This window comes from Gordonibacter pamelaeae (assembly GCF_003340385.1).
GTDB lineage: Bacteria > Actinomycetota > Coriobacteriia > Coriobacteriales > Eggerthellaceae > Gordonibacter > Gordonibacter pamelaeae.
In genome coordinates this window covers 230,069-287,739 of sequence record NZ_PPTS01000004.1, presented here as the reverse complement: position 1 = coordinate 287,739, position 57,671 = coordinate 230,069, and the positions used below count along the sequence as shown (strand labels likewise).

The following is a 57,671-nucleotide window of genomic DNA, read 5'->3' as shown; positions in this document are numbered from 1 at the left end:
CGTCGACGAGGGGCGCATCCGCTTCGCCGACGCGCCCGCGAAGGTGCTCGAGCATTCGGGCGAGCTCGAGCGCATCGGCGTGAACTGCCCGCGCTCGACCACGCTCATGAACCGTTTGCGCGCCGAGGGCCTCTACCAGGGGCCGTCGGTCCGCAATGTGCGCGAAGCGCGCGAGGCGTTGGAGGAGGTGCTCGCATGATCGAGTTCAAGGACGTGCACGTGTCCTACGAGGCATCGGCCCCTATCCTGAAGGGCGTCAACTTCGCCATCCGCGACGGCGAGTTCGTCGCGTTCGTCGGCACGAACGGGGCGGGGAAGTCCACCACGATGCGCCTGATGAACGGCTTGCTGAAACCCGATGCCGGCCAGGTGCTCATCGACGGCGTTTCCACGGCGGAGCTGCGCACGAGCGAGCTCGCGCGGCGCGTGGGCTTTTTGTTCCAGAATCCCGACCGCCAGATCTGCTGCACCACGGTGCGCGAGGAGCTGCTGTTCGGGTTCCGTGCGCTCGGGCAGGCGGGCGCCGAGGCCGATGCGCGCGTGGACGCCATCATCGAGGAGTTCGGCTTCGATCCCGATGACGACCCGTTCCTGCTGAACCGCGGAGCGCGCCAATTGCTGGCGCTCGCGTCCATCGTGGTGCTCGCGCCGCCGGTGGTGGTGCTCGACGAGCCCACGACGGGCCTGGACTACCGCGAATGCGAGAAGGTCATGGCCATCATCCGCCGCATCCACGAGCAGGGCGCCACGGTGATCATGGTGTGCCACGACATGGAGGTGGTCGCCGACTACGCGACGCGCTGCATCGTGATGAGCGACGGGCGCGTGGTGGATGACGCTCCCACGTTCGAGGTGCTGCGCAACCGCGACACGCTCGAGCGCGCCTCGCTCGTCCCGCCGCAGATCGTGGATCTGTCGCTTGAACTGGGACGCGCGATCCCCCGGCTCGCGGACGCGCCCGTGGGCAGCGCCAACACGGTCGACGAGATGCTGGCCGCCGTGGTCGAAGAGGCCCGAGGGGCCCAGGATGAGGAGAGGAGCGTGTCGGCATGAGCGCGTTTCTGGAATACGTGCCCGGTACCAGCCCGCTGCATCGTATGAACCCGGTGGCCAAGCTGGCCGCGGCGGCGCTGTTCGCCGTCGCGTGCTTCTGCTCGAGCAACCTGGTGTTCTTGGCCGTGCTGCTGGCCTGCGGGTTCGCGCTGGCCGCGACCTGCGGCATGCTACGTCCCGCCGTCGGCTTGGCGAAAGCGGTGTTCGCGTTCTCGCTCATCTTGACGCTCGTCCAGATCCTCACGACGCCGACGGGTGCGGTGCTCGTGGCGCTGCCGTGGGGCTACATCGGCACGGGCAGCCTGCTCGCGGCGCTCACCACGGTGGTGCGCCTCGTGGCCGCGGCCATCCCGCTGTTCCTCGTGTTCTACGTCACCAAGATGAACGACATCACGAACGCCGTGGTGAAAGTGCTGCACGTGCCGTACAAGTACGCGTTCACGTTCACGTCCACCATCCATTTCATCCCCCTGTTCATGAACGACATGAAGGGCATTATGGAAGCGCAGACCGCGCGCGGCGTGGAGTTCGACGCGGGCGGCATCGTGCGCAAGGTGCGCCTCATGGTGCCGCTGTGCGTGCCGCTGCTGGTGTCGTCGGTGCGCAAGACCAACAGCGCCGCCATCGCCGCGGAGGTGCGCGGCTTCAACCTGCGCACGGCGTCGAGCGGCTACAAGGAGTACCCCTTCGCCGCCTTCGACGTGGCGGCGATGGCGGCTGCGGTCGCGCTGGTCGTGTGCGCGGTGGCGCTGGGGATCGTGCTGTAGGGGCGCGGGGGCGGGGCGTTAGCCGGCGAACCGCTTCTCGCGCATCTTCTTGAAGTACGTTTTCGTGAATTCCTTGGTGCCGTTGAAGAAGCGCAGGTCGTTGGGCGAGAGGTCGCGGTTGACGCGTTTCAATTCGAGCAGTTCCATCGTGCAAAGGAAATCGGCGGCTTGGAACAGTCGGTAGTCGACAGGGTGGACGCGACGGATGTCCACCGCGTCATATGAGGAAATGGGACTCCAGATTGAGAAGTGGCGGAGAGAGCCTCCGCCTTCCTGTCGGGCCCGGATCTTTCGACCAGCCCGAATATCTGCATGATACAACGCCGAAGCATCGGGCGCAATCGAAGAAACGGTGGAGATTGACTGACGGAAACGACCTATAGGGCGGCGGTCTCGCAGGTGTTTAGTAAGGGATGACGCAGAGTCGGCATGGCCGCGCTCGACGCGCTCGGGGCCGCTCTCGACGCCTACGACGCCGCGGAGGCGTGAGGCGCGTCGCGCACCGACTGCGCAACGGGCTCCCAACAAGTGCGCTGAAGCGCCCCTTCCCGCCTTGTCGGGGAGGGGGTGTCCTCTACGATGGGTGGAAACCCCTCCCATCGGAAAGGACGCCGCCCATGCTCACCATCGGATGCCACCTGTCGGACCGCGACGGCTACCTCGGCATGGCCAAGGCAGCCGTGTCCATCGACGCCAACACGTTCCAGTTCTTCACGAGAAACCCGCGCGGCGGCGCGCAGAAGGCGCTCGACCCGCACGACATCGCCGCGTTCGAGGACTATGCGCCCGAGCACGGCATCGAGGTGATCCTCGGATACGCCCCCTACACGGCGAACCCGGCCAGCGACAAGCAGGCCGAGCACGATTTCACGATGATGGTGCTGGCCGAAGACCTTGCGCGCATGGCGGAAACGCCGCAAGCGATGTACACGCTGCAGCCCGGCAGCGCGCTTGGGAAGCCGGTGGACGAAGCGCTGGCGAGGGTTGCCGCAGCGCTGAACGACGTGATCACGCCGTCGCTGGGGACGCCCGTGCTCGTGCAGACCATGGCGGGCGAGGGCACGCAGGTGGGCAGCACGTTCGAGCAGTTGGCGAGCATCCTCGACCAAGTGGAGCTCGACGACCACGTGGGCGTGCTCTTCGACGCGTGCCGCGTGTGGGGCGCCGGCTACGACATCGTGGACGACCTGGACGGCGTGGTGGATGAGTTCGACCGGGTCATCGGCATCGACAAGCTGCGCGCCATCCACCTCAACGACTCGAAGGACGCTCTCGGCTCGCGCAAGGACCGCCATGCGCCTATCGGCGAGGGGCGGATCGGCTTCGACGCCCTGGCAGGGCTCGTGAACCATCCGAAACTGCGCGACGTGCCGTTCTACCTGGAGGCGCCCGACGCGACGCTCAAGGAGTACGGCGAGGCCATAGGGAAGTTCCAGAAGGCCCGTGCCTCGGCTTGAGCTCGCCGCTCCATATGCTACTATATGCGTCACGATTAAACCACCGGAAAGGATACGGCCCATGTTCACCATCGGATGCCACCTCTCGAGCGCAAAAGGCTACCTCCACATGGCGAAGACGGCCGTGTCCATCGATGCCAACACGTTCCAGTTCTTCACGCGCAACCCGCGCGGCGGGCGCGCGAAGGCCATCGACCCGAAGGACGTGGCGGCATACGCGGCCTATGCGCCCGAGCACGGCATCGAGCGCATCCTGGCGCACGCGCCCTACACGCTGAACCCCGCCTCCGACAAGCAGCAGACGCGCGACTTCGCGCTCATGGTGCTGGCCGAGGATCTGGGGCGCATGGAGGAGACGCCGCACCAGCTGTACAACATGCATCCCGGCAGCGCCACCGGCCAGACGCACGAGGAGGCCATCGCGAAGATCGCCGACGCGCTCAACCAGTCGCTTCTGCCGCACCAGACCACGACGCTGCTCTTGGAGACGATGGCGGGGAAGGGCAGCGAGGTCGGTGGCACGTTCGAGGAGCTGGCGGCCATCATCGCGCAGGTGGATCTGGACGGCCACGTGGGCATGTGCCTGGACACGTGCCACGTCTGGGACGCCGGCTACGACATCGTCGGCGACCTCGACGGCGTGCTCGACGAGTTCGACCGCGTGATCGGCCTCGATCGCCTGCACGCCATCCACCTCAACGACTCCCAGAACGCGCGCGGCTCGCACAAGGACCGCCATGCGCGCATCGGCGAGGGGCAGATCGGCCTCGAGGCGCTCGCCGCCGTCACGAACAACCCGCGCCTGCGGGACCTGCCGTTCTACCTGGAGACGCCCAACCCCGAGCTCTCCGGCTTCGCCGAGGAGATCGCGCTTCTGCGCAGCGCGCACGAAGGATAGGCCGCGCGCCTACTCCGCGCATCCCTCGTGCGGCTCCAGGACGGCGCCGTCCAGCTGGCGGTCGGACTCGGCCCTGGGCACGGGGCGCGAGTACAGGTAGCCCTGTGCGATGACGCCGTCGTCCAGCTGCAACAGCATGGCCGCCTGCTCGCACGTCTCCACACCCTCCACGACAATGGTCACGTGCAGCTTCTCGGCGATGCCCACCACGCCCTCGAGGATGGCCCGGCTGCGCTCGCCGCTCTCGCTGCTCATGAGGAACGTGCGGTCCAGCTTCAGCACGTCTATCGTCAGGTCCTGCAACGTGCCCAGCGACGAGTAGCCGCTGCCGAAGTCGTCGATGGATATGCGGAAGCCCAGGTCCTTCAGCTGGCGGCAGATGACCTTCGCGCGCTCCAGGTCCTCCATGACGATGTTCTCCGTCAGCTCCAGCTCTATGAGGTCGACCGGCACCGCGTACTCGTCGACGATGGCCCTCACCCTCTCGGGAAACCCGTCCCGCTGCAGGTGCAGGCGCGAGAAGTTGCATGCGATGGGCACGACGGGCAGCCCTTGGGCCAACCGCTCCTCCAGGCGGGTGCAAGCTTGGCGCAGCACATGCAGGTCGATCTCGGTCACGAAGCCGTTCTTCTCGAACAGCGGGATGAAGTCGTTCGGCTGCACGATGCCGCGCTGGGGCGATTCCCAGCGCACGAGCGCCTCGAGGCCGACGATGCGGTTCGTGGCCAGCTCGACCTTCGGCTGGTAGTAGGCCGTGAACTCGCCCTGCTCCAGCGCGGTGCGCGCCAGCGCCACCACCGCGCGCTCGGCCACGTCGCGATCCTTCATGTCGGCCGTGTAGAGCGCCGCCTCGCTCGCCGACGTCTCGCCCACGCTGTCGCGCGCGTAGCGGGCGCAGTCCATGAGCTCGGCCAGGGCCTGCGCATCCAGCCGGCGCGACCCGTCCGGACGCTCCACGATGCAGGCGCCGGCGTGCAGGAGCAGGCGGTGCGAGTGGGAGCGCAGCACGTCCAGGTTGTTGAAGCGGCGGTCCAGCTCCGCGAACTGCTCGAGGAAATCCTCCCAACCGTTCCACTGCACCAGCACCACGAACTCGTCTGCAGTGATGTGCGCGTGGTGCTCGCCGTCGCGTTCAAGCTCGCCTAAAAGCTGGTGAGCGCCTTCAGCAGCCGGTCGCCCTCCGCATAGCCGAACGCGGCGTTGAAGCTCTTGAAGCGTACGATGTCCAGGTACACGATGGCGTGCTCCCCGCTGCCGGCATGCTCGAGCACGCCGGCAGCACCCGTGCGGAAGCGGGCGAGCGTCCAGCCGCCCGTGAGCGGGTCGGTGAAGGACAGCTCCTCGATGTGGCGCGCCGTGCGCAGCTTCGTGCGGCCCAGGTAGAGCGCGCCGGCCAAGAGCACCCCGAACAGCGCCACGAGCCCCGAGATGATCTGCAGCGGGTACTGGCGCAGGAAGTCCAGCGGCGTGGTGGGGTGGACGGCCAGCGAGCTCTGCGACACCCAGGTGGTCATCTTGCTCTCCGCCGTGTACTGCACGCAGCGGTCAAGCACGCTCAGCAGGCGCGCGTCGGCGGTCCCCGCCACGCCGATGCTCATGGCGTTCGTGTAGTCGGTGACGGTGGTGACGGTAAGCGACTCGTACTGCGATTCGGCCAGCAGGTAGTTCGCCACGTGCGTGTCGGCATAGGCTGCATCGGCGGCGCCCGTCAGCACGGCATTGACGCACTGCTTCGGCGTGTCGAAGTGCAGCACCTCGTCCCCCACGTGCTGGCGCTCCATCTCGGCAGCCAGGGCGAAGCCCCGCGGCAGGGCGATGCGCGAGCCTTCGGAGGGGGAGTTCGGCCCCACGATGAGGGCCATGGGGTCGCGCAGGTAGGGGCCGGTGGTGGACACGATGCCCTTCGTGGCCTCGTCGGCGTCGCGGTCCACGCCGGCCACGAGGTCCACCTCGCCGCTCTCCACCATGGCGAAGGCGTCGTCGTGGCGGTCGACGGGCACGAACTCGAACGTGAGGCCCGTCACGCGCGAGATGTCCTCGAACAGCCGTGCCGCGGCGCCGTCGAACGCGCCCGTCTCGGGGTCGGTGTAGGACAGCGGCATGCGGAACGCGTCGTAGGCCACCCGCAGCGTGGGCGCGGATGCGAGGTAGGCGTACTCGTCCTCGGTGAACACGGGATCTTGGTCGGTGTTGATGCCGAAATAACGGTTGTACAGCAGCGTGGAGAAGCTGGGGTCGCGCAGCTGGAGGCGGTTCATGGCGGCGGTCAGCTCCTGCTCGAGCACGGCGCGGTCGAGCGGGAATGCGAAGTGGATGGGCTCGGGCGAGAACTGCGCGATCGTGCGGAAGCGCGAGTTGCTTCCCAGGTAGGTGATGGCGATGGCGTCGAGCGTGCCGTCGTCGAGCGCGCCCAGGAGGTCGTCTGTCTCCAGGAACTCCACCACGTCCACGTCGAAGCCGTTGTCCTGCGCGTACTGCGCGAACGCCCGGGCATCCTGGCTGTCCTCGATCACCCCCACGCGCATGCCCGAGAACGCGGCGAAGTCCTCGTAGGCGTAGCGCTGATCGTCAAGGCGCACGTTGAGCGTGGTGTAGATGCTGCACATGGGCTCGGCCGAGAACAGCATGCGGTCCGTGCGCTCCTCGGTGTAGTACACGGCGGGGAGCAGGTCGATCTCGCCGCTCTCCAGCGCATCGTAGGCTTCGGCCCAGCCGGTGAAGTCCACGTACTCGTACGTCCAGTCCACGTAGCGTCGCAGCTCTTCCAGGTAGTCTATGTTGTAGCCTGCGAGCTGGCCGGCCTCGTCGTACGACATGTAGTCGCCGTCCTCGTAGCAGCCCACGCGCACGATGCGCCTGCTGTCCGCCGGGTCCTCGTCGGCGAAGGCGGGCATGCCGAAGGCTCCCGGTAGCGCAAGCAGTGCCGCAACGAGTGCGAGCAGCAAAAGCGGCAGGGGCATCCCATTCCGATGCCGGTTCCGCGCGTCTTCTCCTCCGTGTGCTATGGCCCGCTCCGATCCGCTCCGACGCATTCTCCTGCGTCCTCGCTCGTACGATACCATATTTGCGCGGTTGTGGAGCCAAGGCGAGGGGGCGGCGTACGGCCCGCACGCGAATCGCAGCGCTGGGAAGCGGAAAAGAAATGGCCGGTTCGTCTCCGAACCGGCCATCAAGTTGATGGTGGAGCTTAGGGGGATCGAACCCCTGACCTCATGGCTGCCAGCCATGCGCTCTCCCAGCTGAGCTAAAGCCCCGAAAAAGTGCGAAACCTAGTATAACGGAAGCGCGCACAGGGTCAAGCATCATTTTCAAGAATTTCCTCGTTTTCGGAAGATGGCGAGAACGAGCGCCTCCGATTGTCCACGTACGCGCGCAAATCGTGCACGTTGTGCACATCGAGTTTCGCATAGATACTGTGCAGATGCGTCTTCACCGTGTTGGGCGCGATGAACAGCGCCTCGGCCACGTCGGCGCGCGACTCGCCCGCCACGATGCGCCGCAGCACCTCGAACTCGCGCTGCGTGAGGCTGAAGTCCTCGGCGACGATCTGGCAGGCGCGATGGGCGTTCGTGCCGTCGTCGGGGCCGCCCGGCCGCACGAAGCCCCAGCCGGTACGCAGGTTGGCGGCGTTGGACAGCAGCAGGGCTGCCATGACGAAGCAGAAGGCGGCGGTGCACAGCAGCGCGTTCCAGCCCACGCCGCCCGGTAGCAGCTGCAGCAGGGCGGCTCCCAGCACCGCCCCCAGCGTCCGTCCGGCCATGAGCGAGGTGGTGGGGCAGGCCGCCACCCAGGTAGCCGGTTGGCGGCAGTTCTTGATGAGGTACGATCCCAGCCCCCACAGCACCAGGTCGAGGTACAAAAACCCCGTCACCTGCATCACCGCGCCCGGCGCACCCAGCGGGGCGCCCGCGATGCCGGCGCACAGCAGCCCCAGCCCCACGAGCGGGAACCCGATCTGGTACACCGAGCGGTTGAAGTCGAGCTTGCATACCAGCATCGTGGCCAGGGTGAGCATGGCGGCCAGCAGATAGCCCGCCACGTTCCATGCGGGTGCGAACGGCCCGCCGACGCACGCGAGGGCTACGAGCAGGCCGGCGGCGACGCCCTGGGCCACGGAGGTGACGATGAACCGGTAGGGAACGAGCACCTCGGCCTCGGGCTCCTCGAAGCGCGTTTTGCGGGAGCGGTACACGTTCCGCCGCGCGCGGCTGAACGAGGCGGCAAGCACGAGCGGCAGCGCGAACGCCGCCATCCAGCGCCCCTGCGGCACCGGCAAGAGGGTCAGCGCCAGGTAGAGCAGGCCGGCGGCGAATGCGGCGGATACGCCGAACGTGAGCGTCTGGGTCATGCCGAGGGCGCCCATAATGCGCGCCATCTCGATGTGCACGCCGATGAGCCCCGCCGCCACCAGCGCGATGCCCAGCCCGCGGCACGCGGAAGCCAGCGCCGCGTTGCCCACGCCGCCCAGCTCGCGCAGCAGCAGCAGGAACAGCCCGAGCATGAGGCAGGCTATGAGCAGCCCCAAGTACCAGCTGTGGTCGTGGAACGTCAGCCGGCGGAACAGCATGGCGAAGGCCAGGCACACCAGGGAGCAGGCCAGGAACAGCAGCGTGCAGGCGGGCAGCGCCAGGCCGCCCACGACGAACGTGCCCGGTAGCAGGAACGTTTCCATGAGCAGCAGCACCGCAAGCAGTTTGTAAGAGGTCAAAGCGATGAACAGGGAGGGGATGGTGCGTACGCCGAGGGCCATCCTTCTCAAGTCGCTTTGCCGGTAACGAGCGCGCTCCATAATAGCCTCCTTGAGAGAGCGTGCGGCCGGCTTTGCGCTTGGAACATCCCCATCCCATACGCGACGGCGTTTATTCAACTGGTTCCAGTATACGACACGGCGCGCCCACGCGCCTCAAGGTTTCGGTTTTCCGGCAAGGCGGCGGCTTGCCCTATAATAGGGGGGAGAAAAGGAAGCGAGGCGGGCCGCCGGGGAGAAACCGAGGCGGCCCGCTGGCATGAGGCGCATGGGCGCGGGCGGAGGCGGCATGGCGGCAGATCGGGGAGCGACGGCACCAGGGGGCGTGCGCCGGATGGGCGGGGCGCAAACGCGCGTGCGGCCGGCACCGCTCGGCGCGGACGGAAAGCCCATGTCGGTATGGCAGGTGTGGCTCAAGCGCCTGTGCGTTGTCATGATCGTATGGGCTGTGCTGGAGCTGGTGTTCGGCGCGGCGTTCTGGGCGGTCGGGTCGGTGGCGGATGGCGTGCGGGTCGCCGGCGTGGAGTTGCGCGACATCGCGGCCGCCGTGGGGGCCACGGCGCTTGTGGGCGCGGTGTTCAACCTGGCCATCGGGCTGTTGGGCATCCGCGGGGCCAAGAACCCCTACAAGATCACGCTGTTCTTCTGGATAACGCTGGCCGACGCGGTGCTCACGGCCTGGGCCATGGCCAGCAACCTCTCGTCGGGCATCGTCGACGTCACCGGCATCGTGAGCGGGCTGTTCATCATCGCGCTTGCCGTGTGCACGTGGCAGGTACGCGGCCAGACGGGCTACTTCGACGATCATCCCTAGGGAACCGCTGATTAATTTTCGGATTCGGCTTTTTCGCAGGGCAGGCACCCCGCGCCTGCCGCTCGATCGCGGCGTTCTCCCGGCTCTACGGCAAGCACGGGGCGCCCGCCCTGCGAAGCACGCGCGGCAGGGGCGTCGATCGGCGGTTCCCCGGGTCCGCAACGGATCGCCGCGCATCCCGAGCGGCACGGCGCCGTGCAAGCCGGCGATCGCGCGGCGATGCCCGCCCGCATCGCCCTGTTCCTTCGGACACGGTAATGGAATCGAAGAAAATTTTCGATATTTTACCGTATCGGACGACGAGGGTTCCGAAACCCCCTTCCAAGGCGAGATAATCGCCCGAATCAGCGCGAAAAGCCGGATATCGGGCGTCGAGCGAGAGCTTTCGGACGCGAGATCCCGAGGTTCGGTAATATATCGGGAAAAAATTGCGAATCCATTACCGTAGTTTGAGATGCGACCTGCGGCGTGTCCTGAGAGGTTTCGTGTCAAGAAATCCAATGGCGAGGCCGGTTGAGCCGCTACGCTATTACTTAATCAACGGTTCCCTAGAAACAAGTGTGCCGGAGGACACCCCCCGGCGACTTGGAAGAAACACCTCTCGACGTCTCTCGTGCTTTTATGCCATGGATCGAGGATGGTGGCTAGACCTTCGCAGACTCCGCCATCGAGCAGTTACGCCTTCCCCTTCACCATGGAGAGCGAGATCTTGCCGCGGTCCTTGTCGACGGCGGTGACCCAGACGGTGACGGTGTCGCCCACGGCCACGACCTCGCTCGGGTGGCGCACGAAGCGATCGGCCAGCTTGGAGACGTGCACAAGGCCGTCCTGCTTCACGCCGATGTCCACGAACGCGCCGAAGTCCACCACGTTGCGCACGGTACCGGTGAGCTCCATGCCGGGCACGAGGTCGTCGAAGGAGCGGATGCCCTTGCTGAACACGACCTCCGGCGCGCTGTCGCGGGGGTCGCGGCCCGGCTTCTCCAGCTCGGCCACGATGTCGCGCAGGGTGGGCAGGCCCACGCCAAGCTCGGCCGCGAGGGCGGGCAGGTCGCCCAGGCGGCTCGCGATGTCGGGGACGCCGCCGCGTGCAAGCGCCTCCGGCTTCACCTTCGCGCGCTTCAGCAGCTCGCGCGCCACGGGGTAGCTCTCGGGGTGGACGCTCGTGGCGTCGAGCGGGTTCGCGCCGCCGGCCACGCGCAAAAAGCCCGCGCAGTTCTGGTAGGCCTTGGCGCCGAGCTTGGGTACCTTCTTGAGCTCGCGGCGGTCGGAGAACCTTCCGTGCTCCTCGCGGTAGGCCACGATGTTCCTCGCCACGGCGGTGTTCACGCCCGACACGTAGCCGAGCAGGCTCGCGCTGGCCGTGTTGAGGTCCACGCCCACGCGGTTCACGACGCGCTCCACCACGCCCGCGAGCGCGCGGCCGAGCTCCGCCTGGTTGAGGTCGTGCTGGTACTGGCCCACGCCGATGGACTGCGGCGGTATCTTCACCAGCTCCGCGAGCGGGTCCTGCAGGCGGCGGCCCAGGCTCATGGCGCCGCGCGTGGTGACGTCGAGGTCAGGGTACTCCTCGCTCGCCAGCTGGGAGGCGGAGTACACCGATGCGCCGGCCTCGTTCACGATGGTGTAGCGCAGGGGCGCGTCCGTCTTGGCAATGAGGTCGGCCACGACCTCCTCCGTCTCGCTGCTGCCCGTGCCGTTGCCGATGACGATGGTGTTGGCGCGGTGGCGCTCCACGTACTCGGCCAGCTTGTCCTGCGTCTTGCGCACCTCGCTGCGCGGCGGGGTGGGGTAGACGGTGGTGAAGTCGAGCAGCTTGCCGTACTCGTCGAGCACCGCCACTTTGCAGCCGGTGCGGTAGCCTGGGTCGATGGCGATGACGCGCGCGCCGCGCACGGGGCGCTGCGAAAGCAGGCTCTCGGTGTTCTTCGCGAACACCTTGATGGCGTCGGCTTCGGCGCGCTCGGTGAGCAGCACGCGCATCTCGCGGTCGAGGGAGGGGGCCACGAGGCGCTTGTAGCCGTCGGCCACGGCCTCGCGCAGCACGGGGGCGAAGGGGCTTGCCGGGTTCCTGACCACGCGGCGCTCGAGCTGCTCGATGGCGGCGTCCGCGTCCACGCGCACCTTCGCGCGCAGCTTGCCCTCCTTCTCGCCGCGGTTGACGGCGAGCACGCGGTGGTTGGGGATGCGCGAGAGCGGCTCGGAGAAGTCGTAGTACGCCTCGTAGACGGTCTTCTCCTGTGGGTCGACCGCCTCCACGGCCAGCGCGCCGGTGCGCAACGTGAACGCGCGCAGGGCCTCGGTGTGCTCGGCGTCGTCGGCGATGACCTCGGCCACGATGTCCTGCGCGCCCTGCAGCGCCGCCTCCGGCGTGGGGAAGCCGGCCTCGGCGTTCACGAGCCCGGCCGCCAGGGCGAGGGGGCTCTTGTCGCTGCGGCCCTGCGCCAGGATGAGCAGCGCAAGGGGCTCGAGGCCTGCGTCGCGTGCCTTCGACGCACGGGTGGCGCGCTTCTTCTTGAACGGCTTGTACAGGTCCTCCACGCGTTGCATGACCTCGGCCGCCTCGATCTTCGCGCGCAGCTCGGGTGTGAGCTTGCCTTGCTCGTCGATGGCGTGCAGCACCTCGGCCTTGCGGGCCTCGAGGTTGCGCAGGTAGGCGAGGCGCTCGTCGAAGGTGCGCAGCTGGGCGTCGTCCATGCCGCCGGTGGCCTCCTTGCGGTAGCGAGCGATGAACGGGATGGTGTTGCCCTCGTCGACAAGGGCGATAACGGCCGCGACCTGCGCCGCGGTCAGGCCGAGCTCGCGCGCGAGCGTGGTGTGGATGGATGACATGGGCGGTGCTCCTGTGTTCCGGATTGAAATCGGGTTTGTCATTATACGCGAAGGTCGGCGGAAGGCTCGTCGGGCGCGTCCGGCCCCGGCGCTCCGTGCTCCCGTCCCCATTCGCACATGGCCTCCATCAGGGGGTAGAGCGACTTCCCCTTCTCGGAGAGGCGGTACTCCACCTTCGGCGGGATCTGCGGGTACTCGGTGCGCACGATGAGGCCGTCGGCTTCCAGGTCCTTCAGCTGGCGGCTGAGCGTCTTGTCGGTGATGCGCCCGATCTTGCGCTTGAGCTCGTTGAACCGCATGGTCTCGCATTCCACGAGCCAGTACATGATGACGAGGCGCCACTTCCCGCCGATCATCGACAGCGTGTAGCCGAACGGCGTGTCGGCGAGCGACGAGAGGCTTCCCTCGTAGGGCTCCATGCTCATAGCGCTTCCCTTCAAGATAGTACCTGGTAAGAAAGACCGTACTTCCACAACGGCTTGCTCCGCATTATAACGGGATAAGGGAAGAGGGATGCCCGATGTTCGCGAAAGGAATGCGCCATGGCCATGAACAAGGTGAGGATCACCGTTTTGAAGACCACGCTCGACGAGGAGCTGGCCGAGGAGTACGGCGTCCCCGGGCTGCAAGCGTGCCCGATGATGCGCGCCGGCCAGGAGTTCTACGCCGACTACGCCAAGCCCGAGGGATTCTGCGACGAGGCGTGGAAGGCCGTCTACCAGTACGTGTTCGCGCTCGCCCACGGCGGCGACGGCTTCGCGTTTTACCACGACGACTGGATGCGCGAACCTGGATGCGCCATCGTCAGCTGCAACGACGGCCTGCGCCCCGTCATCATGAAGCTCGAGGCCACTGACCTGCCCGCCGAGCTGGGCTACGAGCCGGTGCGCTAGAGGCGTATCCTCAAGTACCCCATGTCCGCGAGCTGGTGGCCGTCCTCGACAAGCGCGAGCAGGTTGTCGCGGTGAAGGTACCGCTCGATCATGTCCACCGATTCGTCGGCGATGAGCAGCAGGTCGAGGTGCCGCGCTCTGTCGCTTTCGGGGATTTCGACGAGCTCCCTGTAGGGCTCCTCCTCGTGTCTTAGAATCGCAGGCGGGATAATCCCAAAGAGACCGTATAGCGGGCAGACGCGTCCGGGTTCCCGGCGCGCGATCGATAGAGCGAGCGGAAGGCGAGGGCGATGAACATCCAGGTGTTCGGCACCAAGAAGAGCTTCGACACGAAGAAAGCGCAGCGCTATTTCAAGGAGCGGCGCGTGAAGTTCCAGTTCATCGACCTGGCGGAGAAGGGGATGAGCAAGGGCGAGCTGGAATCGGTGCGCCGGGCGGTCGGCGGCATCGACGCGCTCGTCGACCCGAAGGCGAAGGACCAGGACACGGTGGCGCTGCTCGCCTACCTCTCGCCCGACCAGAAGTTCGACAAGCTGCTGGAAAACCAGCACGTGCTGGCCGAGCCCGTGGTGCGCAACGGCAAGCAGGCCACGGTGGGCTACGCGCCCGACGTGTGGAAAACCTGGGAGTAGCGTGACACCGTCCGCCGCCCCGCAGCGCACGGGGCCTCGGGGCCGCCCTGCAACCTGCGGGGCGGCCCCGGTTGGGGCAGGGGAGGCGGTTAAGCGGCGTCCTGTTCCCAGTTCAGCGTGATGCGTCCGTCCTTTGCGGGGGACACCTCGCCCGCATCGGCCAAGTACGCGGTCATGAGATCGGTGATGGTTCCCAGCTCGGAGTGCGCTTTCACCGTGGACGACACGTAGGATTCGTCCACCGTCCCGGCCCAGGCGGCAACGGTGTAGAGCTTGCCGTCGTCGATCTCGGTGCCGTCGGCCAGCGCCAGGCTCAGCACGTTGCTCGCCTCGTCGCGCCACGGCGCGTACTCTGCCTTCAGGCCGGAGAACGCGTACAGCGCGTTCACCTCCTCGCCGTTGAGCAGAGGGTGCTCCATGAGCTTCTTCAGGTTCGCGCCCGTAATCTCGTAGGTGGTCAGCGCGTCGTCTTTGGAGACGCTGCGCAGGTTGAACCGGTCGGGTATGTCGATGGTGCCCTGGTAGATCTTGCTCGAGTTGCCCTTGTAGTACGTGCCGTGCAAAAGCAGCGCCGCATCGGCGCCGGCGGCCTCGCGCATGACGTCGGCCATGAGCATGCTGGTCTCGAGTGCGGTGAAGTCCTCGGCGGCGGTCCCAATGGCCACGCTCGGTTCAGGCGCGGTGGGGTCGAGCGGCTCGAACTCGTCGGTGGCCGCGATGACCTCGTCCATGGTCATGTTCCCGCGCATCCAGTCGAAGGCCGTCTCGAAGTCGCTCGTCTGGCCGAACTGGTCGGCGAAGTACAGCTGGCCCTTGTCGAGACAGTTCTTGACGTCCCAGAACTCGCTGCGGATGTTCTCCTGGTATGTCTTGACGCCGCTGATGCCGGTGAAGCACTGGAACAGCACGTCCTGCCCCTCGTCGGTGCTCAGGTAGTCGACGATGTCCAGCAGGATCTGCTTCTTGTCCGGGTCGTCCATGGAGCGTTGCGGCGCGGCCAGGTTCGTGCCCGGCACCATCTGCATCCAGCGCTCGCCCGACGTGTCGGTGGGATAGCCGATGAAGTCTATCTCGCAGTCGGGGTTCTCCTCCTCGTAGAGGCCGTACATGCCCAGCTCGGCGGGGATCATGGCTATCTCGCCTGCGTACATGGCCTGGCGGTTCTTCGTGAGGCTCGAGGTGAAATCGCCCTCCACGACGATGCCGCGGTCGTACAGCTCCCTCAAAACGCTGTAGTACGGCTCCAGCAGGCCCTCGCACGAGGCCTCGCCCTTGACCACTGCTTCGTACTGGGCGCGTTTCTCGCTCGTGCCCAGCAGCTCGCGGTTCGTCAGGCCCAAGCCCACCTCCTGCACCGAGTACTTCAGGCAGGGGACGAAGGGGCGGATGCCCTCGGCGGAGATTTCCTCGCACGGCTTGAACAGCTCGTCGCGCGTGGCGGGAATCTCCCAGCCGTGCTCCTCGAAGAGCGTCTTGTTGTAGAAGATGCCCTTGACGGCGCTGTTGACGGGCAGCTGGCGCAGCGAGCCGTCGGCATCGAGCGCTTCGAGCGACGAGAGGTTGTAGCGGCTGGTGAAGCTTTCGGCGGAGAAGTCGTAGGCGTACTTGCTGTCGCCCATGCGCATGCCGCTGAATATGAGGTCGGGCAGGTCCTCGTGCTCGCCCTGCTTCTCAACGTAGGCCCTGACCGTGTTCGTTCCCGCCGCGTTGACCGAGGCTATTTGGATATGGGGGAACTTCTCCTCCAAGGCGGCTTTCAGCGGGGCGTCGTTGAAGACGGTGTAGCGGCCGAGGGTGATGAGCGTCTTGTTCGGATCAAGCGGCTCGTAGGTGACGATCTCGTTGTCGGGGCGGGTTTCCTGCTCGGCAGCGCTGGGCGAGCAGGCGGTGAGGCCCAGAAGCAAGGCTCCGGCCATCAGGCTGCTGATGATCTTCCGTACGTTCATTGTGCTCCCCTCTTATCGGTTGAAGTACCTGCGGAAAACCTTGTTTATGTCATCGAGGTCCAAGGGTTTCGTCAGATGGTCCTGCATGCCGTGGCGAAGCGAGTTCTCCACGTCCTCCTGGTAGGCGCCCGCCGAAAGCGCCACGATGGGCAGGGTCGCCCCGTCAGGGTGCTGGCTCGCGCGGATAGCCTCGGCCGCCTCGAGCCCGGTCATGACGGGCATCTGTATATCCATCAGCACCAGCGCGTACCAGCCTGCCTCCGAGGCCTCCACTTTCCGGACGGCCTCGGCGCCGTTGGAGGCCGTGTCGATCTGCACGCCCAGATCGGACAGGAGGTCCACGATGATCTCGCGGTTCATCTCGTTGTCCTCGGCCAGGAGCACCCGTTTGCCGCGGCAGAGTTCGAGCAGGTCCCTTTCATCCTGTTCGGCCTCGGGCTCCGCGGCGGGCAGGTAGATTCTCTCCAGCGGGAGGTAGACCGTGAAGGCCGATCCCCTGCCCGGCGTGCTGTCTACCGAAACCTCGCCGTCCATGAGCTCCACCAGGCTGTGCACGATGGCAAGCCCCAGCCCGCTGCCCACGTGGGAGGAGGTGAGCGACGACTGCTCCTGCTCGAAGGGTTCGAACAAGCGCTCCATGAACTCCTTGCTCATACCGGGGCCGGTGTCGCGCACGACGAGCTTTATGAGGGAGATCGACCCGTCTTGGGAGGCCTCCTCGCAGGTGAGCGTGACGGTGCCGCCTTCGGGCGTGAACTTGACGGCGTTCGAGACCAGGTTCACCAAGCATTGCCTGATCCTGGTTGCATCCCCGCAATAGTTCGCATGGGAGAGCGAGCGCAGCTCCTCGGCGAGCTCCACGCCCTTCGCCTCGGCGGGGCCGTTCTGCAGCGCGATGACGGAATCCAGCACCTCGTTCAGGTCGAACGGGTTGTGCGAGAGGGCCATCTTGCCGCTGTCCAGACGGTTCATGTCCAGCATGTCGCTGATAACCTCTATCAGGTACTCGCCCGACTTCTTCGACCGCTCCAGATGGATCGCCGCGGCCGGCGGGTCGTCGAGGGAGCGCAGAGCCAGCTCGTTCGACCCGACGATGGCGTTGAGCGGCGTGCGGATGTCGTGCGACATCTTGGTGAGAAAGTCGCTCTTGAGGCTGGCGCGGGCGCTTTCGAGTTTCGTCCTCTGGTTCTTGCTGGCCAGGTAGTGCAGCCAGAGGAACGAGAGCGCTCCCAAGGCGGCCGCGATGACGACCATCAACCCGATGACGTTGCGCATGCCCGCGAAGGTCTCTTGGGCGGTGACCGACACGGGGATGGCCATCACGATGTTGCGGCCCTCGTTGTCGGGGAACGTCTGCATGAGCCAGGTGTCGCCCCTCAAATCCACGAGGACCTGCTCCTCCGTGCAGGTGCGAAGCGCCGTCTGCAGCTTGTCCACCTGGGCGGGGTCCACGCCGTCGTTGGCGAGGATGTGCAGGAAGTTGTGGCTTTGGAAGTACTCGTTCGCCTGCGATTCCGAGGGGCGCAGCAGGATCACGCCGTTCGTGTCGACCACGTACGAGGCGCCCTGGCCGTTGAATACGGGCAGGATGGCCACATCGGCGTATTCCTGGGAGTCCACCACCTCCAGGAGCCCCGCCACCGGCGCCCCGTCGATGACGACGTTGCTGACGGGCGCGGCGAACGCCCAGAAATCGCCTTTGCCCTGCACCGTGCAGAACTCGGAATGCACCTCGGTCCAGGTGCTCAGGTCCTCGCTGAGCATGGAGCCGGATATGACGATGGCCTTTCCCTCCAGGGACAGGCACCGCCCGTCGTCCATCATCAGGTAGATGCCGCTCAAGTGGCTGAGCAGCTCGCTCACTTCGGACATCGTCGATGCGTTGGAGTGAGAGAGGAACTGTGCGGCGGTGGCGGTCTCGTCCTCGTGGAGTTCTTTCAGAAGGCTGAGTTTCCTCGAGACCAGGTCGCTGATCTGCTGCACGGACTCGACGCGCTCCTCGTGGATGGACTGGTTGAGGTCCGAGTAGGCGCGCACGAAAGCCCAGGTGCCCATCAGGAGGACAACCAGGAGGATCCCGCTCGTCACCTTGAGCCAGAAGGGCGCCTGCGTTTGCGCTATTCGCTTCGCCGTCGTCTTCACTGGCCGCACGCCTGGTCGGGCGATTGCTCCCCGGCTTCCTCGCTGGGTATCTCGGAGAGCACCGACAGCTGGCCGGCCATGGAGTCGTCGTACAGGCAGTAGCAGTTGCGGCCCCGCTGCTTGGCGGCGTACAGCGCCCGGTCCGCGCAGTGGAACAGCTCGTCGAACTGCATGCCGTCCTGCGGTGCGCGGGCAACGCCCATGCTGACGGTGATGGGGTGTCCCTTGCACGTGCACCGCAAAGAGCTGAAGATGCGCTCGACGGCCGGGGTGGAGTCAAGGGGCGATTCGATGAAGATGAGGAACTCGTCGCCGCCGATGCGGGCGGTGATGTCCACGTCGCGCACCGCGCCGAGCATGCGCCGGGCCGTCTCCTGCAAAAGCTCGTCGCCGAACAGGTGCCCGTAGTGATCGTTCGCATGCTTGAAGAAGTCGAGGTCGAAGAGCATGAGCGTGAAGCACATGCCGGACTCGGCCTCGTCCAAGGCCTCCTGCACGACCTTTCGGGCGGCTTTGCGATGGTACAGCCCCGTGAGCGCATCGGTGTTCGCCTGCTCTATGAGCCGATCCATCTTCAAACGCTCGTCGTGGACGTCGATGCATTTCCCGATGAACCCGGTGAAGATATCGGCGTCGTTGCCCAGCCAAAGGGGGCGGGCCAGGAACTTGTGCCAGCGGCGGGTGCCGTTCACGTTCAGCAGGTAATGCCCGCTCACCTTCGGATCCTTCGGGGATGCCGAGAGTATGAGGTTGCGCAGGCTCTCCATATCGCGGCGCACCATGACCCGCAGCAGCTCCGGGTTCCCGTTCGGGTTCTCGATGAAGCTGGGCAGGCCGAGCTGCGAGGCACCCCATTCCGAGAGCATGAGGGTGTCGGTGTGCGCGGTGTACTCGAACTGGATCTCCCGCGACAAGTCGGCGAAGAACTGGTACTTGATGCGCTCCTGCTCCAGAAGCGCCAGCGTGCGGTTGGACACGTTGCCGGACTGCATCATGGAGCGGGTGGCGTCGATCATCTCGTCTTTCGAGGCGTGGCCCAGCGACTTCAGCTTGAGCTCCTTTTCCAGCTGGGGGCCTATGTCGGCCAGGCACTGGAGGAGGAGCGGGTTGAACGCGCCGCACTCGCCGTCGAATATCATGCGCATGGACACCTCGTGCGGCAAGGCCTCCTTGTACACGCGCTTGTGCGTCAGGGCATCGTACACGTCGGCGAGCGCCACCACCTGCGCCTCGATGGGAATGTCATCGCCGACGAGGCCGTCGGGGTAGCCCTTGCCGTCGTAGCGCTCGTGGTGCCAGCGGCAGATGTCGCGCGCTACGCTGACCAGCTCCTCGTGCGGGTAGTAGCGGGTGCTCTCCAGGATGTTCGCGCCGGCCTCGCTGTGGGTCTTCATGATGAGCCACTCTTCCGGCGTGAGCTTGCCGGGCTTGTTCAAAATGCTCTCACTGATGGATATCTTGCCGATGTCGTGCAGCGCCGAGGCGTTGGCGATGAGGGGGATCCGGGGCTGGATGGCGCTGTACTGGTCGGAGATGCGGCAGAGCTGGGCGAGCAGCATCTTCGTGATGGAGCGGATGTTCAGCACGTGCATTCCGCTCTCCCCGTTGCGGAACTCCACGATGTGGCTGAGCACCTCCACCATGATCAGGTTGCTCTTTTCCTTGTCGAGCATCTGGTTGGTCACCATGTTCTCGAGCATCTTCTGCTTGGAGTACAGCAAGACGGTGTTGCCCACGCGGCGCTGCACCGCCTTGGGGTCGAAGGGCCGGCTGATGTACTCGGTGGCGCCCAGGTCGTAGGCGCTGTCGATGTAGGTGGAGGCGCTTTCGGCCGAGATGATGATGACGGGGATGCTCTCGAGCCATTTGTTCTTGCCCATGACGGCCAGCACTTCGAAGCCGTCCATCTCGGGCATGACGATGTCCAGCAGCATGAGGGATATCTCGTGCTCGTGCTCTTGGAGCATCGCGATGGCTTCGCGTCCGTTCTCGGCTTCCAAGACGTCGTATTCCTTGTAGAGGATGTCCGCCAGCATGGAGCGGTTCAGCTCGGAGTCGTCCACGATGAGGATCTGGCTGCGCTTCCTCATGCTTGGCCCCCTTCCACCCGGCTCGACAGCTTGTCGATGCAGGCTATCGTCTTCCCATATGCCCGCTCTGTCTCCTCCAGCAGGGGCGCGATGGTCTCGCTTGACGCCTTCGAGCGAAGGGCTTCGGTGAGCCTGGACGAGCTGTCAGTCAGCGGGGACAGGCCGAGGTTGAGTGCGGAGCCCTTGATGGTGTGGGCTGCGCGGAAGGCGGTGTCAACATCCCCTTCAAGGAGGGCTCGGCGCAGGATGTCCATGGAGTCGTCGCGTCGTAGAATGCCCAGGTACTTCCGAATGCGTTCGTCGCTGCCTATCCTTCGGATCGCCTCGGCGTAATCTGCGCCCATCTCCTCGTAGCAATGCTCCATCGTCGCCCCCGCTTTGTTATCCCCGTTTTTTGTTCCGTGTACCAGATCGTCAACCGAATAGCAACAGATACTTTACCCCATAAAGATATCCATGACATTGATAAACCGGATCAATTTCTCTTTTTTGCTCGGCTTGTGAGCTGGCAAGACGGCAAGGGTGCCCTCGCGCGCGACGATGGTGTGCGCGGAAATACGTGTCCGCCGATGTTTTGCATCCGGTCGTTCGGCGACCGCTCAATTCCGCGTCAAGCTGATATGATAGATAGTTACTTTGAACGGCGGTTATTTTTCCTCGAGGAGGATTTGCATGGACGCGATGGAAAAGCGCTACCTGGAACTGCTCTCGCGATCGTTTCCCACGGCTGCCAAGGCCTCGGCGGAGATCATCAACCTAAGCGCCATATTGAACCTGCCGAAGGGCACCGAGTTCTTCGCCTCGGACATCCACGGCGAGTACGAGGCGTTCTCGCACATCCTGCGCAACGGCTCGGGCTCCATCCGCCTCAAGATCGACGACGTGTTCGGCGACACGCTAAGCGATGCGGAGAAGCGCTCGCTCGCCACGCTCATCTACTACCCGCGCGAGAAGATGGAGCTTGAGCTGGCGGAAACCGACGACGCCCAGGCCTGGTACGAGGAGACGCTGCCGCGCCTCGTGGCCGTGTGCAAGCGCGCGGCGCAGAAGTACACGCGCTCGCGCGTGCGCAAGGCGCTGCCGGAGGACTTCGCCTACCTCATCGAGGAGCTCATGACGGAGGATCGCGACGGCGTGGACAAGCGGGCCTACTACGCGGCCATCATCGACGCCGTTATCCGCACGGACCGCGTGGGCGCGCTCATCGAGGCGCTGTGCCTGCTCGTCCAGCGCCTCGCCATCGATCATTTGCACATCGTCGGCGACATCTACGACCGCGGGCCGTACCCGGACGTCATCATGGACGCGCTCGCGGGCTACCATTCGCTCGACATCCAGTGGGGCAACCACGACATCGTGTGGATGGGCGCCGCGCTCGGCCAGCGCGGCTGCATCGCGCACGTGGTGCGCAACTGCGCGCGCTACGGTAACCTGTCCATCCTGGAGGACGCCTACGGCATCAACATCCTGCCGCTCGCGGCGTTCGCGACGAGCGCCTACGCCGACGACCCCTGCGTCGGCTTCGGCCTCAAGGGCAGCCCCGACCTGCCGCCGCAGGAGCTGGAGATGAACGTCAAGATCCAGAAGGCCATGGCCATCCTCCAGTTCAAGGTGGAGGCCCAGCTCATCGACGAGAACCCCGGCTTCGGCCTTGAGGATCGCAAACTACTGGACAAGATCGACTACGAGCGCGGCACGGTGATGCTCGACGGCGTGGAGTACGCGCTCACCGACACGGTGTTCCCCACGGTGGACCCGGCCGACCCCTACCGCCTCACACCCGAGGAAGAGGAGGTCATGCAGCGCCTCGAGCAGGCGTTCACCGGCTGCGAGAAGCTGCAGCGCCACATGCACTTCTTCCTGGAGGCGGGCAGCCTGTACAAGGTGTACAACGGCAGCCTGCTCTTCCATGCGTGCGTTCCGCTCAACGCCGACGGCTCGCTCATGGAGACGGACGTGTTCGGCGAGAAGCTCAAGGGCCGGGCGCTCTACGACGTCATGGAGCGCTACGTGCGCGCGGCGTTCAACGACCCTGACCCCGCGATGCGCAAGCGCGGCCGCGACCTTCTGTGGTACATGTGGCTGGGGGAGGGCTCGCCCCTGTTCGCGAAGAGCAAGATGGCCACGTTCGAGTTGTACCTCATCGCCGAGAAGGAGGCGCGCAAGGAGGTCAAGAACCCGTTCTACACCTATCTCAACGACGAGCAGGTGATGGCGGGCATCTTCGAGGACTTCGGGCTGGACCCCGAGACGTCGCGCATCGTGTGCGGGCACGTGCCGGTGAAGGTGAAGGACGGCGAGGACCCGGTGAAGTGCGGCGGGCGCGTGCTCACCATAGACGGCGGCTTCTCGAAGGCCTACCAGCCCACCACCGGCATCGCCGGCTACACGCTGATATCGAACTCGTACGGCTTCGTGCTGGCGGCGCACGAGCCCTTGGAGTCCGCCCAGGCCGCCGTGGAGCGGGAGCTGGACATCCACTCGTCGCGCAGCGTGGTGGAGCAGCCGGACAAGCGCACGCTGGTGGCCGACACCGACACCGGCGCCGAGCTGAAGCGGCAGATCGCGGAGTTGGAGCGCTTGCTTAGGGCGTACCGCACCGGCGAGATTGCCGAGGGCGCCAACTAGAAGGCGGCAGCGCGGGCGTCGGCTGTCGGCGTGCCGGTCGGCACGACGCCTTGCGCCTGCCCCTTACGGCTTCGCCAGGTACTCCTCGAGGATGCGCTTGAGCTTTGCCAGGTCGATGGGCTTGGTCATGAAGCCGTCCATGCCGGCGGCGAGGGCGCGCTCGCGGTCCTCGTTGAAGGCGTTGGCCGTCATGGCCACGATGGGCACGGGCTTGCGCCCGCCTGTGCGCTCTTGCTCGCGTATGGCGCGGGTTGCCTCGACGCCGCCCATGACCGGCATCTGCATGTCCATGAACACGAGGTCGTAGTATCCCTCCGGGGTGTTCGCCATGGCGTTGACGGCCTTCTGCCCGTTGATCGCCTGGTCGACGTCGGCGCCCAGGCCCTGAATGAGCTCCGTGGCTATCTCGAGGTTCAGCAGGTTGTCCTCCACCACCAGCACGCGTCCCTCAAGGTGCACCTCGGTTGGGGGGCAAGGGTTCTCGGCGGGGCCGCTCGGGTGGGAGAAAAGCTTCAGCACGTGGTGAAGGCGCGATTTGAACAGGGGCTTCGATACAAAAGCCGATACGCCGGCAGCACGCGCCTCCTCTTCTATCTCGTGCCAATCGTAGGCGGTCAGCAGCACGATGGGCGTGGAGTCGCCCACTTCCGAGCGGATGCGGCGGATGGTCTCGATGCCGTCCATGCCCGGCATGACCCAGTCCACGATGATGAAGCGGTAGTCATGCCCCTCATGGTGAGCGCGTTCGACCAGCGGCACGGCATCGAAGCCCGACGAGGCCGCGTCGCCGCACAGGCCGAGCTCGTCCAGGATAAGCAGCGTGCCCTCGATCACGTCCGGATCGTCGTCCACCAACAGCACGCGAGCTTCCTCCAGGCCTTCGAGGGAGAAGTCCTCCTCCTCGTCGAGGGGCTGGAGGGGCACCGTCATGATGAAGGTGGACCCCTCGCCCGGGGTGCTTTCCACCTCGATGGAGCCTCCCATCATGTCCACGACGTTCTTCGTGATGGCCATGCCCAAACCGGTGCCCTCGATCCGCTTCGTGGCGTCGCTCTCCTCCCGCTCGAAGGGGTCGAACAGGCGCTCCAGGAATTCCGGCGACATGCCCAGGCCCGTGTCCTGCACCACGAAGCGGTAGTCGTGGCAGCCGGGCCTGTGCGACGGCCTCTCGCTCAACGAGAGGCGGATCGACCCGCCGTCGGGCGTGTACTTGACGGCGTTGCTCACCAGGTTGATGAGCGCTTGGTTCAGCCTCATGGCATCGCCCACCACGTTTTCCTGCTGAATGGTGCCCAAGGTGATGTCGAGCGACAGGTTCTTCGCCTTGGCCTGGGGCTGGGCGATGGCGATGACCCCGTTGACGAAGTCGGGGAAGCTGAAGCGGTCCTCGTTGAGGACGATCTTGCCGCTTTCTATCTTGCCCATGTCCAACACGTCGTTGATGAGGCTTAGAAGGTGCCGCGATGACGACTGGATGCGGTCGAGGCAGGCGGCCATGCGCTCGGGCTCGTGCAGGTGGGCCTTCGCGATGGTGGTGAGGCCGACGATGGCGTTCATGGGCGTGCGGATGTCGTGGGACATGTTGGAGAGGAACTGCGACTTCGCGGCGCTGGCGATTTGCGCGAGGGAGAGCGCTTCCCGCAGGTCGGCCTTGAGGCGGTCCTCCCGTTTGCGGTTGCGGTACATGAGCGCAAGGTACACTGCCAGCGACACGGCCACCCCTGCCATGAGCACCACCGCCCAGCCTACTGTTTGCCGCCCCCTGTCCGTTACCACGTTGTAGAGCTGCCCCACCGCCTCGGTCGACTCGTCCAAGATGCCCGAGTTTATACGCAGGAGGTCGTTCACGGCCGGATCGATGGTGTTGTTCACGAAGGCTGCAATCTGCTCGTCGGTTGCGCTGGCGTTGCGGCACAGGGCAACGTACTCCTTTTGCATGGTGTCGAGGGACTCGTAGCCTTGCTCCAGCTTGCGGGCGGCGTCGAGGTCGGCGTCGTGCGCGGCGGCTATGAAAGATATCTTCTCGTGCAAGTCGGCGTCGGCTGCGGCATAGGAGCGCTCGATGTCGTCGATAGCGCTTTCTGCACGTGCGAACAGCGGCCGGTCGGCAAGGGTTCGGCACTGCACGAGCAGCGTCTCCACGCGCCCTGCCGCCACGGACACGGGGTAGGGGCCGTTCTTGGTGCGGTCTACCTGGGAGCCTATGGTCATCATGTTGTTGATGGTTATTGCGAAGAGCAACGTCATCAATGAGGTCAGGATGATGGCGGTAAATCTGGACAGCCAGGTTGATGCGCTCGTGCTCTGCTTCATAACGTCGTCCCCTCTACGCGCGCGTTCAGGCGCGGAGGTGCGGCTCTCCGTGCTTGAAGGTCGATCACGTTATCATGATTGGCAAGGTGATAGACACATGGTAGCACGCGCACTGTTTCGACAGGGGCCTTGTGGGGGATTTCGCGCTCCGCCGCAGGCGAAACGGGGGCTGCGAGGGCGATTGACCCTCGGCGCTGCGAGGGCGCTCCCATAGAGCACAGGTTCTTGGCATCGGGGTGGGCAGAATACGGTAATGAATTCAGGAATTTTTCTCGATATTTTACCGATCTTTGCGGTTTCTCGCTCGAAATCCGCGATTTGACCGCCTGATGACCGGTTTCGGGTCGGAATTGCGCCTTCGGGAAGGATTTCGGCGCGTTTCTCGCCCGATACGGTAAAATATCGGAAATTTCTCTCGATTTTATTACCGTATTCCGAGAAAGGGGCGCGGTATGATCTTCCAGCAGCTTGAAAGCGCCCTCGCCCAGCTCCAGGAGGCGCGTGCGCGCTACGGGTTCGAGCTCGAGGAGATGCCCGACGGCAAGCTCGTCCATGTGAAGGCGGCCGACGGCGAGCGCTACTACGTTGAGGTGCGCGACGGCGAGCGCGCCGTGCGGCGCGGCATCACGCGGCGGCCGGAGCTCGTGGCGACCTACGCGCGCAAGGAGTACCTGCGCAAGGCCTTGGCCGTCATCGACCACGACGTGCGCACGCTCGAGCGCGCCGTGCGCCGCTACAGGCGCTTCGACCCCGAGGAAGTGGTGGGAAGCCTGTCCTCGGCTTACCGGGACCTGCCCCTCGACGCGTTCTACCATCCCCTTGTGGACATGGTGGCCCTCTCCCTCGACGCGACCGACGAGCAGCGCATCGCCTCCCATGCGCAATGGGGCATCCAGGAGCTCGAGCCGAGCGGCTACCTGTCCGAGGGCCGCACCCTGCGCACGTCGCGGGGCGAGCGCATGCGTTCGAAAGCCGGGGTCCTCATCGCCGAGACGCTCTACAGCTACGGGATCCCCTTCCGCTACGAGCAGGAGCTCCAGGTGGGCCACATGACCTTCCATCCCGACTTCACGTTCGAGGGCGCGGGCGGCAAGGAGTTCTACCTGGAATTCTGCGGTATGATGGACGACCCGGCCTACGTCGAGAGCCACAAGCGCAAGCGCAGTGCCTACGAGGCGGCGGGCATCGTGGAATGGCGCAACATCATCTACCTCTATGCGAGCGGGAACGATATGGACATGATGCGCGTCGACAGCGTCGTGCGCACCCTTGTCGTCCCCTGGCTTTGAGCCGCCTACGCCGCCTTCCTCTCCTCGCCCAGAAGCTCGCGCGCGTAGGCTATGGCATCGTCGATGTTGGCGCGGAAGTGGTCCTCGCCCACGAGGTCCACGAAGCCTGCGCGGCGCATGGTCTTCATCGGTTGCTCGTTCGCGTGCGAGAAGATGAGGCTGACGCCGTTCTCGCGGCAGTACTCGTAGAGGTTCTCGAGCGCGTTCATGCCCGTCGAGTCGAGCGAGGGCACGCCGCGCATGCGGATGATCAGGTACTTCGTGAACTCCTTGACCGAGATGTCGGAGATGCGGTCCGACATGCCGAAGAACATGGGGCCGTTGATCTCGTACACGCGCACGCTCGCGGGCAGCTCGCGCAGGTGCGTGACCTCCGAGTCCTCGTCGCAGTAGTACTTCCAGCCGCGCACCTCGGTCTCCTCGCTCACGGTCTTCATGAACAGGACGACCGTGATCAGCATGCCCACGCCTATGGCCACCACCAGGTCGAACACGACGGTGAGCGCGAAGGTGAGCAGCAGCGTGGCCACCGCGCCGCGCGAGGCCGTCCTGCACAGGTGCACGAAGTTGCGCCAGCCCGACATGTTGTAGGCCACGTGCAGCAGGATGGCCGCGATGGTGGGCATGGGGATGAGCGCGGCGTAGGGCATGAAGAACACCAGGACGGCGAGCAGCACGAGCGCGTGGGTCATGCCGGCCACGGGGGTGCGGCCGCCGTTCTTGACGTTCGCCGCGGTGCGGGCGATGGCGCCGGTGGCGGGGATGCCGCCGAACAGCGCCGAGCCGATGTTGCCCACGCCCTGCGCCACCAGCTCCATGTTGCTGCGGTGGTGCGAGCTGATCATGCTGTCGGCCACGACGCAGGACAGAAGCGACTCGATGGCCGCCAGGATGGCGATGGTGATGCCGTTCGGCAGCTGGTCGCTTAGCAGCTCAACGCTTAGCTGGGGAACGTGGAGCGCGGGCAGGCTGCTGCTGATGGTGTACAGGTCGCCGATGGTGCTTGCCTGCATGCCAAGGCCGCTCACCATGGCGACGCCCGCGACGAGCGCCACCAGTGACCCGGGGATGCGCGCGCTCACCTTGGGCCACACGAAGAGGATGGCCAGGCACACCGCGCCCACGGCGAGGGCCTGCCAGTTCGCCGTGCCGATGTTCTGGGCGACGGCCTGCAGCTTGCCCATGGTCTCGACGGTGGGGGTGCCGGCGGGGAATGCCAGGCCGGCGAAATCCTTCACCTGGCCGATGACGAGGGTCACGGCGATGCCCGCCGTGAAGCCCGTGGTGATGGTGTAGGGGACGAAGCGGATGAGGGACCCCAGCTTGAAGAAGCCCATCAGCATGAGCAGCACGCCGGCGATGATAGTGGCCGCGACCAGGCCGTCTACGCCGTCGGTTGCCACGATGCCCGCCACGATGGTGGCGAACGCCGCCGTGGGCCCCGAGATCTGCACGCGGCTGCCGCCGAGGAAGGCGATGAGGAACCCGGCGACGATGGCCGTGTAGAGCCCCTGCTCGGGGCTCACGCCCGACGCGATGGCGAGCGCGATGGACAGGGGCAGCGCCACCACGGCCACCATGACGCCCGACACGAGGTCCTTGGGCAGCTGCCGCTTGAGCTCTTCTTTGCTGGAGTGCTTGATGATGCTGAAAAGTATCGGTTTGATCTTGTCGCGTTGCATGTCCTGCTCTTCTGGTCATAGGTCCGCCCAGCGCGCGCGAAAAAGCGCTCCGTCCAGGTTGGAGGCCCGGACGGAGCGCGAGCGAATTCTATACGGTTGGATGCGGTGTGTACGGTCGTTTCGCACCCATTATACCGCTGGATAACAGGTAGGTTACAAAATGAGCAGAAATATAGACTTCGCCAAGAGGGGCGCCTACAGCAGCCTGGCGCGTCGCAGTCCTTCTCAGGGGGCCCTCGTGTAGGAGTAGTGGTCCTTGCTGCCCCTCTTGATGCGGTACATGGCCTGGTCGGCGCCGGTGAGCAGGCTGTCTTCGTCCTGGCTGTCGCGGGGGAACAGGCTCACGCCGATGCTCGCGGTCAGGTGGACGGTGACGTTCTCGTCCAGGGGGAAGGGCCTCCTTATCTCGCCAAGGATACGCTCGCAGGCTTGCTCCACCGCCTCGTCGTCCTCGATGTCGGGCAACAGCAGGACGAACTCGTCGCCGCCCATGCGGGACACGGTGTCGATGTTGCGCACGGATCGCCGCAGCCGCCTCGCCGACTCCTCGAGCACCGCGTCGCCCTTCTCGTGCCCGTAGGTGTCGTTCACTTCCTTGAACCCGTCCAGATCCAGGTAGAGCACCGCGAGCATCCTCTTGCCCGCTTCGGCCTCCCGCAGTGAGCGCGAGAATATCTGCTGGAACAGCCGGCGGTTGGGGAGTCCGGTCAGCGCGTCGTAGTTCGCCAGGTAGGCAAGCTTCTCCTCGGCCTCCCGGCGCACCTTGATCTCCTCGCGGAGCGCCTTGGTGCGCTCGTCCACCAGGAACCGCAGGTGCTCGTAGAGGTACGCGTTCTCCAGCGAGATTGCCAGCTGCGCCGCGATGGGCGCGAGATGCTCCTCGCGGCGCCGGTCGAAGACGCCGGCAGCCAGGTTGTTCTCCAGGTACAGGATGCCCTTGAGCTCGCCTTTGCTCTGGACGGGCATGCACAGCACCGACTTGCAGCGGCTCTCGCGGATGTGGGCCTCCTTGCCGTACAGCCGCGAGCGCTCCCCGTCGTCGAGGATGATGGTCTCGGCGGTGCGCTCGACGAACGAGACGATGCCGAGCGGCACGTCCGCGTCCGTCGCGGGCCGCCTGGAAATGACGCAGGAGTCGGCCGCGCCGGAATGGCTCTCCGCCTGTATCTCGTAGCCGGAGTCCGTTTTCGCCAGGAAGTAGATGTTCTGCGCCCCCGCGCACTCCAGGAGGCTGTACATGAGCTTCTCCAGGATGCCCTCCAGCTCCAGCTCCTCCGAGATGGCCTGGGAGGCCCGCAGCACGGAGCGCAGGTCGAGCGATGCGGTGGTGCGCACGGACTCCTCGGTCAGCACGAGGCGCGTCTCAACCCCCTCGCCGCTTGCGAGCTCCGGATGGTCATGCCGCATCTGCGCGCACTTGCCCTCGGCTCCCCACGATCCGAAGAGGCGGTAGGCTTCCCGCAGGTAATGGCCCTCGGCCGACGGCACGCCCAGCTGCTCGTAGCGCTGGGCCGCCATGTCGCAGGCGATGGCGTGGTGCAGAACCCGCCGGTTCCCCTCCGCGGCCCCGAGCGCGCGGTCGTACAGGCGCAGCGCCTCGGGCACGCGTCCCGCCAAGGCGGCGCGCTCGGCCTCGATCAGCAGGTGAAGGTGTCCGAAATTGCAGAACGCGTCGGCGCTGCGCGCCTCGAGCCATGCCTGGTTGTCGGCGAGGGTGCGCAGGAGCCCTTCCCGCGTCTCCGGCAGGCCCGCGTCCTCGCTGCCCTCCAGCACCTTGCACAGCGACAGCGAGTACAGGAAGTTGTGGAGCGCCACGGGGTAGAAGCTCGACACGTGGGACAGGAGCGGAACCGCGTCGCGGCACAGCCGGTAGGCCGAGCGGTAGTCCCGGTAGACGACGGCCGTGAAGGCGCGCAGCACGTGGTGGTAGCACAGGGCCTGCCGGTTGGTCGAGCAGGCGGCCACATGCTCGCGCTCGGAGAAGCCGTCCCCGTCGAAGCTGCCGGTGAGCGAGAGCTCGCCGCGCAGGCTCCGGCACAGCTGCTGGAAGCCGAGGAACGTGCCCATCGCATGGCGGTTGCCGGTCTTGTTCGCGTACTTGACGGCCGCTTCCACCTCGCACCAGAGCTCGTCTGCGTGCGACGAGGTTTCCATGACGGCCATGAGCAGGCCGTAGTATCCGTAGCAGGCGTACTCGAAGTCGCCCATCTGGGCGTTGCCGACGATGGATTCCCGCGCATAGGAGATGCCGTTGGCCACGTCCTCGACCCAATGGCAGGTGTGGAGCGGGAACATGCAGTAGATGCCGTAGACGACCTCCCGGCAGCGGTTCCGCTCGGCCACGCGCATCGCCGAGCGGAACGCCTCGTAGGCGGTGCGGTAGTCTCCGCGCAGCGCGCCGAAGGGCATCATGAGGTTGGTGCACATTTGCAGGCCGTGCGGGGTGTGGCCGTTCCGGATCAGGCGCCGCACGGCTGCGATCACCGTCCAGTAGGAGAGGCTGGCGTCGAAGAAGATCGTGGGGCCGCACAGGCGGCACAGCAGCTTCGCGATGGCGGCCTCTGCCGGGTCACCGGCTTCGTGGAGGTCCGGGTTGCCGCCGCGCGCGAGCGATTCGAGCTCGCGGTAGAGCAGGTCGATCTCCTGCTCCAGCACCTGCGTGAAGTTCTCGCGCGGAAAGGGGACCCCCAGCCGCTCCAGCAGCGCGAGGCCCAGCTCGAAGGCCTCCTCGTACCGGCTGCCGTTGGAGAGGCTCGTTATCTGCAAACAGCAGCTGTCCACGAGCTCGACCGGGTCGTCCAGCATGGCTTCGAGCGTCAGGTAGGCCCGGTCGCATTCGTCGGGCTTCACCAGGTTGCACAGCACGGCGTGGTGCTCGACGAGCACCTGCACGAGGAGCTCCCTCCCGTCCTCCTCGTGCAGGTCGGGCTGCGCGAGGGGCAGTTCCAGGTAGCGCTCCGCCGTGTCGAAGGCCGAGACGAGCCCGCAGCGATGCGCCGCCTTCAGCAGGGTCTCCTGGACGTGGCGCCTCTCCCGCCCGTCGGCCGCCTCGCCGAGGCCCTTCGCGTAGTGGTCCGCGATGTCGAACAGGCGCTCCTCCGGATCGTTTTCGCTCGCCGCCTGCTCCTCGTGGCGTTTGCCCAGCAGGTAGTGGACCCGCGCGCGATCCTCCGCGGGCAGGGCGGTGTAGAACACCTGTTGGAAGCGGTCGTGGGCGAACCGGTAGCGCGACGGCGCGCCGGTTTCCGGGTCCTTCCCGGTGGGGATGACGGCTTCTTGGGCCGACGCCGCCACCAGCCTCCGCTCTATCTCGTCGTCGGACAGGCCGCAGACGGCGGACAGGTCGTCCACCGAGAACCCTGCCCCGATGCAGGCTCCGAACGAGAGCAGCGACCGCGTCTGCTCGGGGAACCGGTCCAGGTTCTCCGCCAGGAAGTCGACCACGTTCTCGGAAGCCGGGCAGTCGCCGATGGCTCCCTCGTCCCAGCGCCATGCGCCCGCCTCCCGGTCGAGATCGAGGTACCCCCTCTCATGGCAGAGGCGGAGGAACTGCTTGGCGTAGAAGGGGTTGCCCTTCGTCTTCTTGCTGACGATGCCCGCCAAGCCGCGCGCTCGCTCCGGTTGCGTCCTTAGGGCGTCTGCCAGCATCCGCGCCAGGCTCTCCTCGTCGAGCCCCTTCAGCTCGATTCGGGTGACCCGCCCTCCGCGCTGCACGATCTTGCCCAGGCTGTGGATGATCGGGTGCTCGTCGCTCACCTCGTTGTCGCGGTAGCACACGACGACCATCAGGTGGCCTATGCCGTCGTTCTTGAAGATCTCCTCCAGCATCTCCATCGAGCCCATGTCGGCCAGGTGGACGTCGTCGAGGAACAGCACGAGCGGGTGCTCGGGTGCGGCCAGGCGCGACAGGAGTCCCGCGAGCGCCTCCTTGAAGCGCGTGCGCTCCTCGAGGGCCCCCATCCCCTCGGGAAGCGCGTGCGCGCCCGTCAGGGACGCCAGCTCGGCCACCTTGGCGCTCAAAAGCGCCGCGTCGTCGCCGAGCGCCTCGGACAGGTCGGCCCTCCACTTCTCCACCTCGTCGTCGGGCCTGATCAGGATCTGGTTGCAGAACTGCCGGATGGCCTCGAAGAACGCGAAGTAAGGCACGTTGGCGTGGTACTGGTCGAACTTGCCGCCGATGAACAGGCCGTCCGCGCTCAACGCCTCCGCCTGCACCTTGCCCACAAGCGAGGTCTTCCCGATGCCCGAGTAGCCGCTCACCGCGGCGATCACCTTGCCCCCGGCCGCCGCCTCGTCGTAGTCGTGCGCAAGCTGCGCCACCTCGCCCTCGCGTCCGTACAGCTCGTGGGCGAACTCGAAGCGCCTGCCGAAGTCCCGCTCGCCAAGGGCGAACGGTTCCCCTGCCGCGCACCGCTCCAGGTCGTGCAGCAGCCCCTCGCAGCTCGCGTAGCGGTCCTTCGCCATCTTGGACAGCAGCTTGTCGATGATGGCGGCCAGCGGCGCGGGCAGGTTCGGCAGGAGGGAAAGGAGGCTGGGAGGCGCCTTGGCGATGTGCGCGAACACCATCTCGGCGGGAACCTCCGACTCGAACGGGCAGCGCCCCGCCAGCATCTCGAACAGCGTGACGCCCAGCGAGTAGAAGTCCGCGCGATGGTCGAGCACGGCGTTCACGCGCCCCGTCTGCTCGGGGGAGAGGTAGCGCAGCGTGCCCTCGATGCCGTCGAGCCTGGTGCCTTCTGCCTGCTCGTGCGCGAATTCCGTGGAGATGCCCAGGTCGAGGAGCACGGTGCGGCCCGACTCGGCATCGTAGACGATGTTCGAGGGATTCACGTCCTTGTGGACGACGCCTGCCTCGTGCAGGTCGCACAGGCCCGCCACCACCTGCTGGGCTATGAGGAAGAACTCGCGCATGCCGAGCGGCCCCTGCTTCAGGAGCCGGCTCAGCGTGGTTCCCGGGCAGTGCTCCTCTACCAGGCAGTACCGGCCGTCCAGCACGATCTCGCCGACGGCCTTCACCACGTGCGGGCTGTCCACCAGCTGCATCAGGCGGAACTCCCGCCTCAGCCGCTCGGTTGCCTCGGGGGCCATGCAGTCCTGCCCGCCGGTCTTCAGCACCACGTTCCGGCCGGTCTCGCAGTCGGTCCCGCGCAGGATTCTGCGCGTGGGGGAGGCGTATATCTCCTCGAGGTTCTTGTACCGGCCGCTCATCGCTCGCACCCCGGCGGGGAGGCCAGCAGCTCCTCGAGCGCCTTCACGGGCATGGGCCTGGCCAGGAAGTACCCTTGGGCGTAATCGCACCCGTCGGCCTGCAGGCGCTCCAGCTGCTCCCGGGTCTCCACTCCCTCCGCCACCACGCTGAGCTCCATCCAGCGCGCCAGGCTCACGATGAAGCCCAGGATGCTGTCGCCCGAGGGGTTCGCGACCTCGGTCTGGATGAATTTCATGTCGAGCTTCAGCACGTCGAGCGGCATTTCGGTGAGCATGTTCAGCGAAGAGTAGCCGCTGCCGAAGTCGTCCATCTCTATGACGAAGCCCATTTTCCGGAGGCGGTGCAGGGTTTCGACGAGCTGGTCCGCGGAGTCCTTGCAGGCGCTCTCCGTGATCTCGAGGTGGAGCCGGGAAGGGTCGAGGCCGTAGCGCTCGACCAAGCCGCCCAGGACGCGCGCCATGTCCATGTCGCGGATGTCGGTGCGCGAGACGTTGACCGACACGTCGATGTGGGGAAAGCCCATGAGGTCCCACCGCCGCATCAGCGAGCAGGCCTGTTCCCACACGTACTGGTCGAGCCTCGTGATGAAGCCGTTGCGCTCGAAAAGGGGGATGAACTCCGACGGCGGCTGGAGCCCCCATTCCGGATGGTTCCAGCGGACGAGCGCCTCGGCCCCGGAGAGGCTGCCGTCGGCGATGCGGAACTTGGGCTGCAGGTAGACCTCGAACTGTCCGGAGGCCAGGGCGCGCTCCATGCCGTCCGTGATGGCCTGGCGATGCAGCAGCGTGTCCCGGAGCTTGTCGTCGTAGAAGGCGAAGTGCTTCCCGTACTGACCCTTGATGCTCTGCACGGCCAAAAGCGCACGGTCGCACATCTGCTCCACCGGCACCTCGCGGTCCTCGACCCGGTAGATGCCGTACTTCAGCACCACGTTGCGGTTGCCAAAGCCGCTTTTGATGCGCGCGGTGCTCTGGGTGAACATCTCGTCCGAGTAGTCCTCGCGATGCTCGATCAGGCACGCGAACCGGTCGGCGCTGAGCCGTCCGCAGATGCCGTGGTCTCCCAGCAGGCTGGCGTGCAGCTTTCCCACCTGCCGCAGCAACCGGTCGCCGGCGACAATGCCGATGGTGTCGTTGATCAGCTTGAAGTCCTCGATGTCGGAGCAGAGGATGTCGTAGCTCGTGGCGGGGTTGCGCACGAGGATGTCGCGAACCCGCTGGTAGAAGTAGCTTTTGCTGTAGACGTCGGCGATGTCGTCGTAGCGCGCCTGCTTGGCCAGGGCGACGGACTCGCACAGGCGCATGACGGCCGCCACGCGGCAGAGCGCCAGCTCGGTGCGGCACGGTTTGGGGATGAAGCCGTCGGCGCCATGGGAGAGGGCCGCCATCTCCTCTTCCTCGCCAGCTTCGGGCGAGATCGCGACGACGGGCAGGGAGGCGAAGCGCGGGTCGGTCTTGAGGCGCTCGGGGAAAGGTTGCCCATCGGGCGACGTGCGCGTTGCGTTGGCAAGGACGAGGGCGAAGTCGCCGCCTTGGTCCTCCAGGAGCTTCAAAGCCTGGTCGCCATCCTCCGCCTCCAAGACCGTGTAGCGCGAGGACAGGGCCGGGAGGAGGCTTGTTCGGCAGTCCTCGTCGGCCTCGACTGCCAGAATCTTCTTGTCCGCCTGCATACCCTTACCGCCGTTCATGTTCGCGCTTGGTTTCCCTGGATCGTTCCCTGTTGCACGAGCAACCTTTGGTATCATCGGAATTGACGTTTTGGCTCTCGCGCAGCGGCTCCAGTGTAGAACAATTCGGCGAATGGGCAGTTGCCATGCCCATGATGACGGTTGAATGTCAATTGTGGTGACAGATTGTCTTTGAGCGAGCCTCTTCAGGGGGCGCGACGGTCGAAAGGGGAGGCGCATGCAGTTCTACGAGAAGCTCGTCTTCGTCATGGATCTGGCCCGCACGTCGAACCGGGAGCTGGCCCAGGCGCTCGGGGTCGACCCGGCCGTGGTGAGCCGCCTGCGCAACGGGAGGCGCGGCGCGCCCCGTAAGGAGGAGACGGTGCGCCGCATGGCGGGCTTCCTCGCCGCGCGCTGCACGAGCGACTACCAGCGCAGCGCCCTGTCCGAGATGGCGGGCGTCAAGCGCATGCTCGTGGCCAGGCCGGAGCAGCTGGCGGAGTTCCTCTTCTACTGGCTGCGCGGCGACGAGGACGGGGTAGAGGGCTTCATGCGCGACTTCGAGGCGCTCACCATCGAGGGCTTCGCCTCGAACGCCGCCATGACCCCGCACCTGATCGGCCGAAAAGGCAACCTCGTCTACTACGGGAACGAGGGGAAGCGCGCCGCCGTGCGGGCGGCGTTCCAGCACCTGCTGAGCCAGGAGGACCGGGGGACGGTCTGCATCGTCGCCGACGAGTCGGACGATTGGCTCGTGGAGGACGGCGACTTCTTGCTCAGCCTTCAGCAGGGCATGCTCTCGTGCCTGCAACGCGGGGCGCGCATCTGCCATATCGTCCCCTCCCTCTATTCCGGCGACCAGCTGCTCGAGTGCCTGATGCGCTGGGTCCCGCTCTACCTGACCGGGCGGGTTAAGGCGTACTACTACCCCCATATCCGCGACCGGCTCCACCGGCACACCCTCGCCGTGGCGCCCGGCCGGATAGGGATCACCTCCCATTCGCTGGCGGGGCAGCGTTCCAGCTATGCCACCATGCTGACCACCGACCCTGGCTTGCTGCGCACCTTCGAGGCGGAGTTCCGCGACTACCTGTCGCTGTGCCGTCCCATGCTGAACGCCTACGTCGAGCCGGACAAGCTGCTCCAGTGCTTCACGTACTTCGTCTCGTCCCCGGGCCTGCGCATCCAGAAGCTCCCCTCGCTCTCCGCCGCGACCGCTCCCGTCGAGCTGATCGACGATGCCGTCGCGCGCACGGAGGACCCCGAGCTCAAGCGGCTGGGCGCGGCGTACCGGGAGGAGGTGGTGCGGCTCGAGCAGGGGCGGGACTGCTACGACCTCATCGACCTCGTCCGCCTTGCGAGCGTCGAGGAGGTGCGCGCCGGCACCGTGTCCCTCGTCTCTTCGCTGGGCACCTCGGAGCCGCTGTGCTATACCCCGCAGACGTACGTCTCGCACCTGAAGAACATCCTGCGCATCCTGGACGCCCACGACGACTACCATTTCGTCCCCTTGGACGGGCCTTTGGAGTACGAGGGCTCGCTCGTGGTGAAGGAAGGCCGCCGGGCGCTTCTCGTGCATGCCGCCGAACCGTTCACCGTGCTCGAGATAGCGCAGCCCGAAGTGGTCGCGATGTACCGCGAGCACCTGCTGCGCGTTGCGGAGCGGGCCGGCTACGGAGGCATGCACCGCATGAAGGCCAAGTCGCGCATCCGCGAGCTGATCTGCGCGCTCGAGCAGTGAGGCGGGGCCCTCGCAGGCGGAAGCGCGCGTGCGCGGCTATAATCTCCCGAGCGAACGTTGAGGGAAGGACGGCCTGCGGTGGAAGCGACTGTGATGGCTTTGGAGAACGACGCGCTCTCGGTGCGCGTATCAAGCAAGGGCGTGGAGCTGCAGAGCGTCGTGCGCGACAGGGTCGAGCGTATGTGGTGCGCTGACCCGGCCGTGTGGGGGCGGCACGCACCGCTGCTGTTCCCGCTGATCGGGCGCTTGCGCGACGGGTGGTACGCGCACGAGGGCGAGCGCGTGGAAGCCCCGATGCACGGGTTCTGCCGCGACCGGGAGTTCGCGGCCGAGCGGGTGTCGGGCACGCATGCGCGCTTCGAGACAGCCTCTGACGCGGGGACGCGGGCGGTGTACCCCTTCGACTTCCGCCTGCGCGTGGACTTCTCGCTCGAGGGCGCGACCATCGTGAAGACGCATACCGTGGAGAACACGGGCGAGGCGCCGATGCCGTTCGAGCTGGGCGGCCACGAGGCGTACGCGACGCGCCTGCTGCCGGGGGAGCATATGGCCGACTACTTCGCGCGCTTCGAGGGGGCGGACGCTTTGGAGATGTTCGGCATGGACGGGGAGGGCATCCTCGCGCTGCCGAAGATCGAGGTGCCGCTCGAGGCCGGCCGCCTGACGAAGACCCCCGAGCAGCTGGGCATCGACACGATCGTGCTGGAGAACGTGCCGGGGAGCCGGGTGACGTTGGCCAGCACCGCGAACCCGTACGAGGTGGAGGTGGAGTTCCCGGACTTCCCCTACCTGGGCATTTGGACGAAGGCAGGCCAGGACGACGCCCGCTACCTCTGCTTGGAGCCGTGGTCGGCCTTGCCCGACGCGCACTTCTCCCCGCGCGAGCTGGCCGAGAAGCCCGGCGTGCGCGTGCTCGCGCCGGGGGAGCGCGCGACGCTCGCGTACCGGATGACGTTTCGCTAGAGGCGCGGCAAGCAGGTTGCGGGGTGGGGCGCCCGCACATTGGTCGCCCGGTTCGCATCGCGAACGCCATCGCCAGGCGTGGACGCGCTATACTTTGCAGTGATCGATTCGATTGCGTTCGATGCGCCTTCTCGCGCTGAACGCTCGGGAAAAGGAGGCGCCATGCTCGTTACTTCGGAAGACCTGCTGAACAAGGCGCGAGCGGGCGGCTACGCCATCCCTTCGCCCGACTTCGTCGACTCCAATTCCGCCCGCGCCTTCGTGCGCGTGGCAGAGGAGATGGGCGCGCCCATCATCTTAAGCTTCGCGGAGGTCCATCTCGACCAGATGGCCCTCGACGAAGCGGCGGCGCTGGGAACGTTCTACGCGCGAAAGGCCTCGGTTCCGGTGGCGTTGCACCTCGACCACGGCAAGCGCATGGACGTCATCGAGGAGGCGATCCGCCTTGGCTTCACGTCCGTGATGATCGACGCCTCGAACGAAGAGCTGTCCGAGAACATCCGCCGTACCAAGGAGGTCGTTGAGCTGGCGCACGCGCACGGCGTGTACGTGGAGGCCGAGATCGGACACGTGGGCGCCGAGGACGCCGAGGGCCCCCATGCGCTTTCGGGTATCGAGTATACCGAAGTCGATTCGGCGAAGCAGCTGGTGGAAGCCACGGGCGTAGACTCCCTGGCCGTCTCGATCGGCACGGTGCACGGCACCTACAAGGGCGAGCCGTGCATCAACTTCGAGCGTTTGGCAGAGCTGAAGGCGGCTCTCGCCGTGCCGCTCGTGCTGCACGGCGGCTCCGGGTCGGGCGATGAGAACCTCGCCCGATGCGCACGAGGCGGCGTTGCGAAGGTGAACCTGTACACCGATTTCATCGTGGCGGCGCTTGCCGCCGTGTACGAACAGCGGCCGGATCATTGGCTGAAGCTTCTGGGCGCGGGCGACGAAGCGATGCGCGAGGTCTTGCGGCATTACTACCGCGTGCTGGGCTGCGTGCGGTAGGGCAGGGGGAGCGGCGGCTTTTCACAAGGGAAGGGGATGCGTTTCATGATCACGAAAGACGAGCTGGCATCGCGTTTGCTGAGCGCTTGCGCGGAGGTCAAGGCGGCGGAGGGCGAGCTGACCGAGATAGATTCGCGCTTCGGCGACGCCGACCACGGCCTTACCATGTGCAAGATCGCCACGGCCATCGAGGAGTCTGTGCGCGAATCCGAAGGCGGCATCCAAGCCATGCTGGACGACGTCGCCATGGCCGTGATGACCCTGAACGGCGGGAGCGCGGTTCCTCTGTGGAACACGTGGCTCGACGGCTTGCAGGAAGCCGCCCCCGAAGGCAACGAGGCCGATTCCGAGGATCTCAAGGCCATGTTCGCGAACGCCTTGGCGGAGCTTTCGGACATCTCGGGCGCCCAGGTGGGCGACAAGACCCTGATGGACGCATTCGTTCCCGCGATCGAGGCGATCCAGGCATGCGAAGGCAACGAGGCTGCCTTGTTCGAGGCCGCAGCGCAGGCGGCTCTCACGGGAGCGGAGCGCTCCAAGGACTTCCCATCGAAGTTCGGCCGCGCGAAAAGCTACGGCGAGAAGACCATCGGCACGCCGGACGCCGGGGCGGTCAGCATGGCCTGCTTCTTCAAGGGGCTTGCGCAGGCGTAGCGTTGCCGGAGGGCACGGGGCACGGAATCGGGTCGGCTGGCGCGGGACGCTTGCCGGCTGGTTGAGCAAGGCGCGCGTCAGTTTCGCGCCGTCACGAGTGAGGAGGAGCACATGAAGAAGTTCATCAACGCGCAAGAAACCATCACCGACGAGGAGCTGGTCGGCTTGGGCCTCGCCTTCGGCGACGTGCTTGAAGTCGACGGGCACATCGTCGTGAGCAAGGACCTGGCCGACGCCGATCGCGTGACCGTGGTCACCTATGGCGGTTCCGGCCACGAGCCGGCCCAGAAGGGATTCGTGGGCAAGGGCATGCTGGACATCCAGGTGGACGGGGACGTCTTTGCCGCTCCCAACGGGGCGCTCGTGTTCGAGGCCATGCAGCGTGCCGACAAGGGCCACGGCGTGCTTTTGCTCACGCTGAACTACGCGGGCGACCAGCTGGCCGGCAAGCAGGCGATGAAGCTTGCGAAGAAGGCCGGCATGAACGTGCGCCAAGTGGTGACGGGGGAGGAGATCAGGTACGATCCGGAGGGCGAGGACAACCGCCGCGGCTTGGCTGGCTGCGTGCCGCTGTACCATATCGCCGCTGCCGCGGCCGCCGAGGGCAAGACGCTCGACGAGGTGGCGGACATCGCACAGCGCTATGCCGACAATATGGCGTCCATCACGGTGAAGAGCACCGACGCCACGCATCCGCAGAACGGCATGTCGTTCGGCGACCTGGGAGAGACGGACCTCATGGAGATCGGCGCCGGCCAGCACGGCGAGGGCGGAGGCGTGCGCGTGCCCATGGCCTCGTCCAAGGAGACCATCGGGATGGTTGCGCCCAAGCTGGTGGAGAGCCTGGGCCTTGAGAAGGGCGACAAGGCGTTCGTCATGATCAACGGCTGCGGCGCCACCACCATGATGGAGATGCTCATCCTGTACAAGGACGCGGTCGAATACCTGGAGGGTCTGGGTATCGAGGTCGTCGCCAACATGGTGGGGGAGATCCTGACCGTGCAGGAGGCCGGCGGCTTCCAGATCAACTTCGCCAAGTGGGACGATGAGTTCGCCCGCCTGTGGAACACGCCCGCCCACACGCCCGTGTTCTTCAAGGAGTAGCCGCGCGTCGCGCAGAAGAGAAAGGACGCCGTCATGGCCGCCGAGTACATGCACGTCGGAATCCCCGTTCTGAACAAGAAGCCCAACATGGTATACAACGAGTGGGGCGGATTCTGGGTGAACGAGAACGTGGACGAGTACGACTACAAGATCGAGTACCTGAAGTTCGAAGAAGGTACGCGCTTCCCCGAGATCCTGTCGAAACAGCCTCATGTGGCCTATAAGGTGGATGACCTGGAGCGCTACCTGGCCGATGCCGACCGGGTCATCTTCGGCCCCGAAGTGCTGAGCGAGACCGACCGCCTGGCTTTCGTGGTGAAAGACGACGCCATCATCGAGCTGTACGAGTCGAAGTAGACCTACTGGCCCCGGCGGTGCCCGACGGGCGCAGCCGGGGCTTCGAGGGTGCTGCGCAACGTGCCGATGATCTTGAGAAGGAGTTTTCCGGCTTGGACGAGAAGACCAGGTGCGCGTGGGCGGGCGAGGTTCCGATCTACGTTGACTACCATGACAACGAGTGGGGAAGGCCCACGCACGACGACCGCGAGCTGTTCGAGCTGCTGATCCTTGAGGGCGCACAGGCGGGCCTGTCGTGGCTCACCATCCTCAAGAAGCGCGAGGCGTACCGCGAGGCCTTCGACGGCTTCGACCCCGCCAAGGTGGCGCGCTACGACGAGGCCAAGGTCGAGGAGCTCATGGCGAACGCGGGCATCGTGCGCAACCGCCGCAAGATCGAGGCGGCCGTGGCCAACGCGAGGCTGTTTTTGGACGTGGTCCGCGAGTTCGGCAGCTTCGACGCGTTCATCTGGGGATACGTGGGCGGCGAGCCCATCGTGAACCACTGGGAGACCCAAGCGGACGTCCCTGCCACCACGCCGCTCTCCGACCGCATCAGCAAGGATCTCAAGAAGCGCGGCTTCAAGTTCGTCGGCTCCACCATCGTGTATGCGTACCTGCAGTCCATCGGCATGGTGAACGACCATGTGGCGGATTGCTTCGTGTACCGGGAGCTGGCGGGAATGTCTTCCGATGAAGGGGCCAGCTGAATCTTGCGCCTTTCGACGTCGCACGGTAGATGCCGCAAGGGCAGCGGACTGGCTCCGCGGCTTTTAGCGGGGTAAATGGCGCGCTTACCCCCTGTTCGCCTTCTCATCACGGTTCATCGTGCTCGCGGGGACCTCGAAAGCCTCGATCTATCATCGAGCCACAGAGATTTCGAACCGCGAACAGGGGGGAGTGCTCGATGAGCGCGCAGGCCGATACGCATAGACGCATGGGGCAGAAGGGATCGGTGCATCGGGACGGCATCAAGCGCCATGCGAGCCCCATCGCTATCGTGGGACGCATAGCCTCGGTGCTGTCGGTGTGCATGTACGTCTCCTACCTTCCGCAGATCATGGACAACCTGGCGGGGCACCCTGGCAATCCTGTGCAGCCCCTGGCAGCGTTCTTCAACTGCCTGTTCTGGACCATCTACGGTCTCTTTGAGGAGGAGCGTGACTGGCCGATCGTGGTGGCTAACGTGCCGGGAATCTTCCTTGCGGCGGCCACGTTCTTGACCGCCGTCTTCTAGCGCCGCTCCGATGCCCATCCGTGCGCAGGAAGGCGCTCGCACGGGAGCCGAACGGCAGCGGGGGTTGCGTAGCTCGAAAGCAGGTAAAGCAAGCCTGAGCGACAGGGGGCTGTGCGTCGCGACGCACAGCCCCCTGTTTTTCGCATCGATGGCTCGTGATCGTTTGTCGGGCTCGGTGGGAGGCTCCGATATCTTGCTATCAGAGCTCTATGCGGTCGAACTTGGCGAGGATCTCCGTGGCTGCGGAGCATGCCTCGCAATCGCAGTACTTCGCGCCCGTCTCCTTGCGCTGCTGCTGTGCCGCAAGCGCGCTTGCGGCCGCGTCTTCGCCGAGCATCTCGATTGCCGGCCCTTGCAGGAAGGCTATCACGCCGTCGATCGTCGTCGGGCGCCCTTCGAGGACGTCGAGCAGGTCGTTCGTCGCCGCGTCGATCGCAGCGTCGCTCGAATCGGCTGCCACCGCGTCCCTCCATGCCTGCGCAGCGTCCTTCGTCACCTGCGTGCTGAATTCGGAATCCGCGAGCGCGTCCACGCGCTCGGCCACGTAATCGAACGTCTCCTTGTTCATGCCAATTCCTTTCAGTGATTCTTTTATTCCCACTCAATCGTGCCGATAGGTTTCGGCGTGAGGTCGTAGACCACGCGGCAGATGCCGGGGACCTCGTCCAGGATGCGGGCGGTGATCTTCTTGAGCAGCGCCCAATCCAGCTCCGGCACCTCGGCGGTCATGGCGTCGACGGTGTTCACCGCGCGGATGATGGCGGGCCACTCGAAGGCGCGCACGCCGTCGCGGACGCCGGTGGCGCGGAAGTCGGGGACGCTCACGAAGTACTGCCACACCTTGCCCTCGAGGCCGGCCGCGGCGAACTCGTCGCGCAGGATGGCGTCGGCCTCGCGCAGCGCCTCGAGGCGGTCGCGCGTGATGGCGCCGAGGCAGCGCACGCCCAGGCCCGGGCCCGGGAACGGCTGGCGCTCGACCATGCCCTCGGGTAGCCCGAGCTCGCGGCCGATGACGCGCACCTCGTCCTTGTACAAGAGCTTCACGGGCTCGCACAGCTCGAACTGCAGGTCGTCGGGCAGGCCGCCCACGTTGTGGTGCGCCTTCACGCCGTCGGACTCCAGGATGTCGGGATAGATGGTGCCCTGCGCGAGGAAGCTCACCTCGTCGCCAACCTTGCGGGCCTCCTCCTCGAACACGCGGATGAACTCGGCGCCGATGATCTTGCGCTTCGCCTCGGGCTCGGCCACGCCGTCGAGCAGGTCGAGGAAGCGGTCGGTGGCGTCCACGTACACGAGGTTCGCGTCGAGCTGGTTCTGGAACACGTCGACCACCTGCTCGCTTTCGCCCTTGCGCATGAGGCCGTGGTTCACGTGCACGCAGATGAGCTGCTTGCCGATGGCCTTGATCAGCAGCGCCGCCACCACGGACGAGTCCACGCCGCCGGACAGCGCCAGCAGCACCTTCTGGTCGCCGATCTGGGCGCGGATCGCCTCCACCTGCTCGTCGATGAACGCCTGGGCCAGCTCAGGCGTGGTGATGCGCTCCATGTCCTCGGGACGCTTGTTGGGATCCATGCGGGTGTCCTCCTCGTTCTCGGTGATGTTCTGGGGGAATTATAAGGGAAACGCCGCAGCCGCATAAGCAGGCCGCACGTTCTTTTCCGGAAATGCCTAATAGCCCATCTCGCGCAGGCGCGCGTCGTCGATGCCGAAGTAGTGGCCTATCTCGTGCACCACCGTCTTGCCGATCTCCGCCACCAGCTCCGTGCGCGAGCCGAAGCAACGTTCGTGCGGTCCCTTGAACACGGTGATTACGTCGGGCAGGTCGCCGTCGTAGCCGTCGGCGCGGTCGGGGAGGGACACGCCGTCGTACAGGCCCAGCAGCTCGTCGTCGCGTATCGACGCGCCCCGGCAGTCGGGCTCGTCCAGGATGTCGAAATGGTAGTCGTCGGGCTCGTCCTCCACCACCACCGCCACGTTCTCCAGCGCCTCGAGGAACCGTTCGGGAATGTTGGCGAGCGCCTCTTCGACGGCCGATTCGAATTCGCGGTCGGTCATGCGGTGCATGGCTGCCCCCTTCGCTGACGGGTCGAGTATCGATGATGACGAGTATACTCCATGCGTCTTGCGCGCAATCGTCCGACGGCGTCGGAAGCGCCAGCGTATACCAGGCTGCGGAGATGTTACGGTAAAGGATCTGCGATTTTTTCTCGATATATTACCGAACCTTGAGATTGCGCACCCGAAACCTGCCTTCTACCCGCACAGAAAGCGGCTTTTCCCGCTGGAATGGGCGGTTCTTCCGCCTTCGGAGGGGGTTTCGGGACCTTGATTGCCTGATACGGTAAAATATCAGAAATTTTCTCCGATTTTATTACCGTTCTCCAAGGAGCAGAGCGCCTTGCGACCCTCCGACGGCTTGGAAGCGCCCCTTGATCTTCGCGCTGCCGGCCGGGCCGAGCAGATTCTATAGTGTGCGACACACATTATCGTGTGCTCTATGTTATAGTGTGTAACACACAGTAAGCGAAAGGAGAGGGCATGGGGCACGACGACGTGGTGTCGAGCATGGTGCTGGAGCTGCGCCGCGGCACGCTGGTCATGCTGGTGCTCGGCCAGCTGCGTGAGCCGGCCTACGGCTATGCGCTGGTGAAGTCGCTGGCCGACCATGGCATTCCCATCGAGGCGAACACGCTTTACCCGCTCATGCGCCGGCTCGAGTCGCAGGGGCTGCTGCAAAGCGAATGGGACAACGGCGGCTCGAAGCCGCGCAAGTACTACCGAACCACCGACGAGGGCCTGCGCGTGCTCCATGAGGTGGAGGCCCAGTGGCATGCGCTGTGCAGCGGCGTGAATGCCCTGCTGTGCGCCGATCGGCGCGAACCAGGAAAGGAAGCCAAGGATGCCGAACGATAACGACCTGATCGAGCGCTACCTGTACGCCATCACGCGCCGGCTGCCCGCCAAGCAGCGCGCCGACGTGGCCGAGGAGCTGCGCACGCTCATCTCCGACATGCTGGATGAGCGCTGCCGCGGCCTGCCGCCTACGGCGAAGGACGTCCGCGTCGTGCTCACCGAGCTGGGAACCCCCGGCGAGATGGTGCGCAAGTACACCGCCGACGAGGACGCGTGCCTCATCGGCCAGCCTTACTACGCGCAGTACCTCTACGTGCTGAAGATCGTGCTCGCCTGCGTGGCCGGCGGCATGATCGTGGCCGGCGTGCTCACGCTCGCGACGGGCGCGGAGGGAAGCGTGCTCGGCAACGTGCTCGGAGGGATCGGCTCCCTTGTCGCGGCGCTCGTGTTCGCCTTCGCGATCGTCACCTTGCTGTTCGCCTTCTTCTCGCATCGTGGCGTGGACGTGGAGGTGATGGGCTCGCTCGACGACCTGCCGCCCGTGCCGCGCGAGACGAAGAACCCCGCGCGCGGCGACGCGGTGGCCGGCATCGTGTTCTCCATCGCGGGCGCCATCGTGTTCCTACTGTTCCCCGACGTGCTGAACGCGCTCAGCCACCGCGGCGACGGCGTGCCGTTCGACCCCTTCAACGCCGAGGCCATCCGCTCGTCGGCATGGGTTATCATCGCCTGGACGGTCGTGTGCATCGGCGCCGAGAGCTTCAAGCTGGTGGAGGGACGCTACACGCCGCGCCTGCTGGCTGTCACGCTCGTGAGCGACCTCGTGGTCGCGGGGCTCGCCGTCTTCTGGCTGACGAGCTTCCAGCTGGTCGACACCCCGGCGATCGTGCAGGCGCTAGCCGCGCAGGGCGACGCGCTGAGCGGGCCGGTGCTCTGGGCGGTGTTGAACGCGCAGGTGGCGTTCTGCGGCTTCATCGTGCTCGCGCTGGCCATCGACGCCGTGGACTCCATCGTGAAGACGGTGAAGGCGAGCCGCTGATAAAGGACGAGTGCGAGAGCGGATGGGCGCAGCGGTCGCGACGGCCGACGTCGCCGGGAGGCGCTCCGTGCTGCCCAGACGCTGTCCGCCCTGTTGCCCGGGCGGCTGGGGTGCGCCGGGCCGCCGGTCGGATGGCATCCGCCATACCCCTGGCCAGATGCGGCGCGCCGCGCACGCCTTCCGACGGGAAAGCAAGGCGCTTTCCCTCGTTTCCGCGTCCCGCGGGCCTTTCTTGTAGCATAATACCGAAGGTTTGAGCGCGCTCGCCGTCGGGAGGCGGCGCCGCGCGCGGGGAAAGCGATGCGAGAGGGGTTTTGCCGATGAGCAAGGATCGACCGGTGCCGACCATGGGGGCCAAGGACAGTCCGGACGCGGTGTACGACGCGCGCCCGCTCGGCGTGCCGAAGATGGGCGTGTTCGGCCTGCAGCATATGTTCGCCATGTTCGGGGCCACGGTGCTCGTGCCGGCGCTCACGGGCCTGTCCGTGTCGGCGACGCTCCTGTTCGCGGGCCTGGGCACGCTGCTGTTCCATTTCCTGGCGAAGGGGAAGGTGCCGGCGTTCCTGGGCTCCTCGTTCGCGTTCATCGCCGGCTACGCGGCCATCGCGCCGAACGGCGAGGCCGATCTTCTGCCCTACGCGTGCCTGGGCGTGGCGTGCGCGGGCCTTCTGTACCTGGTGCTGTCGGCGCTGTTCCGCGTGTTCGGGGCGGCGCGCGTCATGCGCTTCTTCCCGCCGGTGGTCACGGGGCCCATCGTCATCTGCATCGGGCTTATCCTGGCCTCCTCGGCCATCACGAACGCCTCGTCGAACTGGCTCATTGCCGTGGTGGCTATCGCGGTCATCGTGGTGTGCAACATCTGGGGCAAGGGCATGGTGAAGATCGTCCCCATCTTGCTGGGCGTGATCGTGTCGTATGCCGTGGCGGCGTTCGCGGGCGAGGTGGACTTCTCCACCGTGGCCGCGGCTCCGTGGGTCGGGCTGCCCGTGGCGTGGGACAACACGGTGTTCTCGCTGTTCGGAGAGTCGTTCGACACGGGGCTCGCCATCACGGCCATCATCACCATCATGCCGCTTGCGTTCGCCACGATGATCGAGCATATCGGCGACATGTCGGCCATCAGCTCCACCTGCAACCGCAACTACATCGCCGAGCCGGGCCTGCATCGCACCCTCTTGGGCGACGGCCTGGCCACCATCATCGCGTCGCTGTTCGGTGCGCCGGCGAACACGACGTACGGCGAGAACACGGGCGTGCTGGCGCTGACGAAGGTGTTCGACCCGCGTGTCATCCGCATTGCGGCCCTCTTTGCCATCGTGTTCTCGTTCTCGCCGAAGTTCGCGGCGCTCGTGGCCGCCATGCCGGCGTGCGTGGTGGGCGGCGTGTCGCTCGTGCTGTACGGCATGATATCGGCCGTGGGCATCCGCAACCTGGTGGAGAACCACGTGGACTTCATGAAGAGCCGCAACGTGCTCATCACGGCGCTCATCTTGGTGCTGTCGCTGGGCATCGCGTACAGCGCGGCGGGCGCCATCGTGGTGCCGGTGGGCGGGATCACCATCTCGCTGTCGGGGTTGGCCGTGGGGTCGATCGTGGGCATTTTGATGAACGTGGTGCTGCCGGGGCACGAGGAGGCCGTCGGCGCGCCGCGCGAGCCGGAGGAGATGCCGGACGTTCCCATGCCGCTGGAGGACATCCGCCCGGCGAACGGGTAGGGCGTCCGAGCTCGCTGCAACCGCCTGGCTTTTCATGAGGCGCCTCTCCCGCTCGCTGCGGGGGAGGCGTTTTTGCGTGGGGGACGTCCTTCGCGACGGCGGAGGCGTGCGGGATGGCTAGAACGTCGTGCCCTTGTAGAGGTCCTCCACCTTCTTGCGGGCCCAGGGCGTCCTGCGGAGGAACGTGAGCGAGCTCTTGATGCTGGGGTCCTTCGCGAAGCAGTTGATGCGGATGCGGCGGGCCAGCTCGTCCCAGCCGTACTTGTCAACCAGGCGGGTGAGCATGGCCTCGAGCGTCACGCCGTGCAGCGGGTCGTTGGGGTGTGGGCGCTCGGCGGGGTTGTCGTTCGGCATGGGTGCGATCCTCCTCGTTCGTTCGTCGGCCCCTATGATGCCACAGTTGGGCGCCGAGCGGGGCGGCGGATCGGCCGAGGACCGCCCGCAGCGCGCCCGCGCCGTGGGCGGTCCGCCGGTCGGCAGGCGGCGACCGAGCAGGCTCGGGACGGGGGTTGCGGGCCGTGGTATACTCGCGCGTACGAAGATGAAAACACGACCCCGTCGGGTAGTCGGGGTGCGGTAGGGCGGCGCGCGGCCGTCCGGAGCGCGTCGCCGGTTGACAAAGCGCCTCGGCGCGCGCCTCCCTGCCGTCAGTAACCTGCCTCCTGGTTGTCCCTTCTTCGTTCGTTCACAACGACATAAGGAGGAATCATGCAGGTCAGCATCTCATCGACGTTGACGATACTTCACGACGGCCAATTCTGGGTGGGTATATGCGAGCGGCGCGACGGTGCGCTCTACGGCGCGTGTCGCTTCGTGTTCGGCCCCGAGCCGGCCGACGAGGACGTGCTCGCCTTCGTACGCGACCAGTGGGGCCGGCTGGACTTCAGGATGCGCGCCGAAGGCGTGGCCCCCAGCCGCAACCCGAAGCGCGCCCAACGCGAGGCGCGCAAGGCGCTGGAAGCCGCCAGGCGCGGTGTGGGCACGAAGGCCCAGCAGGCGATCGCCGCCGCCTACGAGGAGCGCAAGGACGAGCGCCGCGCCTGCGCCCGCGAGCGACGCGAGGCCGAGGCCCGGCGCGCCTTCGAGCTGCGCACGGCGAAGCGCAAGCGGAAGCACCGCGGCCACTAGGCGGGGCGCCGGGCCGGCCGGAGGATGCAAGGCGGGGCGCTGCCTCTCTCGGAGCGACGCGCACGGAGAGGGCGATGTTCTGGCAGAAATCGGGGCTTTTTCGTCCTGAGGCGGCGGTCTGACCGGGCTCCAAACGTCCTTGCTGTTCGCCGCTCGCCGTTTCCCCTGGTCGGTATCTTCTTCGGACCGGTACCCCGGAGGCTGTTCCGCATGCAGCGACGAACAGCTTGCTATTTCTGCCAGAAACCACAGGCTCCGCCGCCCGGTCGGCCGAATCGGGGGCTGGCGCAATGGCCGGTCCGTCAACGGGTGCCTGACGCAGGCGAAACGGCTTGCCCTACGATGGCGCGCCCGGCAGCACGTGCGCGCGGCAACCCATACCATAACCGGATAGCATATCGGTTTGCGGCTAAGGAGTTGCATGAAACGGGTAATCGTGGTGGGGGCGGGCGCCGCCGGGCTGGCGGCGGCCGTCCGGTTGCGGCATGCCGGGTACGACGTGGCGCTGTACGAGAAGGAGCCGCAGGTGGGCGGCAAGATGAGCCGCATCACCGGCGCCGGGTTCACCTTCGACGTGGGGCCCACCATCGTGATGATGCCTGCGCTGTACCGCGAGGTGTTCGAGCTGGCCGGGCGCGACCCCGACGACTACATCCCCCTGCGGAAGGTCGAGCCGCTCATGGAGATATCCTTCGGCCCGGGCGAGCGCGCGCCTGTCGAACGACCTGTCCGACCTGACGGCCACGCTCGAGGGCGTGAGCGAGGCGGATGCGCAGGGCTACTTCGAGTACCTGGCGCTGCTGTACAAGCGCTTCCGCATCGCCAAGGACAACTTCCTGCAGCGCCCGTTCCGCAAGCCGACCGACTTCTACAACCCGAAGAGCCTGATCGCCGGCTTCCGTCTGCACACGCTGGGAGACGCGTACTCGTCGGTGTCGCGCTACGTGTCCGATGACCGGCTGCGCAAGGCGCTGGCGTTCCAGACGCTCTACATCGGCATCTCGCCGTACGAGGGGCCGTCGCTCTACATGATCATCCCGCTGATCGAGCTCCTTTACGGCGTGTGGTTCATGCCGGGCGGCATGTACGCCATGGCCGAGGGCATGGCGCGCCTGTTCGAGGAGCTGGGCGGCGAGCTGCACACGTCGGCGCCCGTGGAGCGCATCGCGGTGGAGGACGGCCGCGCCGTCGGCGTGGTGGCGGGCGGCGAGCTGGTGCGCGCGGACTACGTGGTGTGCGACGCCGACTTCCCCTACGCCATGGAGAACCTGCTGGCCGGCGAGGCGCGCGGCCGCTTCACCGACGAGAAGCTCGAGGGCATGGAGTACTCGTGCTCGTGCTTCATCCTGTACCTGGGCCTGGACAAGCGCTACCCGGCGGAGGCGGTGCACTCCATCCGGTTCGCGCCCGACTTCGAGCGCAACATCGCCGACATCTTCGACGACGGGCGCTTCCCCGACGACCCCTCGTTCTACTGCTACGCGCCGTGCTCGCTCGATGCGTCGCTCGCGCCCGAGGGCTGCCAGACGCTCTACGTGCTGGTGCCGGTGCCGCCGCTGGCCGACGGCGGTCCGGGCTGGGGTGCGGAAGAAGTGGCCCGATATCGCGAGCGCGTGCTCGACCTGGTGGAGCGCGAGACGGTGTACGAGGACGTGCGCGACCACATAGCGTTCGAGCGCGTCTTCACGCCGAACGACTTCGCCGAGCGGTTCAACGCCAGCCGGGGCGCCACGTTCGGGCTGCGGCCCACGCTGCGGCAGAGCAACTACTGGCGGCCGCACAACAAGGCCGAGGCGTGCGAGGGCCTGTACTTCTGCGGCAGCAGCACGCATCCGGGGGCCGGCGTGCCCATCGTGCTCTTGAGCGCGCGTCTGGCGGCCGAGGAGCTTCTGCGCGACGACGCCGAGGCCGCCTCGGCCGAGCGGGAGGTGGCCGGCCAGGTTGCCGTGGTGGCCGCGCGAGGCGCCGCCGCCGAGGCCACGGCGGGCGGCGGGACGGTGCCGGGCGGCGCGCCGGGCGATGCGGTCCGTGCGGTGCCGAACGGCGCGCAAGGCGGTGCGTGATGTACGCCGCGCGCGACCCGTTCGAGGAGCACGCGGACGACTTCGCCTGGTGCGAGGACGTGATCAGGCGAAACTCGCATAGTTTTTACCGCGCGTTCTCGCTTCTGCCCCCGCGCAAGCGCAACGGCGTGTTCGCCGTGTACGCGTTCTGCCGCGCGGCGGACGACTGCGTGGACGTGGAGGCCAGCCGGGAGAGGCTGGAAAGCCTGCAGCGCGATCTGGAGCGGTTCGACGCCGGCGGCATGCCGCGCGGGCCGCTGTGGCGGGCGCTGGGCGTGGTGTTCGGCGCCTTCGACGAGGACACGGCCCCTTTCTTCGACATGCTGGAGGGGCAGCGGCGCGACCTTGCCTTCCGGCAGCCCGCCGACCTGGGCGAGCTCGAGGACTACGGCTACTACGTGGCGGGCTCGGTGGGCCTCATGCTGCTGCCGCTGCTGCGCGCCGGGCGGCCCGTCGACGACGCGCTGCGGGCCGACGCCGTGGCGCTGGGCGTGGCCATGCAGCTCACGAACATTCTGCGCGACGTGGGCGAGGACTGGAACGCCGGCCGCGTCTACCTGCCCGCCGCCGTGATGGAGGAGGCCGGCCTCGTGCGCGGAGATCTGGCAGCGCGCCGGGCGAACGCCGCCTTCCGCACCGCGTGGGAGCGCGTGGCGCGGAGATCCGAGGAGCTGTACCTGCCCTTGCAGCGCGACATCCTGCGGCTGGACGGGGACAGCCGGCTGCCCACGCTCTCGTCGCTGTTCCTGTACCGGGGCATCTTAGACCAGGTGCGGGCCGACGGCTACAGCTGCCTTGAGCGGCGCAGCACGGTGACGGGGGGAGCGCGCGGCCGCGCTCGTGGACGAGGCCCGGGCGCTGCTCGCGCGGGACGAGAAGGCGGCGCTGGCCGCGGAAGGCAGGTGACGGTCATGCAGGACGTCGTGGGGATGGGGCTGTCCCTCGTCTACGTTTTGGCGGTGCTAGCGGCATCGAGCCTGCTCGCACGGCACGGCATGGGCGAGGAGGGCACGCGCAAGCTCGTGCACGTGGCGCTGGGCGGCTGGTGGGTCGTCGCGGCGCTGTTCTTCACGTCGCCGTGGTGGGCGGCGGCGCTGCCGGCTGCGTTCATCGTGGTGAACGCGCTGGCCTGGCGCAAGCAGAAGCTCGCGTTCATGGCGCGCGGCGAGGGGGAGGACACGCCGGGAACCGTGTACTACGCCGTGTCGCTCACGCTGATCGCATTGTTCTCGTTCGGCCTGGGAGCGCCGTACGTGGGCGCGCTCGGCGTGTTCTGCATGGCGTTCGGCGACGGCCTTGCGGCCGTGCTGGGCAGGCGCTTCGGCCGCCGACCGCTGCCGGGTGCGGGCGGCGGGAAGTCGCTCGCAGGCAGCGCCGCGATGCTGGGGGTGAGCTTCGTCTCGTGTGCAGGCGTGCTGTTGGCGGCCGCCGCAGTGGACTGGGAGGGCGCGGTGCCGACGTTCGCGCCGGGCGCGGGCCTTGCGCCGGGCGTTGCGGCGGCGTCCGTGCTCGCCGCGCTGGGGCTGGCCGTTGCGGCCACGGTGCTGGAGGCCGCATCGCCCGAGGGCCTGGACAACCTGAGCGTGCCGCTGGGAGTGACGGGGCTGTACGCGGTGCTGTTCCTGCCGGCGGGCCCCTTCACGCCGGCCGTTGCGGGCGTGCTCCTGTCCGGCGCCGTGGCGCTGGCCGCGCTGCGCCTCGGGCTGCTCACCGTGCCGGGGGCGCTGGGGGCCGTGGGCGTGGGCGCGCTCGCCTTCGTGTTCGGCGGCTGGCCGCTGTGGCTTCTGCTCATGTGGTTCTTCGGCAGCTCGAACGTGGCCTCGAGGCTCATGCGGCGCTGGCGGGGCGGCGCGCAGGCGGCTCGGAAGCGGAGCGGCCCGCGCAAGCTGCGCCAGGTGCTGGCGAACAGCGTTCCGTTCCTTGCGTGCGCGCTGGCCTACGCGGCCACCGGCGAGGCGTGGTTCCTCATCGTGGCGGCCGGGGCGCTGGCTGCGAGCACGGCGGACACCTGGGCGTCCGAGGTGGGCATGTACAGCCGCAAGCCGCCGGTGAACATCGTCACGCGCGAGCCCATGCAGCGCGGCCTTTCGGGCGGTGTGAGCCCCCTTGGGCTGGCGGCCACGACCGTGGGCGCCGTGAGCTCGGCGTTCTTGGCCATGCTGCTGTTCCATGCGTTCGGCTTCGCGGTGCCCACGGGGCCGACGGCGTTCCTGTTCGTCATCGCATGCGGCATCGTGGGCTCGGTGGTGGACAGCTTCCTAGGCGTGCTGCTGCAGGCGAAGTACCGCGCGCCGGGCGGCTCGGGCGCGGGCGCGGGCGGCGAGGCCGGCAACGGCTGCGGCGCAGGCGCGGGTGCCGACGTCGGCACGCTGGCAGGGGTTGGCGCCGGCACCGCGGCCCTCGCCGCCGACGGGGCGCTCGTGGAGGCCGCGCCCTCCCGCGGCGCAGCAGGCTACACGCTCGTGTCGGGCTATGCCTGGGTCACGAACGACGCCGTGAACCTGCTGAGCGGCATAGCCGTGGTGGCCCTGGGCCTGCTGGTGGCGCTGCCGTAAGGGGTGTGCGTGCCGAAGAAGCCGCTGCGCAGCTCGACGCCGGCGGCGCGACGTTTTCCGGGCCCCCGGGGGCTTGGCGGCAAGAAGAACCGGGCAACCGTCTGCGCAGGGCGTATAATGGCCGGCAGCACAAGGCATCGCCGCCGCCCCCTGCGCTTGCCGCAGGGGGCGGGGCTGTCGGTCGCCTGCACGAGCCGGGCGTCCAAGGAGGGGGTTCCATGGTTGTTCTCATCGTTCTGGCGGCGGCGGTCGCCGTCTTGGCGGTCGTCCTCGTGGCGAACGCCGCCCGACTCAAGCCAACGCCCGTGCTCGATCCGCTGCCGCCGTCCGCGGCGGCGGGCGATGACGCTGCGGTCGAGCGCTTCCGCGCTTTGCTGCGCATCCCCACGGTGTGGGACCTGCGCAACCCCGATGCCGACCGCACGGCCTTCGACGGGTTCGTGCCCGCGCTGCGCCGGCTGTACCCGGCCGTGTTCGAAGCCTGCGAGCTGGAGCTGATCGACGGCCGCGGCATCTCGCTTCTGTGGAAGGGCGCCAACCGCGAGCTCGCGCCCATCGTGCTCATGGCACATCACGACGTGGTGGACGCGGACCCCGTCGGCTGGACGCACGACCCGTTCGCAGCGGACATCGACGACGGCCGCATCTACGCGCGCGGCGCGGTGGACACGAAGTGCGTGTGGGCCGGCCTCATGGAGGCTGCCGAGCGCCTGATAGCCGAGGGGTTCACGCCCCCACGCGACGTGTACTTCTTCTCGTCGAACACCGAGGAGGACGGCGGCGACACGGCGCCCCACATGGTGGAGCACCTGCAGCGCATCGGGCGCGTGCCGTACATGGTGGTTGACGAGGGCGGCGCGGTCATCGACAACCCGCCGCTCGGCGTGGACATCCCGTTCGCCGTGGTGGGCGTGTCCGAGAAGGGCGTGTTCAACGCGAGCATAACCACGAACGCCGACGGCGGCCATGCGGCCACGCCCACGCTCCAGGACGCCACGGCGAAGCTCGTGTCGGGGCTGGACGCGCTGCAGAAGAACCCGCCGCGCGCGGCGCTGTCGGCCCCGGTGGCGGCCATGCTGCGGGAGTTGGCCTCGCACGGCAGCTTCGCGCTGCGCATCGTGTTCGGCAACCTCTGGCTCTTCCGCCCCCTGGTGGTGCGCATCATGAAGGGCAACCCCGAGACGGCCGCCATGGTGCGCACCACCTACGCGCTCACGCAGCTCGCGGGGGCGCCGGCCCACAACATCATCCCCAAGCAGGCCAAGGCCACGGTGAACGTGCGCGTGGACCCCGGCGAGGACGTGGCGGCGGCCCTCGCGCGCATCGAGGAGCGCTTCGACGGCCGCACGGAGTTCTCGACCTTCGAGGTGAGCGAGCCGTCGCCCGTGTCGCCGTTCGAGGGCGACGCCGCCTTCGACTACCTGCGCCGCGCGATAAACGCCGTGTACCCCGAGGCCGGTATCGCGCCCTACGTGCAGTCCAGCTGCAGCGACGCGCGCCACTTCGCGCGCGTCTGCCCGCGCACGTACCGCTTCGCCGGCTTCCTGTTCAAGGGCGACCAGCGCGCCCGCATCCACGGCCAGGACGAGAACCTGGACGTGGACAGCTTCAAGCGCGGGGTGGGGTTCTACGTGGAGTTCATACGGCATCTCGACCAGTTGGGGAAATGAGGAACCATGGCCGATCAGGGGCGTAAGCAGGGGAAGTTCTTCTACGGGTGGTGGATCGTCATCGGCGGCCTGCTGATCATGGCCACCTGCTACACGGTGTTCGTGAACTGCATCCCGCTGTTCCAGACGCACATCGTGGAGGACCTGGGCCTCACGGTGGGGCAGTTCAACACGGGCGTGTCCATCACCACCGTGGTGGCGGTGTTCGCGTCGCTTGTCATCGGCAAGCTCACGGACAAGTGCTCCGCGCGGGTGCTGGGGGCGGTCACGGTGCTCACGAGCTCGGTGGTGCTCGTGGGATTGTCGCAGATCACCGCCGTGTGGCAGCTGTACGCGCTGTGCGTGGTGGCGGGCATGGTGGTGGTGGCCGGCACGCGCCTTCTGGTGTCGGTGATCATCTCGAACTGGTTCACGCTGAAGCGCGGGCTGGCCGTGTCCATCGCGCTTTCGGGGTCGGGCATCGGCGGCGTGATACTCTCGCCGGCCACGAGCGCGATGATCGAGGCGTCCGGCTGGCGCGCGGCGTTCCTGCTGCTGGCCGTGGTGTGCCTCGTGGCGGCCCTGCCGCTGGCGGTGGCGGCGTTCCGCACGCGCCCGAGCGAGAAGGGCCTCGAGCCCTACGGTGCCGGGCAGATCGAGCAAACGAAGGCCGACCGCTCGCCCGACGAGCCGGTCACGGTGGCGGTGGGGTGGAAGGCGCTGCGCCGGAGCGCCGCGTTCTGGCTGCTGGTCGTGGGCTTCGTTGCCATGGGCATCACGAACGGGTGCATCATCACGAACTCCATCGCCAACATGACGAGCGTGACCGTGGGCGGCACCGAGGTGGTGACCGGCGGGCACTCCACGCTGTGGGCGGGTTCCGTGTGGTCGTTCTACCTGGCCGTGGTCATCGTGGCGAAGGTGGCGCTCGGGGCCATCTACGACCGCTGGGGCATGCGCATGGGCACCATCCTGGGCACGGTCACGTCGGTTTTGGCCGGCGTCATGCTGCTGTTTCCCGCGACGGACTGGGGCCCCATCCTGGCCTGCCTGTTCTTCGGGTTCGCCACGTGCATGGGCACGGTGGCGCCGCCCATCATGGTGGTGAAGGAGTACGGCAAGAAGGATCTGGGCACGGTTACGGGCATCGTGACGGCGTTCGAGCTGTTGGGAGCGGCCGTGGGCGCGGTGGTGTCGGGCGTGATGTTCGACGCGTACCTGTCGTTCGCGCCGGTGTGGATCATGGTGATCGCGGCGAGCGTGGTCATGGGGCTCGCGCTGCTGGCGTCCATCCCCGCCGCGCGCCGGCTGGTGGAGCGTCGCCGGGCCGAGGGCGCGCCCGAGCTGGACGCGGAGGGCTTCGAGATCGCGGCGTAGAGGGCGTCCTGCGGAGAAAGCGCCGGCTGCGGCTGCGCTGCGGGCCTGGCCGCGAGGCGCGGGTTGGAGGGGGACGGATGGCCGTCCCCCTCCTCTCGTTTTGCGGCAGGTGCTCGCGTGCGTCCTAAAGGTTTCGCAACGGCCGGGGTGACAGGGCGCCTTGCGCGGCGCATATGCGGTAAGATGGGCGGGACCGTACGACGATAGCCGGAAGGGGGCGACGGGCTGCCATGGACGAGGGAAACCGTGCCGAGGACGAGGCCGCGCACGCTGCTGCAGCGGGCGCGGACGACGGGGCCCGCCCGTCTCCGGACGCCCTCATGCGGTTTTCCGAAGCCGTGCGCGGGTGGTTCCTCGACGCGTTTCCGGCGGGCGCCACGCCCGTGCAGGAGCAGGCGTGGGAGGCGGTGGAAGACGGCGAGAACGCGCTCGTCATCGCGCCCACCGGCTCGGGCAAGACGCTGGCCGCGTTCCTGTTCGCGCTCGACGCGCTCATGCGCGAGAAGGCACGCCCCGCTTCCGCGAGGCCGCCGCGTGGCGTGCGCGCGCTGTACGTGTCGCCGCTCAAGGCGCTCGGGGCGGACGTGGAGCGCAACTTGCAGGCACCGCTCGCGGGCATCGCGCAGCGGCTCGCCGCCGAAGGCGCCCCCGCGCCGCCGGTGCGCACGGGCATGCGCACCGGCGACACCACGCCCGACCAGCGCCGGGCCATCCAGCGCAACCCGCCGGACATCCTCATCACCACGCCTGAGTCGCTCTACCTCATGCTCACGTCCAAGGCGCGCGAGGTGCTGCGCGGCGTGGAGACCGTCATCGTGGACGAGGTGCACGCGCTCGCGGGCAACAAGCGCGGCGCACACCTGGCGCTTAGCCTGGAGCGGCTGGACGACCTGCTGGAACGCCCGGCGCAGCGCATCGGGCTCTCGGCCACGGTGCGGCCGGCGGACGAGGTGGCGCGCTTCCTGGGCGGGCCGCACCCTGTGCGCGTCATCGCGGCAGCGGGAAGGCCGGACCTGGACGTGCGCGTGGTGGTGCCCGTGCGCGACATGACGGCCATCCCGGCCTTTCCCGGCGCCGACGCCGATGCGCCGCGCGCCGGCCGGGGCGGCGGGCCGCGCCGCGCGCCAGCCGAGGAGGCGTGGAAGTCCGACCGGGCGCTGCGCTCGCTCATGGCCGGCGACAAGCCCCGGGGAGCCACGCCCG

Annotated in this window: 44 protein-coding genes, 1 tRNA gene and 1 pseudogene (2 of these 46 running past the window's edge); 28 read left to right on the top strand and 18 right to left on the bottom strand. The window is 66.9% G+C overall.

Going from position 1 to position 57,671, the window contains the following annotated elements:
- The 5 genes from C1877_RS08370 to C1877_RS08350 all read left to right on the top strand — a co-directional run.
- Window positions 1-199 carry the final stretch of an energy-coupling factor ABC transporter ATP-binding protein gene (locus tag C1877_RS08370; RefSeq protein ID WP_015539720.1) on the top strand. 641 nt of this gene lie to the left of the window's left edge, so only the last 199 of its 840 coding nucleotides appear in the window; its start codon lies off the left edge, out of view; it ends in the stop codon at window positions 197-199.
- Window positions 196-1,053, top strand: a complete 858-nt coding sequence (locus tag C1877_RS08365) for an energy-coupling factor ABC transporter ATP-binding protein (protein ID WP_015539719.1) — start codon at window positions 196-198, stop codon at window positions 1,051-1,053. The genes C1877_RS08370 and C1877_RS08365 overlap by 4 nt, the downstream gene beginning before the upstream one ends.
- Window positions 1,050-1,820 carry an energy-coupling factor transporter transmembrane component T family protein gene (locus tag C1877_RS08360; protein WP_041239395.1) on the top strand — a complete coding sequence of 257 codons (771 nt, stop codon included), beginning with the start codon at window positions 1,050-1,052 and terminating at the stop codon, window positions 1,818-1,820. Before C1877_RS08365 ends, C1877_RS08360 begins: the two co-directional genes overlap by 4 nt.
- 617 nt (window positions 1,821-2,437) lie before the next feature.
- Window positions 2,438-3,277, top strand: coding sequence for a deoxyribonuclease IV (locus C1877_RS08355; RefSeq protein ID WP_015539716.1), 840 nt, complete (start codon window positions 2,438-2,440; stop codon window positions 3,275-3,277).
- Window positions 3,278-3,338: 61 nt separating this feature from the next.
- Window positions 3,339-4,175 (top strand): deoxyribonuclease IV, encoded by an 837-nt coding sequence (locus tag C1877_RS08350; RefSeq protein WP_114568923.1) that lies wholly within the window; start codon window positions 3,339-3,341, stop codon window positions 4,173-4,175.
- 9 nt (window positions 4,176-4,184) lie between these two features.
- Here the strand turns inward: C1877_RS08350 and C1877_RS15730 are convergent, their stop codons facing one another.
- From C1877_RS15730 to C1877_RS08335, 4 genes are all read right to left on the bottom strand, one after another.
- On the bottom strand, window positions 4,185-5,261 hold the full coding sequence (locus tag C1877_RS15730; RefSeq protein WP_244909827.1) for an EAL domain-containing protein: 1,077 nt from the start codon (window positions 5,259-5,261) through the stop codon (window positions 4,185-4,187).
- Between the two features lie 56 nt (window positions 5,262-5,317).
- Window positions 5,318-7,069, bottom strand: coding sequence for a transporter substrate-binding domain-containing diguanylate cyclase (locus C1877_RS15725; RefSeq protein WP_244909826.1), 1,752 nt, complete (start codon window positions 7,067-7,069; stop codon window positions 5,318-5,320).
- 284 nt (window positions 7,070-7,353) lie between these two features.
- Window positions 7,354-7,429: transfer RNA gene (locus C1877_RS08340), tRNA-Ala, on the bottom strand.
- A 41-nt stretch (window positions 7,430-7,470) separates the two neighbouring features.
- Entirely contained in the window at window positions 7,471-8,964 is a 1,494-nt protein-coding gene (locus C1877_RS08335) for a helix-turn-helix transcriptional regulator (protein ID WP_041239394.1), read from the bottom strand.
- 349 nt (window positions 8,965-9,313) lie between these two features.
- Here C1877_RS08335 and C1877_RS08330 point away from each other — a divergent pair, with 349 nt between their 5' ends.
- Complete coding sequence (locus tag C1877_RS08330) at window positions 9,314-9,736, top strand: hypothetical protein (RefSeq protein ID WP_227155728.1); 423 nt, start codon at window positions 9,314-9,316, stop codon at window positions 9,734-9,736.
- Window positions 9,737-10,411: 675 nt separating this feature from the next.
- Here C1877_RS08330 and C1877_RS08325 read toward each other — a convergent pair.
- Both C1877_RS08325 and C1877_RS08320 read right to left on the bottom strand, forming a co-directional pair.
- On the bottom strand, window positions 10,412-12,568 hold the full coding sequence (locus tag C1877_RS08325; protein WP_015540288.1) for a Tex family protein: 2,157 nt from the start codon (window positions 12,566-12,568) through the stop codon (window positions 10,412-10,414).
- A gap of 41 nt (window positions 12,569-12,609) precedes the next feature.
- On the bottom strand, window positions 12,610-12,993 hold the full coding sequence (locus C1877_RS08320) for a winged helix-turn-helix transcriptional regulator (RefSeq protein ID WP_015540289.1): 384 nt from the start codon (window positions 12,991-12,993) through the stop codon (window positions 12,610-12,612).
- 117 nt (window positions 12,994-13,110) lie between these two features.
- On the opposite strand from C1877_RS08320, the gene C1877_RS08315 reads away from it, so the two are divergent.
- The gene (locus C1877_RS08315) at window positions 13,111-13,461 is read left to right on the top strand and encodes a TIGR04076 family protein (RefSeq protein WP_015540290.1); all 351 of its coding nucleotides are present in this window, start codon (window positions 13,111-13,113) and stop codon (window positions 13,459-13,461) included.
- Between the two features lie 290 nt (window positions 13,462-13,751).
- Window positions 13,752-14,093 (top strand): arsenate reductase family protein, encoded by a 342-nt coding sequence (locus C1877_RS08310; protein ID WP_015540292.1) that lies wholly within the window; start codon window positions 13,752-13,754, stop codon window positions 14,091-14,093.
- An 89-nt stretch (window positions 14,094-14,182) separates the two neighbouring features.
- Here C1877_RS08310 and C1877_RS08305 read toward each other — a convergent pair whose 3' ends face one another.
- From C1877_RS08305 to C1877_RS08290, 4 genes are read right to left on the bottom strand one after another with little or no spacing between them, the layout of a single operon-like run.
- On the bottom strand, window positions 14,183-16,039 hold the full coding sequence (locus tag C1877_RS08305) for an ABC transporter substrate-binding protein (protein ID WP_114568922.1): 1,857 nt from the start codon (window positions 16,037-16,039) through the stop codon (window positions 14,183-14,185).
- 12 nt (window positions 16,040-16,051) lie between these two features.
- The gene (locus C1877_RS08300; protein WP_041239702.1) at window positions 16,052-18,181 is read right to left on the bottom strand and encodes an ATP-binding response regulator; all 2,130 of its coding nucleotides are present in this window, start codon (window positions 18,179-18,181) and stop codon (window positions 16,052-16,054) included.
- On the bottom strand, window positions 18,178-20,271 hold the full coding sequence (locus tag C1877_RS08295; RefSeq protein ID WP_015540294.1) for a bifunctional diguanylate cyclase/phosphohydrolase: 2,094 nt from the start codon (window positions 20,269-20,271) through the stop codon (window positions 18,178-18,180). Before C1877_RS08295 ends, C1877_RS08300 begins: the two co-directional genes overlap by 4 nt.
- Window positions 20,268-20,636, bottom strand: a complete 369-nt coding sequence (locus tag C1877_RS08290; protein ID WP_015540295.1) for an Hpt domain-containing protein — start codon at window positions 20,634-20,636, stop codon at window positions 20,268-20,270. The genes C1877_RS08295 and C1877_RS08290 overlap by 4 nt, the downstream gene beginning before the upstream one ends.
- Window positions 20,637-20,943: 307 nt before the next feature.
- Here C1877_RS08290 and C1877_RS08285 point away from each other — a divergent pair, with 307 nt between their 5' ends.
- Entirely contained in the window at window positions 20,944-22,899 is a 1,956-nt protein-coding gene (locus C1877_RS08285; RefSeq protein ID WP_114568921.1) for a fructose-1,6-bisphosphatase, read from the top strand.
- A gap of 63 nt (window positions 22,900-22,962) precedes the next feature.
- Here C1877_RS08285 and C1877_RS08280 read toward each other — a convergent pair whose 3' ends face one another.
- On the bottom strand, window positions 22,963-25,212 hold the full coding sequence (locus tag C1877_RS08280) for a response regulator (protein ID WP_041239703.1): 2,250 nt from the start codon (window positions 25,210-25,212) through the stop codon (window positions 22,963-22,965).
- 452 nt (window positions 25,213-25,664) lie between these two features.
- Here C1877_RS08280 and C1877_RS08275 point away from each other — a divergent pair, with 452 nt between their 5' ends.
- Window positions 25,665-26,501 carry a hypothetical protein gene (locus tag C1877_RS08275; protein ID WP_015540298.1) on the top strand — a complete coding sequence of 279 codons (837 nt, stop codon included), beginning with the start codon at window positions 25,665-25,667 and terminating at the stop codon, window positions 26,499-26,501.
- Window positions 26,502-26,506: 5 nt separating this feature from the next.
- Here the strand turns inward: C1877_RS08275 and C1877_RS08270 are convergent, their stop codons facing one another.
- The 3 genes from C1877_RS08270 to C1877_RS08260 all read right to left on the bottom strand — a co-directional run bounded on the left by C1877_RS08270 (window position 26,507) and on the right by C1877_RS08260 (window position 35,079).
- Complete coding sequence (locus C1877_RS08270; protein ID WP_114568920.1) at window positions 26,507-28,183, bottom strand: SulP family inorganic anion transporter; 1,677 nt, start codon at window positions 28,181-28,183, stop codon at window positions 26,507-26,509.
- 225 nt (window positions 28,184-28,408) lie between these two features.
- Window positions 28,409-33,391 (bottom strand): diguanylate cyclase domain-containing protein, encoded by a 4,983-nt coding sequence (locus C1877_RS08265; RefSeq protein ID WP_114568919.1) that lies wholly within the window; start codon window positions 33,389-33,391, stop codon window positions 28,409-28,411.
- Window positions 33,388-35,079, bottom strand: coding sequence for a two-component system response regulator (locus tag C1877_RS08260; RefSeq protein ID WP_015540300.1), 1,692 nt, complete (start codon window positions 35,077-35,079; stop codon window positions 33,388-33,390). The genes C1877_RS08265 and C1877_RS08260 overlap by 4 nt, the downstream gene beginning before the upstream one ends.
- A 217-nt stretch (window positions 35,080-35,296) precedes the next feature.
- Between C1877_RS08260 and C1877_RS08255 the strand changes: the two genes are divergently transcribed.
- The 8 genes from C1877_RS08255 to C1877_RS08220 all read left to right on the top strand — a co-directional run bounded on the left by C1877_RS08255 (window position 35,297) and on the right by C1877_RS08220 (window position 42,086).
- On the top strand, window positions 35,297-36,799 hold the full coding sequence (locus tag C1877_RS08255; protein ID WP_114568917.1) for a hypothetical protein: 1,503 nt from the start codon (window positions 35,297-35,299) through the stop codon (window positions 36,797-36,799).
- A 78-nt stretch (window positions 36,800-36,877) separates the two neighbouring features.
- Window positions 36,878-37,762 carry an aldose 1-epimerase family protein gene (locus C1877_RS08250; RefSeq protein ID WP_231847660.1) on the top strand — a complete coding sequence of 295 codons (885 nt, stop codon included), beginning with the start codon at window positions 36,878-36,880 and terminating at the stop codon, window positions 37,760-37,762.
- 162 nt (window positions 37,763-37,924) lie between these two features.
- On the top strand, window positions 37,925-38,755 hold the full coding sequence (locus C1877_RS08245; RefSeq protein ID WP_015540303.1) for a class II fructose-bisphosphate aldolase: 831 nt from the start codon (window positions 37,925-37,927) through the stop codon (window positions 38,753-38,755).
- A gap of 45 nt (window positions 38,756-38,800) precedes the next feature.
- On the top strand, window positions 38,801-39,409 hold the full coding sequence (locus C1877_RS08240) for a DAK2 domain-containing protein (RefSeq protein WP_041240614.1): 609 nt from the start codon (window positions 38,801-38,803) through the stop codon (window positions 39,407-39,409).
- Between the two features lie 111 nt (window positions 39,410-39,520).
- Complete coding sequence (locus C1877_RS08235; protein WP_015540305.1) at window positions 39,521-40,513, top strand: dihydroxyacetone kinase subunit DhaK; 993 nt, start codon at window positions 39,521-39,523, stop codon at window positions 40,511-40,513.
- Between the two features lie 33 nt (window positions 40,514-40,546).
- A complete protein-coding gene (locus C1877_RS08230; protein ID WP_015540306.1) occupies window positions 40,547-40,870 on the top strand; it encodes a PIN domain-containing protein in 324 nt (107 codons plus the stop codon).
- A 92-nt stretch (window positions 40,871-40,962) separates the two neighbouring features.
- Complete coding sequence (locus tag C1877_RS08225) at window positions 40,963-41,559, top strand: DNA-3-methyladenine glycosylase I (RefSeq protein WP_041239705.1); 597 nt, start codon at window positions 40,963-40,965, stop codon at window positions 41,557-41,559.
- A 227-nt stretch (window positions 41,560-41,786) separates the two neighbouring features.
- Complete coding sequence (locus tag C1877_RS08220) at window positions 41,787-42,086, top strand: SemiSWEET family transporter (RefSeq protein ID WP_015540307.1); 300 nt, start codon at window positions 41,787-41,789, stop codon at window positions 42,084-42,086.
- Between the two features lie 199 nt (window positions 42,087-42,285).
- Here C1877_RS08220 and C1877_RS08215 read toward each other — a convergent pair whose 3' ends face one another.
- The 3 genes from C1877_RS08215 to C1877_RS08205 all read right to left on the bottom strand — a co-directional run bounded on the left by C1877_RS08215 (window position 42,286) and on the right by C1877_RS08205 (window position 44,153).
- Window positions 42,286-42,654, bottom strand: coding sequence for a hypothetical protein (locus C1877_RS08215; protein WP_015540308.1), 369 nt, complete (start codon window positions 42,652-42,654; stop codon window positions 42,286-42,288).
- Window positions 42,655-42,677: 23 nt separating this feature from the next.
- Window positions 42,678-43,661, bottom strand: a complete 984-nt coding sequence (guaA, locus tag C1877_RS08210; protein WP_015540335.1) for a glutamine-hydrolyzing GMP synthase — start codon at window positions 43,659-43,661, stop codon at window positions 42,678-42,680.
- Between the two features lie 96 nt (window positions 43,662-43,757).
- Window positions 43,758-44,153, bottom strand: coding sequence for a metallopeptidase family protein (locus C1877_RS08205; protein WP_015540336.1), 396 nt, complete (start codon window positions 44,151-44,153; stop codon window positions 43,758-43,760).
- 474 nt (window positions 44,154-44,627) lie between these two features.
- Here C1877_RS08205 and C1877_RS08200 point away from each other — a divergent pair, with 474 nt between their 5' ends.
- From C1877_RS08200 to C1877_RS08190, 3 genes are all read left to right on the top strand, one after another.
- A complete protein-coding gene (locus C1877_RS08200) occupies window positions 44,628-45,002 on the top strand; it encodes a PadR family transcriptional regulator (protein ID WP_114568916.1) in 375 nt (124 codons plus the stop codon).
- Window positions 44,989-45,981, top strand: coding sequence for a hypothetical protein (locus tag C1877_RS08195; RefSeq protein WP_015540338.1), 993 nt, complete (start codon window positions 44,989-44,991; stop codon window positions 45,979-45,981). Before C1877_RS08200 ends, C1877_RS08195 begins: the two co-directional genes overlap by 14 nt.
- 320 nt (window positions 45,982-46,301) lie before the next feature.
- A complete protein-coding gene (locus tag C1877_RS08190; RefSeq protein WP_015540339.1) occupies window positions 46,302-47,696 on the top strand; it encodes a uracil-xanthine permease family protein in 1,395 nt (464 codons plus the stop codon).
- A 117-nt stretch (window positions 47,697-47,813) separates the two neighbouring features.
- On the opposite strand, the gene C1877_RS08185 is transcribed toward C1877_RS08190, so the two are convergent.
- Entirely contained in the window at window positions 47,814-48,050 is a 237-nt protein-coding gene (locus C1877_RS08185) for a VF530 family protein (protein WP_015540340.1), read from the bottom strand.
- A gap of 354 nt (window positions 48,051-48,404) precedes the next feature.
- Between C1877_RS08185 and C1877_RS08180 the strand changes: the two genes are divergently transcribed.
- The 7 genes and pseudogenes from C1877_RS08180 to C1877_RS08150 form a co-directional block, all read left to right on the top strand.
- Window positions 48,405-48,824, top strand: coding sequence for a YjdF family protein (locus tag C1877_RS08180; protein ID WP_114568915.1), 420 nt, complete (start codon window positions 48,405-48,407; stop codon window positions 48,822-48,824).
- Between the two features lie 421 nt (window positions 48,825-49,245).
- Window positions 49,246-49,476, top strand: a pseudogene (locus C1877_RS15920) (FAD-dependent oxidoreductase); the annotation flags it as partial.
- 103 nt (window positions 49,477-49,579) lie between these two features.
- Entirely contained in the window at window positions 49,580-50,887 is a 1,308-nt protein-coding gene (locus tag C1877_RS15720) for a phytoene desaturase family protein (RefSeq protein WP_272867746.1), read from the top strand.
- The gene (locus C1877_RS15715) at window positions 50,887-53,442 is read left to right on the top strand and encodes a DUF92 domain-containing protein (protein WP_244909825.1); all 2,556 of its coding nucleotides are present in this window, start codon (window positions 50,887-50,889) and stop codon (window positions 53,440-53,442) included. The genes C1877_RS15720 and C1877_RS15715 overlap by 1 nt, the downstream gene beginning before the upstream one ends.
- A 218-nt stretch (window positions 53,443-53,660) precedes the next feature.
- Window positions 53,661-55,112 carry a M20/M25/M40 family metallo-hydrolase gene (locus C1877_RS08160; RefSeq protein ID WP_114568913.1) on the top strand — a complete coding sequence of 484 codons (1,452 nt, stop codon included), beginning with the start codon at window positions 53,661-53,663 and terminating at the stop codon, window positions 55,110-55,112.
- A gap of 6 nt (window positions 55,113-55,118) precedes the next feature.
- Window positions 55,119-56,468 carry an MFS transporter gene (locus C1877_RS08155; protein ID WP_015539736.1) on the top strand — a complete coding sequence of 450 codons (1,350 nt, stop codon included), beginning with the start codon at window positions 55,119-55,121 and terminating at the stop codon, window positions 56,466-56,468.
- A 230-nt stretch (window positions 56,469-56,698) separates the two neighbouring features.
- On the top strand, window positions 56,699-57,671 hold the 5' end (the start) of the coding sequence (locus C1877_RS08150) for a DEAD/DEAH box helicase (RefSeq protein WP_114568912.1). The gene runs 3,113 nt beyond the window's last position; only the first 973 of its 4,086 coding nucleotides appear in the window; the start codon lies at window positions 56,699-56,701; the stop codon falls past the right edge of the window.

Coding starts and splice junctions, on each gene's coding strand:
- C1877_RS08365 (WP_015539719.1), top strand. CDS start 196: ATGATCGAGTTCAAGGACGTGCACGTGTCCTACGAGGCATCGGCCCCT.
- C1877_RS08360 (WP_041239395.1), top strand. CDS start 1,050: ATGAGCGCGTTTCTGGAATACGTGCCCGGTACCAGCCCGCTGCATCGT.
- C1877_RS08355 (WP_015539716.1), top strand. CDS start 2,438: ATGCTCACCATCGGATGCCACCTGTCGGACCGCGACGGCTACCTCGGC.
- C1877_RS08350 (WP_114568923.1), top strand. CDS start 3,339: ATGTTCACCATCGGATGCCACCTCTCGAGCGCAAAAGGCTACCTCCAC.
- C1877_RS15725 (WP_244909826.1), bottom strand. CDS start 7,069: ATGCCCGCCTTCGCCGACGAGGACCCGGCGGACAGCAGGCGCATCGTG.
- C1877_RS08335 (WP_041239394.1), bottom strand. CDS start 8,964: ATGGAGCGCGCTCGTTACCGGCAAAGCGACTTGAGAAGGATGGCCCTC.
- C1877_RS08330 (WP_227155728.1), top strand. CDS start 9,314: ATGTCGGTATGGCAGGTGTGGCTCAAGCGCCTGTGCGTTGTCATGATC.
- C1877_RS08325 (WP_015540288.1), bottom strand. CDS start 12,568: ATGTCATCCATCCACACCACGCTCGCGCGCGAGCTCGGCCTGACCGCG.
- C1877_RS08320 (WP_015540289.1), bottom strand. CDS start 12,993: ATGAGCATGGAGCCCTACGAGGGAAGCCTCTCGTCGCTCGCCGACACG.
- C1877_RS08315 (WP_015540290.1), top strand. CDS start 13,111: ATGGCCATGAACAAGGTGAGGATCACCGTTTTGAAGACCACGCTCGAC.
- C1877_RS08310 (WP_015540292.1), top strand. CDS start 13,752: ATGAACATCCAGGTGTTCGGCACCAAGAAGAGCTTCGACACGAAGAAA.
- C1877_RS08305 (WP_114568922.1), bottom strand. CDS start 16,039: ATGAACGTACGGAAGATCATCAGCAGCCTGATGGCCGGAGCCTTGCTT.
- C1877_RS08295 (WP_015540294.1), bottom strand. CDS start 20,271: ATGAGGAAGCGCAGCCAGATCCTCATCGTGGACGACTCCGAGCTGAAC.
- C1877_RS08290 (WP_015540295.1), bottom strand. CDS start 20,636: ATGGAGCATTGCTACGAGGAGATGGGCGCAGATTACGCCGAGGCGATC.
- C1877_RS08285 (WP_114568921.1), top strand. CDS start 20,944: ATGGACGCGATGGAAAAGCGCTACCTGGAACTGCTCTCGCGATCGTTT.
- C1877_RS08280 (WP_041239703.1), bottom strand. CDS start 25,212: ATGAAGCAGAGCACGAGCGCATCAACCTGGCTGTCCAGATTTACCGCC.
- C1877_RS08275 (WP_015540298.1), top strand. CDS start 25,665: ATGATCTTCCAGCAGCTTGAAAGCGCCCTCGCCCAGCTCCAGGAGGCG.
- C1877_RS08270 (WP_114568920.1), bottom strand. CDS start 28,183: ATGCAACGCGACAAGATCAAACCGATACTTTTCAGCATCATCAAGCAC.
- C1877_RS08265 (WP_114568919.1), bottom strand. CDS start 33,391: ATGAGCGGCCGGTACAAGAACCTCGAGGAGATATACGCCTCCCCCACG.
- C1877_RS08260 (WP_015540300.1), bottom strand. CDS start 35,079: ATGAACGGCGGTAAGGGTATGCAGGCGGACAAGAAGATTCTGGCAGTC.
- C1877_RS08255 (WP_114568917.1), top strand. CDS start 35,297: ATGCAGTTCTACGAGAAGCTCGTCTTCGTCATGGATCTGGCCCGCACG.
- C1877_RS08245 (WP_015540303.1), top strand. CDS start 37,925: ATGCTCGTTACTTCGGAAGACCTGCTGAACAAGGCGCGAGCGGGCGGC.
- C1877_RS08240 (WP_041240614.1), top strand. CDS start 38,801: ATGATCACGAAAGACGAGCTGGCATCGCGTTTGCTGAGCGCTTGCGCG.
- C1877_RS08235 (WP_015540305.1), top strand. CDS start 39,521: ATGAAGAAGTTCATCAACGCGCAAGAAACCATCACCGACGAGGAGCTG.
- C1877_RS08230 (WP_015540306.1), top strand. CDS start 40,547: ATGGCCGCCGAGTACATGCACGTCGGAATCCCCGTTCTGAACAAGAAG.
- C1877_RS08220 (WP_015540307.1), top strand. CDS start 41,787: ATGGGGCAGAAGGGATCGGTGCATCGGGACGGCATCAAGCGCCATGCG.
- C1877_RS08215 (WP_015540308.1), bottom strand. CDS start 42,654: ATGAACAAGGAGACGTTCGATTACGTGGCCGAGCGCGTGGACGCGCTC.
- guaA (WP_015540335.1), bottom strand. CDS start 43,661: ATGGATCCCAACAAGCGTCCCGAGGACATGGAGCGCATCACCACGCCT.
- C1877_RS08205 (WP_015540336.1), bottom strand. CDS start 44,153: ATGCACCGCATGACCGACCGCGAATTCGAATCGGCCGTCGAAGAGGCG.
- C1877_RS08200 (WP_114568916.1), top strand. CDS start 44,628: ATGGGGCACGACGACGTGGTGTCGAGCATGGTGCTGGAGCTGCGCCGC.
- C1877_RS08195 (WP_015540338.1), top strand. CDS start 44,989: ATGCCGAACGATAACGACCTGATCGAGCGCTACCTGTACGCCATCACG.
- C1877_RS08190 (WP_015540339.1), top strand. CDS start 46,302: ATGAGCAAGGATCGACCGGTGCCGACCATGGGGGCCAAGGACAGTCCG.
- C1877_RS08185 (WP_015540340.1), bottom strand. CDS start 48,050: ATGCCGAACGACAACCCCGCCGAGCGCCCACACCCCAACGACCCGCTG.
- C1877_RS08180 (WP_114568915.1), top strand. CDS start 48,405: ATGCAGGTCAGCATCTCATCGACGTTGACGATACTTCACGACGGCCAA.
- C1877_RS15715 (WP_244909825.1), top strand. CDS start 50,887: ATGTACGCCGCGCGCGACCCGTTCGAGGAGCACGCGGACGACTTCGCC.
- C1877_RS08160 (WP_114568913.1), top strand. CDS start 53,661: ATGGTTGTTCTCATCGTTCTGGCGGCGGCGGTCGCCGTCTTGGCGGTC.
- C1877_RS08155 (WP_015539736.1), top strand. CDS start 55,119: ATGGCCGATCAGGGGCGTAAGCAGGGGAAGTTCTTCTACGGGTGGTGG.